This is a genomic window from Corallococcus interemptor, assembly GCF_003668875.1.
Classification (GTDB): Bacteria; Myxococcota; Myxococcia; order Myxococcales; family Myxococcaceae; genus Corallococcus; species Corallococcus interemptor.
The window spans coordinates 1-47508 of sequence record NZ_RAWM01000064.1 but is presented as its reverse complement, the minus strand read 5'-3'; the positions used below and the strand labels follow the sequence as shown (position 1 = coordinate 47508).

The 47508-nt window shown below is 70.2% G+C and carries 36 protein-coding genes and 2 pseudogenes; 21 read left to right on the top strand and 17 right to left on the bottom strand.

Annotated features, from left to right (window positions below; translation table 11 throughout):
- From D7X96_RS40035 to D7X96_RS22405, 5 genes and pseudogenes are all read left to right on the top strand, one after another.
- A pseudogene (locus tag D7X96_RS40035) lies at positions 1-492 on the top strand (hypothetical protein); the annotation flags it as partial.
- 112 nt (positions 493-604) lie between these two features.
- Entirely contained in the window at positions 605-1693 is a 1089-nt protein-coding gene (gene recA, locus D7X96_RS22420; RefSeq protein ID WP_120549051.1) for a recombinase RecA, read from the top strand.
- 172 nt (positions 1694-1865) lie between these two features.
- Complete coding sequence (locus D7X96_RS22415; protein WP_120549050.1) at positions 1866-4085, top strand: alkaline phosphatase D family protein; 2220 nt, start codon at positions 1866-1868, stop codon at positions 4083-4085.
- Between the two features lie 116 nt (positions 4086-4201).
- Entirely contained in the window at positions 4202-6487 is a 2286-nt protein-coding gene (locus D7X96_RS22410; RefSeq protein WP_121770671.1) for a Tex family protein, read from the top strand.
- 324 nt (positions 6488-6811) lie between these two features.
- Positions 6812-7087 carry a DUF7919 family protein gene (locus D7X96_RS22405; protein WP_121770670.1) on the top strand — a complete coding sequence of 92 codons (276 nt, stop codon included), beginning with the start codon at positions 6812-6814 and terminating at the stop codon, positions 7085-7087.
- 221 nt (positions 7088-7308) lie between these two features.
- On the opposite strand, the gene D7X96_RS22400 is transcribed toward D7X96_RS22405, so the two are convergent.
- The 4 genes from D7X96_RS22400 to D7X96_RS22385 are packed head-to-tail and all read right to left on the bottom strand — an operon-like array spanning position 7309 to position 11137.
- Positions 7309-7779, bottom strand: a complete 471-nt coding sequence (locus tag D7X96_RS22400) for a DUF6714 family protein (protein WP_120549047.1) — start codon at positions 7777-7779, stop codon at positions 7309-7311.
- Positions 7776-8132 (bottom strand): hypothetical protein, encoded by a 357-nt coding sequence (locus tag D7X96_RS41780; RefSeq protein ID WP_158616228.1) that lies wholly within the window; start codon positions 8130-8132, stop codon positions 7776-7778. Before D7X96_RS41780 ends, D7X96_RS22400 begins: the two co-directional genes overlap by 4 nt.
- A 33-nt stretch (positions 8133-8165) precedes the next feature.
- Entirely contained in the window at positions 8166-9278 is a 1113-nt protein-coding gene (locus D7X96_RS22390; protein ID WP_121770669.1) for a hypothetical protein, read from the bottom strand.
- Positions 9278-11137, bottom strand: a complete 1860-nt coding sequence (locus D7X96_RS22385) for an HSP90 family protein (protein ID WP_121770675.1) — start codon at positions 11135-11137, stop codon at positions 9278-9280. The genes D7X96_RS22390 and D7X96_RS22385 overlap by 1 nt, the downstream gene beginning before the upstream one ends.
- A gap of 210 nt (positions 11138-11347) precedes the next feature.
- Between D7X96_RS22385 and D7X96_RS22380 the strand changes: the two genes are divergently transcribed.
- On the top strand, positions 11348-12211 hold the full coding sequence (locus D7X96_RS22380; protein ID WP_121770668.1) for a metal-dependent hydrolase: 864 nt from the start codon (positions 11348-11350) through the stop codon (positions 12209-12211).
- Positions 12212-12376: 165 nt separating this feature from the next.
- Positions 12377-13768 carry a TerB family tellurite resistance protein gene (locus tag D7X96_RS22375; RefSeq protein ID WP_244219683.1) on the top strand — a complete coding sequence of 464 codons (1392 nt, stop codon included), beginning with the start codon at positions 12377-12379 and terminating at the stop codon, positions 13766-13768.
- Between the two features lie 8 nt (positions 13769-13776).
- Here the strand turns inward: D7X96_RS22375 and D7X96_RS22370 are convergent, their stop codons facing one another.
- Positions 13777-15147 carry a spondin domain-containing protein gene (locus D7X96_RS22370; RefSeq protein ID WP_121722140.1) on the bottom strand — a complete coding sequence of 457 codons (1371 nt, stop codon included), beginning with the start codon at positions 15145-15147 and terminating at the stop codon, positions 13777-13779.
- Between the two features lie 56 nt (positions 15148-15203).
- A complete protein-coding gene (locus D7X96_RS22365; protein ID WP_121722141.1) occupies positions 15204-16757 on the bottom strand; it encodes an FAD-dependent oxidoreductase in 1554 nt (517 codons plus the stop codon).
- 94 nt (positions 16758-16851) lie between these two features.
- On the opposite strand from D7X96_RS22365, the gene D7X96_RS22360 reads away from it, so the two are divergent.
- Positions 16852-17448: a TetR/AcrR family transcriptional regulator gene (locus tag D7X96_RS22360; protein ID WP_158616227.1), complete on the top strand. Its 597-nt coding sequence runs from the start codon at positions 16852-16854 to the stop codon at positions 17446-17448.
- A gap of 1 nt (position 17449) precedes the next feature.
- On the opposite strand, the gene D7X96_RS22355 is transcribed toward D7X96_RS22360, so the two are convergent.
- The 4 genes from D7X96_RS22355 to D7X96_RS22340 form a co-directional block, all read right to left on the bottom strand.
- The gene (locus D7X96_RS22355) at positions 17450-18328 is read right to left on the bottom strand and encodes an aldo/keto reductase (RefSeq protein ID WP_121722143.1); all 879 of its coding nucleotides are present in this window, start codon (positions 18326-18328) and stop codon (positions 17450-17452) included.
- 66 nt (positions 18329-18394) lie between these two features.
- Positions 18395-19174 (bottom strand): SDR family NAD(P)-dependent oxidoreductase, encoded by a 780-nt coding sequence (locus tag D7X96_RS22350; RefSeq protein ID WP_121722144.1) that lies wholly within the window; start codon positions 19172-19174, stop codon positions 18395-18397.
- Positions 19175-19348: 174 nt separating this feature from the next.
- Positions 19349-21163, bottom strand: a complete 1815-nt coding sequence (locus tag D7X96_RS22345; protein WP_121770667.1) for an ABC transporter ATP-binding protein — start codon at positions 21161-21163, stop codon at positions 19349-19351.
- Positions 21160-22941 (bottom strand): ABC transporter ATP-binding protein, encoded by a 1782-nt coding sequence (locus tag D7X96_RS22340; protein ID WP_121770666.1) that lies wholly within the window; start codon positions 22939-22941, stop codon positions 21160-21162. Before D7X96_RS22340 ends, D7X96_RS22345 begins: the two co-directional genes overlap by 4 nt.
- A 165-nt stretch (positions 22942-23106) precedes the next feature.
- Between D7X96_RS22340 and D7X96_RS22335 the strand changes: the two genes are divergently transcribed.
- Positions 23107-24141, top strand: coding sequence for an aldo/keto reductase (locus tag D7X96_RS22335; RefSeq protein WP_120549057.1), 1035 nt, complete (start codon positions 23107-23109; stop codon positions 24139-24141).
- 99 nt (positions 24142-24240) lie between these two features.
- Complete coding sequence (locus D7X96_RS22330) at positions 24241-26595, top strand: arylsulfatase (RefSeq protein ID WP_121770673.1); 2355 nt, start codon at positions 24241-24243, stop codon at positions 26593-26595.
- A 61-nt stretch (positions 26596-26656) separates the two neighbouring features.
- Here D7X96_RS22330 and D7X96_RS22325 read toward each other — a convergent pair whose 3' ends face one another.
- Complete coding sequence (locus D7X96_RS22325) at positions 26657-28456, bottom strand: M4 family metallopeptidase (protein WP_120549035.1); 1800 nt, start codon at positions 28454-28456, stop codon at positions 26657-26659.
- Positions 28457-28803: 347 nt separating this feature from the next.
- Here D7X96_RS22325 and D7X96_RS22320 point away from each other — a divergent pair, with 347 nt between their 5' ends.
- The gene (locus D7X96_RS22320; protein ID WP_121770665.1) at positions 28804-31002 is read left to right on the top strand and encodes an FUSC family protein; all 2199 of its coding nucleotides are present in this window, start codon (positions 28804-28806) and stop codon (positions 31000-31002) included.
- Between the two features lie 13 nt (positions 31003-31015).
- On the opposite strand, the gene D7X96_RS22315 is transcribed toward D7X96_RS22320, so the two are convergent.
- Complete coding sequence (locus D7X96_RS22315; RefSeq protein WP_121722147.1) at positions 31016-32611, bottom strand: HEAT repeat domain-containing protein; 1596 nt, start codon at positions 32609-32611, stop codon at positions 31016-31018.
- 103 nt (positions 32612-32714) lie between these two features.
- Between D7X96_RS22315 and D7X96_RS22310 the strand changes: the two genes are divergently transcribed.
- Genes D7X96_RS22310 through rsmB form a run of 4 tightly spaced genes read left to right on the top strand, consistent with a single transcriptional unit; the run spans position 32715 to position 36604 of the window.
- Positions 32715-33305 (top strand): signal protein, encoded by a 591-nt coding sequence (locus D7X96_RS22310; protein ID WP_121722148.1) that lies wholly within the window; start codon positions 32715-32717, stop codon positions 33303-33305.
- A gap of 35 nt (positions 33306-33340) precedes the next feature.
- Complete coding sequence (gene fmt, locus D7X96_RS22305; RefSeq protein WP_121770664.1) at positions 33341-34279, top strand: methionyl-tRNA formyltransferase; 939 nt, start codon at positions 33341-33343, stop codon at positions 34277-34279.
- 49 nt (positions 34280-34328) lie between these two features.
- Positions 34329-35291, top strand: a complete 963-nt coding sequence (locus tag D7X96_RS22300; protein WP_208647355.1) for a type II 3-dehydroquinate dehydratase — start codon at positions 34329-34331, stop codon at positions 35289-35291.
- Positions 35288-36604, top strand: coding sequence for a 16S rRNA (cytosine(967)-C(5))-methyltransferase RsmB (rsmB, locus tag D7X96_RS22295; protein WP_121770663.1), 1317 nt, complete (start codon positions 35288-35290; stop codon positions 36602-36604). Before D7X96_RS22300 ends, rsmB begins: the two co-directional genes overlap by 4 nt.
- A 15-nt stretch (positions 36605-36619) precedes the next feature.
- Here the strand turns inward: rsmB and D7X96_RS22290 are convergent, their stop codons facing one another.
- Positions 36620-37519 carry a LysR family transcriptional regulator gene (locus D7X96_RS22290; RefSeq protein WP_121770662.1) on the bottom strand — a complete coding sequence of 300 codons (900 nt, stop codon included), beginning with the start codon at positions 37517-37519 and terminating at the stop codon, positions 36620-36622.
- A gap of 129 nt (positions 37520-37648) precedes the next feature.
- Positions 37649-37945, bottom strand: coding sequence for a hypothetical protein (locus D7X96_RS22285; protein ID WP_121770661.1), 297 nt, complete (start codon positions 37943-37945; stop codon positions 37649-37651).
- Between the two features lie 73 nt (positions 37946-38018).
- Here D7X96_RS22285 and D7X96_RS22280 point away from each other — a divergent pair, with 73 nt between their 5' ends.
- The gene (locus D7X96_RS22280; protein WP_121770660.1) at positions 38019-39128 is read left to right on the top strand and encodes an MJ1255/VC2487 family glycosyltransferase; all 1110 of its coding nucleotides are present in this window, start codon (positions 38019-38021) and stop codon (positions 39126-39128) included.
- 12 nt (positions 39129-39140) lie between these two features.
- On the opposite strand, the gene D7X96_RS22275 is transcribed toward D7X96_RS22280, so the two are convergent.
- The gene (locus D7X96_RS22275; protein ID WP_120549026.1) at positions 39141-40181 is read right to left on the bottom strand and encodes an SDR family NAD(P)-dependent oxidoreductase; all 1041 of its coding nucleotides are present in this window, start codon (positions 40179-40181) and stop codon (positions 39141-39143) included.
- 35 nt (positions 40182-40216) lie between these two features.
- Positions 40217-40726 carry a peroxiredoxin family protein gene (locus tag D7X96_RS22270; RefSeq protein WP_120549025.1) on the bottom strand — a complete coding sequence of 170 codons (510 nt, stop codon included), beginning with the start codon at positions 40724-40726 and terminating at the stop codon, positions 40217-40219.
- A gap of 160 nt (positions 40727-40886) precedes the next feature.
- Here D7X96_RS22270 and D7X96_RS22265 point away from each other — a divergent pair, with 160 nt between their 5' ends.
- From D7X96_RS22265 to D7X96_RS22255, 3 genes are all read left to right on the top strand, one after another.
- The gene (locus tag D7X96_RS22265; protein WP_120549054.1) at positions 40887-42020 is read left to right on the top strand and encodes an aminotransferase class I/II-fold pyridoxal phosphate-dependent enzyme; all 1134 of its coding nucleotides are present in this window, start codon (positions 40887-40889) and stop codon (positions 42018-42020) included.
- Between the two features lie 162 nt (positions 42021-42182).
- Positions 42183-43067, top strand: a complete 885-nt coding sequence (locus D7X96_RS22260) for a hypothetical protein (protein WP_120549024.1) — start codon at positions 42183-42185, stop codon at positions 43065-43067.
- Between the two features lie 39 nt (positions 43068-43106).
- On the top strand, positions 43107-44399 hold the full coding sequence (locus tag D7X96_RS22255; protein WP_120549053.1) for a hypothetical protein: 1293 nt from the start codon (positions 43107-43109) through the stop codon (positions 44397-44399).
- On the opposite strand, the gene D7X96_RS22250 is transcribed toward D7X96_RS22255, so the two are convergent.
- On the bottom strand, positions 44400-45383 hold the full coding sequence (locus D7X96_RS22250; RefSeq protein ID WP_147468369.1) for a hypothetical protein: 984 nt from the start codon (positions 45381-45383) through the stop codon (positions 44400-44402).
- A 407-nt stretch (positions 45384-45790) separates the two neighbouring features.
- On the opposite strand from D7X96_RS22250, the gene D7X96_RS22245 reads away from it, so the two are divergent.
- Both D7X96_RS22245 and D7X96_RS22240 read left to right on the top strand, forming a co-directional pair.
- Positions 45791-46534, top strand: coding sequence for a PP2C family protein-serine/threonine phosphatase (locus D7X96_RS22245; RefSeq protein ID WP_121770658.1), 744 nt, complete (start codon positions 45791-45793; stop codon positions 46532-46534).
- 197 nt (positions 46535-46731) lie between these two features.
- A pseudogene (locus tag D7X96_RS22240) lies at positions 46732-47508 on the top strand (methyl-accepting chemotaxis protein); the annotation flags it as partial.

Here is a 47508-nt window from a genome sequence, read left to right as displayed (position 1 = left end):
TTCCAGCGGCTCCTGGAGGGGGGCAACCTGGACGGGCTGGTGGACTCGGACGGGCGCTCCTGCCGGGCCACGGCGGTGGAGTCCCTGCTGGCGCTGGGCTTCCCCTACGCGCTGGAGGTGCGCCCGGAGGACCTGGAGTTCCTCAGGAACGCCCCCGTCCCGGACGCGCGGCTGACCCCGCCCCCCGGAGGACCCTTCCCGGCCCTGGCGGTGGGGCTGGGCGCGCTGGCGCTCCAGGTGGTCCTGGGACTCACCGGCGTCGTCACGCCCGGCGGGCTGCTCATCCTGCAGGGGCTCTTGACCCTGCTGACCCTGACCGTGCTGACGGTTGCCTCCGTGGGCTCTCCCCTGTATCGCGGAGCCCTGGCGCTGCTGACCGTGGTGTCCGGGATCGGGTTGGGGATGGTGCTGGTGCCGGACGTTCCGGCGGGTTGGGCAGCCGGATTGGGCGGGCTGGTGGCCGCCTTCCTGGCTGCCCTGCGCAAGAGCTGACCGCCAGGACCCGAAACGGATGTCAGAGGGGTGGACTAGGGTCTACCCATCGCGTACTAAAAGCGCGTTCAGGTGGACCGGGGTGGTCCACTCTTCCAAGGAGCGACGAGAAATGGCCGTGAATCAGGAGAAGGAAAAGGCGATCGAGCTGGCGCTGGCGGCGGTGGAGCGTCAGTTCGGCAAGGGGTCCATCATGCGGCTCGGCAACGACGAGCCCATGATGAAGGACGTCCAGGCCATTTCGACGGGGTCCACTTCGCTCGACATCGCCCTGGGCGTGGGCGGCGTGCCGCGCGGACGCATCATCGAAATCTTCGGGCCGGAGTCCTCCGGTAAGACGACGCTGTGCCTCCACATCGTCGCGGAGGCGCAGAAGAAGGGCGGCGTGTGCGGCTACATCGACGCGGAGCACGCGATGGACGTGGGCTACGCGCGCAAGCTGGGCGTGCGCACCGACGACCTGCTCCTGTCCCAGCCGGACACCGGTGAGCAGGGCCTCGAAATCGCGGAGATGCTGGTGCGCTCCGGCGCCATCGACGTGCTGGTGGTGGACTCGGTGGCCGCGCTCGTGCCGAAGGCGGAACTCGAGGGCGAGATGGGCGACGCGCACATGGGCGTGCAGGCCCGCCTCATGAGCCAGGCGCTGCGCAAGCTCACGGGCACCATCTCCAAGAGCCAGACGTGCGTCATCTTCATCAACCAGATCCGCATGAAGATTGGCGTGATGTTCGGCAACCCGGAGACCACCACGGGCGGCAACGCGCTGAAGTTCTACGCGTCGCAGCGCATGGACATCCGCCGCGTGGGCGCCATCAAGAACGGCGAGAACGTGGTGGGCAGCCGCACCCGCGTGAAGGTCGTGAAGAACAAGGTCGCGCCTCCCTTCAAGGAGGTGGAGTTCGACATCATGTACGGCGCGGGCATCTCGAAGGAGGGCGACCTCATCGACCTGGCCTCCAACGAGAACATCATCGAGAAGAGCGGCAGCTGGTTCTCCTTCAAGGGAGAGCGCATCGGCCAGGGCCGGGAGAACGCGAAGGAGTACCTGCGCGAGCACCCGGAGACCTACAAGGAGGTCGAAAGCCTGGTGCTGGAGAAGTACGGCATCGGCAAGACGGCCGGTGCGGCGGCTGCCCCCGCGGCGGAAGCGGCCGAGCCCGCGGAAGGCGAGAAGCGCCCCCGCGTGAAGGCCGTGAAGTAGCCGCAAGAGCGTCTCTGGCGGAACGCACCGCCGCGCACCTCCGGGGGGAGCGGCGCGGCGGCTGAAGCCGAGAGAAGGGGCCGGTCCCAGGGCATGGGGCCGGCCCTTTTTTCTTCACCATGAGAGGGATTGAGCGCGTGACGCGCACGGTCATCACCGGACCGTGGCCGGGATGTTTCGTGCTGGACGAGGAGCGCCTCTAGACTTCGCGGCCTGGGAGCCCCTTCACCCCTGCTCCCCGCTGGAGTCCAACGCCTTGTTCAACCCCTTCAAACGCCGCACGTTCCTGCAAGCCGTGGTTGCTGTCGCGGCGACGACGACCTTTGGATGCTCCGACGACGACTCGACGGACGCGTCGGCTGGCTCGCCCTACTTCCCGCAGTCGCTGGCGTCGGGAGACCCGCGTCCGGACAGCGTGGTGGTGTGGGTTCGCGTGGAGGACAAGGACCGCGCCGGGGACGACCTGCCCCTGCGGCTGGAGGTCTCCCCGACGGAGGACTTCAAGACGCTGGTGCTGGACAAGAAGGACCTGACGGCGCGGGCGGAGCATGACCACGCGGTGAAGGTGAAGGTCACCGGCCTGTCCGCGCGCACGACGTACTACTACCGCTTCTCCTACGAGAAGGACGGCCAGAAGCACACCACGCGCACCGCCCGCACGCGCACCGCGCCGGCCTCGGGGGACGACGTGCCGGTGAAGTTCGTCTTCGCCAGCTGCCAGGACTTCATTGGCCGCTACTACAACGCCTGGCAGCGGCTCTTGCAGCTGGACGAGGACCTGGACTTCGTCGTGTTCCTGGGCGACTACGTCTACGAGACGACGGGCGACACGTCCTTCCAGTCCGGCGAGGGCGGCCGGGCCGTGCGCTTCAGCGAGCCGGAAGGCGCGCTGCCGCAGGGCACGGGCATGACGGCGTTCCTCGCGGCCAACTCGCTGTCCAACTACCGCGACCTCTACAAGACGGTGCGCACGGACAAGCAGCTGCAGGCGGTGCACGAGCGCTACCCGTTCATCATCGTCTGGGACGACCACGAGTTCTCCGACGACTGCTGGCAGGACGTGGCCACGTACGAGGACGGCAAGAAGGACGAGACGCAGCGGGACCGCAAGCTCAACGCGGAGCAGGCCTTCCTGGAGTACATCCCGCTGGACACGGTGCAGTCGCCCGAGGGCGCCATCGACGTGGCCAGCGAGCCGCGCTTCCCGAACTCGCGCATCTACCGTGACTTCGAGTACGGCAAGCACCTGAAGCTGCTGGTGACGGACTACCGCAGCTACCGGCCGGACCACCTCATCCCGGAGGACGCGTATCCGGGCGGCGTGGTGCTGGACGAAATGCTGCTGGGCGCGGCGCTGCAGGGCCAGCCGGACGCGGTGAAGCAGACGTTCCAGGCGGACGCGTTCGCGTACGTGGACATCGACGACCCGGCGTACGCGGCCCAGAAGCAGGTGCTCCAGGGCGTGTACCTGAGCCAGGCGAAGGCCGCGGGCCTGACGGACAAGGACGCCGCGGAGAAGATGGCCGCGTGGGTGAAGGGCCCGCTGGCGCTCTTCTACGTGAACCAGGTGCTGGCGGCGGTGAAGAGGGAGTTGGTGATTGCGCCGGCGGGCAAGCCCCGGGGCCTGGCGTACGCGCACATGGGCAAGGCGGCGCTCTTCAACATCCAGGGCTCGCGCTACGTCGTGGTGAAGGACACGTTCGACCTGTTCGCGGCGGTGAACTTCCAGCTGTCCAAGGGCAAGAGCGAGGACGTGTTCGGCCCGGAGCAGGAGGCGTGGTTCCAGCAGACGCTCGCCACGGCGACGAACACCTGGAAGATGGTGGTGAGCTCCACGTCGCTGTCGGCGCTCATCTGGGACTTCCGGCAGCAGGCGGACATCACGGACCCGACGCTGCGCCAGCGCTTCTACTTCAGCGTGGACCAGTGGGACGGCTTCCCCACGAAGAAGAAGGTGATGCTCAACGCGCTGAAGAAGGACGTGTCGAACACGGTGTTCATCTCCGGCGACATCCACGCGTCGTTCGCGTCGGTGGAGGAGGGGGTGCCCACGCTGACGGCGCCGGCCATCACCTCCGGCTCCATCAAGAGCCTGGCCAGCCTGGCGCTGATTGGCGCGGGTTACGCCACGGGCGCGCCGGTGTACCAGCACGCCGTGACGGAGATGGACCAGACGCTCATGAAGTCCAACCCGGGCCTGCGCTTCGCGGACACGGACTCGCACGGCTTCGTGGTGATGGAGGTGAAGGCGGACGAGACGCTCGCCACCTTCCACCTCATCCCGGCGGGCGAGGTGGCCAAGGACTACTCCAAGCGCGCGGACGGCGAGCTGGAGGCGAAGTTCACCGCGAAGACCTTCCGCGTGAAGAACAGCGACATCCAGCCGGCCTGAGCGGGCCGTTGAGGATGTGAAGCGAAGGGCCGCGTGGGAGGGCTTCCCGCGCGGCCCTTTTTCATGGGCGGCGCGTCTCTGGGAGGCGCGCGCGGACCGGGGTATAGACGGGCGCCATGCACGTCTATGCCGCCGCGTTGGCCCAGGAGCTGGGCATCAAGCCGGAGCAGGTGGACCGGACCCTCGCACTGCACGAGGAGGGGGGCACGGTCCCCTTCATCGCGCGCTACCGCAAGGAGGCCACGGGGGGGCTGGACGAGGTTCAGATCCAGTCCATCCTGGACAAGGCCTCGGAGCGCGCGGAGCTGGACGGGCGGCGGGACACCATCCTGCGCAGCATCGAGGAGCAGGGGAAGCTGACGCCGGAGCTGTCCAGGGCGCTCCAGGCGGCGCGCACGCGCGCGGAATTGGAGGACCTGTACCTGCCGTACAAGCCCAAGCGCCGCACGCGCGCGGCCATTGCCCGGGAGAAGGGGCTGGAGCCGCTGGCGGATCTGGTCTGGAAGCAGGAGGGCCAGCGCGGGGAGAACCTGGACGCGCGCGTGAAGCCCTACGTGAACGCGGACAAGGGCGTGGCGGACGTGGCGCAGGCGCTGGCGGGGGCTCGGGACATCTGCGCGGAGCGGGTGGCGGAGGACGCGAAGCTGCGCCGCGAGGCCCGTGACCTCTGCACGCGGCGGGGCTCGCTGCGCTCGGACGTGGTGCCCGCGAAGAAGGGCGAGACGACGAAGTTCGAGAACTACTACGGCCACGAGGAGCCGCTGTCCCAGGCCCCGTCCCACCGCGTGCTGGCGCTCTTGCGCGGGGAAGAGGAGGGCGTGCTGAAGGTGAAGCTGGGCCTGCCCGACGATGAAGTGAAGGGGCTCTTCAGCTCTCGCGTGGTGACGCGGCCGCAGTCGCTGTTCGCGGGGGAGTTGCGCGCGGCGGTGGAGGACGGGTGGGACCGGCTGATGGGGCCGTCGCTGGAGTCGGAGCTGCGCGCGGAGCTGAAGGAGCGCGCGGACAAGGGCGCCATTGGCGTGTTTGGAGAGAACCTGCGGCACCTGCTGCTGGCGGCGCCGGCCGGGGCTCGGGCGGTGCTGGCGTTGGACCCGGGGCTTCGCACGGGCATCAAGCTGGTGATGCTGGACGCGACGGGGACGGTGGCGGAGACGACGACGCTCTACTCGGAGCGGAGCGCGGACGAGCGGGCGCGCGCGGCGAAGCTGCTGGAGGCGGTGGTGCGCAAGCACAAGCCGGAGCTCATTGCCGTGGGCAACGGCACGGGCAGCCGGGAGGCGGAGGTCTTCACGCGCGACACGCTGAAGGCGATGGGCGTGCAGGTCCCGGTGGTGTCGGTGAGCGAGCAGGGCGCGTCCATCTACTCCGCGTCGGAGGTGGCGCGAGAGGAGTTCCCGGAGCTGGACGTGTCGCTGCGCGGGGCGGTGTCGATTGGCCGGCGCTTGCAGGACCCGTTGGCGGAGCTGGTGAAGATCGACCCGAAGAGCATCGGGGTGGGGCAGTACCAGCACGACGTGGACCAGGGGCTGTTGAAGAAGAAGCTGGGCGAGGTGGTGGACTCGTGCGTGAACGCGGTGGGCGTGGACGTGAACACGGCGTCACCGCAGCTGTTGGAGCACGTGTCCGGCGTGGGGCCGTCGCTGGCGAAGAAGCTGGTGGCGCACCGGGCGGCGAAGGGGCGCTTCACGACGCGGCGGGAGCTCTTGAAGGTGAGCGGCCTGGGGCCGAAGACGTTCGAGCAGGCGGCGGGCTTCCTGCGGGTGCGCGGGCCGGAGCCGCTGGACTCGAGCGCGGTGCACCCGGAGCGGTACTCCGTGGTGGAGCGGATGGCGAAGGACCTGGGCGTGGACGTGGCGGCGCTGGTGGGGAACGCGTCGCTGGTGCGCCAGATTGAGGCGAAGCGCTACCTGGGGCCGGAACTGGGAGAGCTGACGCTGAAGGACATCCTGGCGGAGCTGGAGAAGCCGAGCCGCGACCCGCGCGGTGACTTCACGGCGCACGCGACGCGGGATGACCTGCGCACGCTGGAGGACGTGAAGGAGGGGATGGTGTTGCAGGGCGTGGTGACGAACGTGACGGCGTTTGGAGCGTTCGTGGACGTGGGCGTGCATCAGGACGGTCTGGTGCACGTGTCGCAGCTGGCGGCGCGCTTCATCAAGGATCCGTCGGAGGTGGCCAAGGTGGGCGACCGGCTGACGGTGAAGGTCCTGTCCGTGGACCTGGCGCGCAAGCGTCTGGCGTTGTCGGTGAGGGCGGTGCTGGAGGGTGGGGCGCCGCCGCAGTCGAAGCCCGCGAGCGCACCGCCGCACCAGCAGCGGCCCGCGCAGAAGCCCGCGACGCAGGCTCCGCCGCAGAAGAAGCCGGAGCCGTTCAACAACCCGTTCTCGAAGCTGAGGCGTTAGGGAATTGATGCGCCAATGCTGATGACGAATTTCCGGGCGCCGGAGTTCAGGCGCTCTGGAGACTCCTTGCGTTCAATACGTCTCAAGTGCTCGTGCCCCTTGCTGACAGAGCTTGAGGCTTTGGCTGTTTGGTTTGCCGTCTGGTGGATAGACATTCTTGTGGCAATCGCTTGGAGACCCATCTCTTCATGCAGTCCTCCCTTGTGATGCACCCGGCTCAAGCCAACGGGAACAATAGCACTTGCGTGGGTTGCGTCTCCCCACCACCGAGATGACTTCCAATGCCAGCCGTGGTCAAGTCCATGGCTCTGCACCGGGGGCCTCGTGTACCACGTCTTCCTGTGTCAGTTCACGGGGCTGAACGCGGCCATCTCCTACAAGGGCGCGCACGTTTCGCTTGGGACGGAGAACGTCCTCATCCCCGGGGAGACAAAGGTCTTCATCGCTCCGACGATGATCCTCCACTACATCGACGCGCACGAGTACGTGCCGCCCAGGGAGTTCCAGGAGGCGGTCCTCAAGTGCCCGGAGATGCGCTCCATGGCCTATCTCAAGGCCATCAAGGCCCGGGGAATCTCGCTCTCCGCCTTCTCCCAATGAAAGACCCATGGGTTCGCGACCTGACCGGAGTTCTTCGGGGACTCTTGAAGAAACCAGCCGTCCCGGTTCTGGATATCGAGTGGTTGCTTGCTCGATGCGATGACACCCTGCAAGCCCAGGGGCCACTGCGCGACGCATCCGTCGAGCAACTCGTCAAGGATGTCCGAGCCTTCGAAGCCGAGTTCCCCGCGTTCCCGAAGCTGATTCGCTGAGCGCGGACGTCATTCCGCAGGCACGTCCCAATACGTCTCCAACGCTTGGGACCAATGTCGCTTGGCGATAGGTGAAGCTTCCGCATCCCTCATCCGGATGAGGAACATACGGATGGCGTCCTTCTGGAGCGGACTCAGGCGGTCGAACCTGCGAAGGAAGAAGGCGCGTAGGTCTGGCTGTGCCTCATTGGAGATGGTCAGTGCGGACAAGAGAAAGTCGCGCACATCAAGATCTACAAGCGCCGCGTTGAGGTAGGCCGGAAGGTAATAAGCAAGCGCCTCCGGGCTGAACAGCGGGAGGTGCGCCGCATGGTCGCGTACCTTCTCTATCGGGACGTCCTTCCAGTGGCGCCCCCCGAAGTCCCGGACGAGTTCGGGTGTCTCCCATGCACCTCGTGCATAGGCGATGCGTTCCTTCTCGGGGCGGGGAACACCTGAGAAGGCGTGCTCTATGCGGCGTCGGAGGGCGTCATCGCTCATTGGCACTTCTCAGGAGGGCTGCATTGGACGCGAATGAACTCCGTGCAGCGAGCTTGCCCTCTCTCATAGCCTTCAAGGACGCTCTTGTGCTCAGCATCGCCGCCGCGAAAGCATCGGTTCATCAAGGTCCTGCGCGCTTGGATGCAGTGCTCAAAACGGTTCCATTGAGCCGTCAAGTCGACGCAGGACATTCTTGCTGTACAGCTCATGCTCTGAGTCTTGCATGCCGTACCAACTGCTTTGCTCAAGTCTCGCCAGACGTCTTTGGTGCAGTCGCCCGGAGGAGGTAGCTCTGTTTCTTCAGCCCGGCCTTGGGGCGTGAGAAGGAGGAGCCAGGTGATGGCGACAGGCATCCAGCTTGGGCCCTTCATGCGGATGCACTCCTTTCAGTCCAGCGGGAACAGCCGCGCTTCCTTCGCCAGCACTTCATTGCGCGCCAGCAATCCCGTGAACCGCTTCGTCCCGTTCCGCGCGTCGAACCGTGCCGCGATGTCTCGCGCCTGGGACTCCAGCCAGTCCTTCAGCGCCCGCGTCCCGTAGCCTCCGTCCACCGCGTGCAGCGGGAACGCTCGGGGCAAGCGCAGGCTCACTTCGTCCCGGCCCTCCGCGACCACCTGCCCCAGCAGGAAGGACGCCGCGGTGTAGAAGCCGAACCGGTCCCGGTAGCTGGAGTGCTCCAGCGCCCAGCCCAGGTGCTTCTCCAGGAGCGTCAGGCCTCGCGACAGGTTGCCTGTCAGCGCCAGGAACTCCAGGTGCTCTCCCACCGTGGCGAGGAACTCGCGGTTCTTCGCCACCATCGCGTAGCCGCGCAGGTGGCAATCCCTGGCTTCCTTCATCCGCTCCAGCTTGAAGAACGGATACAGCAGCGTGCCCAGCGTCAGGTGCGGGATCTCCGCGCAGGACTGTCTTCCATCCAGGATGGGCTTCGCCTTCTGGACGGCCTGCTCCCACTCGCCCTTGTCCACGTGGTGATCCAGCTCGTCGTCCAGCTCGCAGACGCGGCAGTCCGTCAGGTGGTCCCTCGGGGCGACGAGCCACGCCTCCCACAGGCGCTCCGCGTCCTCCGTGTCCCCCATGTCGCGCGCCATCTGGTAGCGCAGCTTCAACGCCGCGCGCTTGCCCGCGTCCAGCTTCGCGAAGCTCTGCTCCACGTCATCCAGCGCGTCGGCAATCTGCTTGCGGCTGATGTGCGGGAACTCGTCCAGCCGGCCCACCACCCACTTCTGCTTCCACAGCATGTCCTCCGGGTCGAACCGCTGCGGGTCCTTCTTCTGCTGCCCCCGGCACCACGCGAACGCCACCAGCGCCTTGTCCGGATACCCGCCGAACGTCGCCGCGTCGATGAGCGAATCCCGCAGCTCGTACCCCAGCGCCACGTCGCCGTGCACGTCCACCAGGCGCACCGCCTCCTCCAGCGCGCGCACCTTCGCGTCGCCCTCCGGCAGCGCGTCCGCCTGCGCGCGCAACGCCTCCACCTGCTGCTGCCAGTCCACGGCCATCAGTGCATCCCCCGCGAGCCCGGACCGGACGAACCGCCTCCACCACCACCACCACCCTCATCCAGCCGCGCCGAGATGAGCCCCAGGAGCCCGTGGTTGAGCAGCGCCATCTCCTGCGCGTTCAGCGGGTGCTGCCCCAACAGCAACGCCTGCACGTAGAGCATCTCCACCGACAGCTTCAGCAGCTCCCGCCCCTCCACCGCCGCAAGCCTGCGCACCACCGGGTTGTGCAGGTTGAGGCAGAGCAGCGCCCGGTCCTGGCCGCCCGTGCCCGCCATCACTCCATCCAGCACGCCCGCGTACAGGTCGTCCGACTCCTCCCGCGCCCGCTCCGCGTCCCGCTTGAACGCCCCTTCCGCGTCCGAGCTGTAGAGCGTGGGCACCTCCGCCGGGAAGAACTTCTTCACCTCCACGCCGCAGCGGAACGGCGCCAGCACCCGCTCCGCCAGACGCAGCAGCGGATAGATGGCCTCGCGCTCGTCCAGCGTCAGCTCCTCGAAGCTCTGCGGCAGGTCCGCCGACGAGAACGGCGCCACCTGCGCCTCCGGCACCACGTGCGGCAGCTTCTCCAACAGCGCCGTGTCGTGCGTGTACGCCGCGTTCAGCACGCACAGCCCCTGCGCCCCCGCCACCCGCGCCACCTGCCGGAAGCCATCCAGCGTCGGCGTGTAGCGCACCACCGGCCACGACCGCCGGTAGTCCGCCAACGTCATCACCCCGAGCGATGTCTCGAAGGGCAGCCAGTGGATGACCAGCCGGTAGAAGTCATCGTCGTCCAGCGCCAGGCCCTTCACCGACAGCCCATGCAGCGCAATCAACCGCTGCAGCGACCGGGGGTCGTCATTCGCCAGGTCCACGAGGTACTTGCGCAGCGACTGTCCCAGCGCCTCGCGCGCCTTCGCCAGCACGGTGTCCTCGTAGAAGGACTCGCGGCTCGCGGTGGGCCTCAGGCCATTCGCGTTCACCACGCACTTCACGAAGAACGCCCACTCCGGCAGCAGGTTCTCCGCGCTCTCCGACAGCAGCATCTGCTTCAGGTACACCCGGTGCTTCTGCTTCGCGTTGAAGTGCGGCGACGCCGGCAGCACATACGCCACGCCGTCCACGTCCCCCGCCTCCGAGCGCAGCGGAATCACATCCAGGAAGTCCGTGCCGAACACCTCTCGCCCGTACGCGAGCAGCGCCTGCCGCCTGTCCCCCGCCGTCTCGTAGAAGCGGCGCCAGGGCGGACCGTCCGGGTTCAGCGTCTCCGTGCGCCCGTCCACCGTGAGCCGCACGGGGAAGGGCAGCAGGCCGCCATAATGCTTCGCCAGCTGGCGCACGCGCTCCGGCGTGAACCACTCCACCATGTCCGCGCGCGCCACCAGGTAGACGTGCGTGCCGGGGGCGTCCAGCGGGTGCTCGGAGACGCGCACGTCGTACGTGCCGTCGTGCCGGCCCCGCCACTCCAGCGTGCGCCCGTCTCCCTTCGCCGAGCGCGTCACCACCAGCAGCTCGTCGCACACCATGAAGCACGACAGGAGTCCGATGCCGAACTGCCCGATGAAGTCGTTGCGGCGGGCCTCCAGCTGCTCGCGCTTGGAGGACTCGCCGATGGTGGCCAGGAAGCGGTGAATCTCCTCCTCCGTCAGCCCCACGCCCGCATCCGTGAAGAGCAGCGTGGGCGGCCCGCCGTCCTGCTTCTCCCGCAGCTCCAGCCCCACGGCGCCCGGGGCTTGGGGCTCCAGCTGCTGCCGGGCGCGGATGGCGTCCGTGGCGTTCTGGAGCAGCTCCCGCACGTAGACCCCGGGCGAGCTGTACAGGTGGTGGGACAGGAGGTCGATGACCCCACGGAGGCTGACTTGGAATCGATGGTCCACGCGGCCGTCGAGCGTAGCGCGCTGCATCCTCCCCGGGGCCACAATCCCCCGCCGTGGGTGGATGAAGGCATGTGTCCTTCCCATGGCAACCGGACACGCCAGCCCCCTTCCGCCTCCCTGGCGGGGTGGTATGTCGCGCCCCGGCCGTGCGGCGCCCCCTGTGGCGGCACGGCGACATGTCGTCTCTTTTCCTCCCTGGAGCGGACAACGATGGGCAAGAACCTGAAGGCAGTGGTGGTGGGCGCGGTGCTGGGTGTCTCGGGCGCGGCCTTCGCGCAGGCCACGCCGGCGGCCCCCAAGGCCGACGTGAAGGCGGCGGCCAAGGCGGCGGCGGGCAAGGCGGCGGGCAAGGCGGAGGCCACGACGGGCAAGACGGAGGTGACGTGGTGGGGTCACGCCGCCTTCGTGGTGAAGACGCCGGGCGGTGCGACCATCGCAATCGACCCGTGGTTCACCAACCCCAAGGCGCCGCAGGGCGCGACCTGGCCGGAGGCGGTGGACGCCATCCTGGTGTCCCACGGCCACTTCGACCACGTGGGTGAGACGAAGGCCCTGGCCCAGAAGACCAGCGCCAAGGTGTACGGCTCCTTCGAGCTGGTGAACCTGCTGGGCCTGCCGGAGGCCCAGGGCATGGGCGCCAACGCGGGCGGGACGTTCACGGTGAAGGACGCCACCATCCACCTGGTGGAGGCGGTCCACTCCAGCAGCTACCAGGCGGACCCGAAGGGCGCCTCGCAGTACGCCGGCGCGCCGCTGGGCTTCGTCATCGAGATCGCCAACGGCCCCACGCTGTACCACGCGGGTGACACCGGGGCGTTCCAGTCCATGGGCCTCATCGCGGAGCAGTTCAAGCCCACCGTGGCGCTGCTGCCCATTGGCGGCCACTTCACCATGGACCCGGCGCAGGCCGCCGTCGCCGCGAAGCTCCTGAAGGTGAAGACCGTGGTGCCCATGCACTACGGCACCTTCCCTGCCCTGGCCGGCACCCCGGACGCGCTCACCACCGAGCTGAAGAAGACCAAGGCCACCACCAAGGTGCTCGCCCTGGAGGCGGGCAAGGCCACCGCGCTGTAGGCCTTCCTGGCAGGTCGTCCCCCACGCGCGCGCGTCCATCGCATCTGTTGCTGGACGCCGCCGTGGGGCCGAGGCCGGGTGGCATCCCGGAAGCGACTGGGTTATTCCCCGCCTCAGCGCCCCCGAGAGGGAAGCTCCGGCCGCGCGCGTTCGAGGGGTGTACCGGTGCCGGTGCTGGTTTTTGGACGGGGGACCTGGCTGGCCACGCTCCTGGCGGACGTGGTCGCCGCGCATGCGCGCGCCCCCGCGCCCGTCCCGGCGCCTCCGCTTCCGGATGCTGGCTCCGGCCGGGCCCGGGGCCGCGCCTTCCTGCGCCGCACGCTGCGAGCCTCGGGGCTGGTGTACGGCACGCCCGTGCCGCTGCCCTCGCCGGTGGATGGCGGTGAGCCCGCGGACGTCCCGGCGCGCGCGGTGGAGGACGAGCTGTTCCACGCCGTGGTGCGCACGCTGGCGCGCATGGCGCTGGACCTGGCGCGGGTGATGGACGCGCCGGAGGGCCCTCGCGTGGAGCAGCTGCTGGTGCTCTTCGCGGTGCTGGCGGGCGAGCTGGACCTGGCGATGGCGCTGGACGCGCGGCTTCAAGCGGGACTGCCGGTGCCCCGTCGGATGGTGGGCCGGGTGGAGGACGCGCTCGACAAGCGGGCGCCGTCGCTGGCCGGGGACCCGGTGTACGGGCTGGTGCTGCACAACGGCGCGCAGTACGCGGACGCGCAGCTGTTCTGCCGGCAGGCCATCGACCTGTTCTCGACCGGGCGGCTGGTGCGCGCGACGGTGGAGCGGCGGCGGGACTTCGCGGCGAAGCAGAAGGCGCTGCTGGTGGACGTGCTCACGGCGCTCGCGTGCGTGGACCGCGAGCCCAGCGCGCCCGCGCGCCGCGCCATCCTCCGGCAGGTGGAGGGGCTGAAGCTGCCGCACGCGCTGGAGGGCGAGGTGAAGGCCGCGGTGCGCCAGTCCTTCGAGCGCAAGCGCGACGTGCGGGACGTGGTGCGCCGCGTGCGCAGCGTGGACATGCGGCACCTGCTGTTGGAGCAGGCGCTGCTGGCGGCGCTGGTGGACGGCCGGCGCACGCGGCGGGAGCGGGCCTTCATCGACACGCTGGCGGGCGCGCTGCACGTGCCCCACGCGGAGCTGCGCCGTCTGGAATTGGAGATGGCGGAGTTCTACGCGCGGCACCGCTCGCTGGTGGATGTCTTCACCGTGTCGGACGCGGCGGGCGCCATGGGGGAAGAGCTCATGGGCGGCATGCAGGAGACGCTGGAGAAGAACTACCACCGGCTCATGCAGGAGGCGCGCGAGACGGGCGACCTGGCGGTGCTGCTCACCAAGGCGGCGCGGCGCCAGAAGCTCACCGACGACGAGCGGCAGCGCATGCGCGCGCAGCTCATCGACGTGGCGAAGGCCATCCCGGCGCTGGCCATCTTCGCCGCGCCGGGAGGCATCCTGCTGCTCGCGGCGCTGGCGAAGGTGCTGCCCTTCAGCCTGCTGCCCAGCGCCTTCCAGGACGGCCCTCCGATGGACTCGGACGACGAGGACACCCTGGAGCGCGAGGCCATCTGAAGTCCGCGCTAGTTCGCCTCGGTGAGGGTGAGGCGCAGGTGCTGGGACAGGGGCGTGCCGTAGCGTGACACGGGCACCCGGCGCACGGTCCTGTCGGTGTCCACGGTCCACGTGGGGGCGCCCTGGTGCGGGCCCACGGCGGGCTCCTCGTCCAGCTCCGTGCCCACGTCCCAGAGGTACACCTTGGACGTGAGGTCTCCCGTCACGGGGGTGTTGTCCTTGTCGAACAGCGCGATGCCCTGCTCGTCGGTGCCGAAGAACCAGTCGTTGGACTGGCCGAACATGGTCGCGAAGGACAGCCGGTCCGCGGGGCGCGCCGTCACCGTGAACTCGTAGGCGTGGCCCGGCAGGAGCGGACCCGGAGCGGACGCGTCCACCGGGGTGTTGAAGGTGCCGGACACGCTCACGCCCGTGGGCGGCTTCAACGCGAAGGCGTTGGCCAGCTGGGAGGGATCCCCCGTCTCAGCGAGGGCTTCCAATCCCAGCCCCCGGTCCGGCGCGCCTTCCGTGAACAGCGGCGCGGAGGCGTTGTGCACGGCGATGATGACCGGGGACAGGGGCGTGGCCACGCCATTGAGCGGCGTGAGCCAGGTGTGGAGCGCCGTGACATCTCCGGTCTCCGCGAGGGCCTCCAGTCCCTGGCCCCGGTCCGGCTGGCCCTCGGTGAAGAGGGGTTCATTGCCCGCGCCCACGACCCAGACGCCCGGAGCGATGCGGACGGGCTTGATGCCTTCGGACGTGCTCAGGGTGACGCCGTCATCGGAGACGTTGCTGATGCGCACCGTGAAGCGGTGCGTGGCGGCGTCGTGGGCCAGTTGCACGCGGATCATCGACGCGAGCGGCGGCAGGTTGAACGTCTGGCCGGTGCTGAGCACGGGCCGCGTGCCCACGCGCCGGACGTTGGAGTTGAAGTCCTTGGTGCCGGGGCCGTCCGTGGCGGTCGCCTGCTTCGGGCCGGTGTGCGCGCCCACTGCGGGCTCCTCGTCCACCTCCGTGCCCGCGTCCCAGAGGATGACCTGGGACGTGATGTCGCCGGTCACCGGCTGTCCATCGGCGGAGTAGAGGGGCAGGCCCCGGGGCTCCGTGCCGAAGAACCAGTCGTTGGACGCGCCGAACATGCTGGCGAAGGAGAGCCGGTGGTTGAGGCCCGCGGTGAAGCTGAACTCGTAGGTGTCACCCGGGGCGAGCGGGCCCGGCGACGTGCCGCTCACCCGCGTGTCGAACCGGCCGGACTTGAGGTTCTGGAAGGGCGCCACGTTCTCGATGCGCACAAGGAAGCGCCGGGCGGACGCGTCGTCGTCGCCGGAGCCACAGGCGGACAGCGTGAGCAGACCGAGTGCGGCGCAAGCGGCGCTTCCACGAAAGGAGCGGATGGACATGGGCGGAGTCTCCCTGGGGCTCGCGGAAATGCGAAGCCCGGCGGCGTTACTCCCTCCTACGCGGCGTGGGCTCCCCCGGTTACGTCACGGGGCAGGAGCGGCGTCAGGAACCGCTCCAGCGCCAACGGGTCGCCGGGCCGGGAAGCGTGTCCCACGTAGCCATCCGGGCGCACCAGGATGAGCGCGCCCGTGTCCGGGACCACGTCATAGGCGCGGTGCGCATGGCCCTCCGTATCCACCAGTGCGTCTGGAGGGAGGGGCACTCCCGTCCCGAGGATGCGAACGACGCGCACGGATTCCCCGGAGACCTCCGCGTGCGCGGCTCCGAAGGCGAGCAGCGTCCAGTGCGGGCCGCGAAACCTGTCCGACAGTCGGACAGGTTTCCCGTGCGCGTCCACGCAGGGCGCGTCCGGGGCGCGGTCTCCGGCCTGGACCCGGGCTGTGTCGCCGGGAAGCTCCTTCGCGAGCGGACCGCCGCGATAGCTCAAGCCCAGCTGCCGCAGCTCGTCGCCTCGGTTCAGGGCCTTCATGTGTCCCTGCCGCATGCCGTCGAACAGCTGGGAGGACAGCCCGAGCACCCGCGCGGCGATGGGCAGCCGCTCCGCCTCGTAGGTGTCGAGCAGGGCCGGGTCCGCGCCCTGGATCACGTGGCCCAGCTTCCAGCCCAGGTTGTAGGCGTCCTGCACGCCGGTGTTGAGCCCCTGGCCTCCGGTGGGCGGGTGCACGTGCGCGGCGTCGCCCGCGATGAAGACGCGGCCCACGCGGTAGCGGTCCGCCATGCGCACGTTGGGGCGGTACAGGGACAGCCAGCTCGCGTCATGCAGGCGCACGGCGCGGCCCGGGTGAGCGGCCTCCTGGATGCGCTGCTGGAGCGCCGCCTCGGTGAGCTCCGGCACGACGCCACCGGGCTTCACCTGGAGGGCGAGCTGGAAGCGGCCCGCGCCGGGAAGCGGGCACAGCGACACCGCGCCGCCCTTCGCGAAGGGCCAGATGTGCCAGTGCGTGTGCTCCAGGCCCTCCACGCTCACGTCGCCCACGACCATGCGCTCCTCTTCGTGGGTGACGCCGTGGAAGGTCAGGCCCAGCTCCTTGCGCACGCGGCTGTGTCCGCCGTCCGCGCCCACCAGGTATTGCGTACGGACGGTCTCCTCCACGCCGTCGCGGGTGAGGGTGGCGGTGACGCCGGTGTCGTCCTGGGTGAAGCCGGTGAGCGAGGTGCCGGACTCCACCGTGACGCCCAGCGACGCCAGCCGGTCGCGCAGGATGCCCTCGGTGCGGGCCTGGGGTACGAGCCAGGGATTGGGGTGCGGCACGTCCGGCGTGGCCGCGCGGCGTTTCATCATGGTCCACCGCCCCACGACGAAGCGCCGCCAGTGGAGGCGGAGGCTGGGGTAGGGCGTACCGGCGGCAAGCACGGCATCGACCACGCCCAGGTCATCCAGCATCTCCAGCGTGCGAGGCGAAAGTCCCTTGCCGCGAGACCCGGCGAAGGGCCGGGAAGCCGCGTCCACGATGCGCACGCGGATGCCGCGGCGAGCAATGTCACACGCGAGCGTCAGGCCCGTGGGGCCGGCACCGATGACGAGCACCGGAAGGATGTCATGAGGCATGGAAGGTCTCCTGTCGCAAGCCAGCGGCGACGGAGACAAGAATGTAAGGGAGTGCTTATGTTGTCAGCTTGCGTTCCCGCTCCAGGAGTCCGGCATGCCGCGCGCGAAGCTTTCCCCTCGGAAGACGCCCACGCAGGAGCGCTCGCGCGCGACGGTGGACGCGCTGGTGCAGGCGACTGCTGACATTCTGGTGCGTGACGGCTACGCGAAGCTGACGACGAACCGCATCGCGGACCGGGCGGGCGTGAACGTGGCGTCGCTGTACCAGTTCTTCCCCGGCAAGGAGGCGCTGGTGGCGGAGGTCCAGCGCCGGCACGTGAAGGCGGAGCGCGCCGCCATGCGGGAGGTGCTGGCGACGCGCAAGTTCAGCACGCTGAAGGAGCTCATCCAGACGCTGGTGGCGCTGGGGTTCACGGCACACGCCGTGAATCCCAGGTTGCATCACGCGCTGACGGAGGAGATGCCCGCGCGCCCCGCCAGGAAGTGGGACCCGGAGGACGCGCCCATGCTGGAGGCCCTGGGCCGGTTCAAGACGGACGTGCCGGACCCGGAGCTGGCCCTGTGGCTCATCGACACCGTGGCCCACGCGGTCATCCACCGCGCGGTGGTGGAGCGCCCTGACGCCCTGTCCCAGGGACTGCTGCAGGAGGAGCTGGTGACGCTCCTCCTGCGCTACTTGAAGCGGAAGTGACTCAGCGGCCGGACGCCTGTGTGTCCACGGCGGCCAGCTCATCCTTGTTGAGCTTCACCTCCGCGCCCGCGAGGTTCTCCTCCAGGTGCTTCACGGAGGACGTGCCCGGGATGGGCAGCATCACCGGCGAGCGCGCCAGCAGCCAGGAGAGGGCAATCTGCGCGGGCGTCGCGTCGTGCTTCTTCGCCACGGAGTCGAGCGTGCTCCCCGGCTTCGCCAGCCCGCCCGTCGCCAGCGGGAACCAGGGGATGAAGCCCAGGTTCTCCTTCTCGCAGTAATCCAGCACCTTCTCGTGCACGCGGTCGGTCAGGTTGTAGCGGTTCTGCACCGACACGATGTCCACCACCTTGCGCGCCCGCTCGATCTCCTCCACCGAGACCTCCGACAGGCCGATGTGACGGATCTTCCCCTCCTTCTGGAGCGCCTTCAGCTCACCCAGCGACTCCTCCACCGGGACCTTCGGGTCGATGCGGTGCAGCTGGTACAGGTCGATGCGCTCCAGCTTCAGCCGGCGCAGCGACATCTCCAGCTGCTGACGCAGGTACTTCGGCGCGCCCACCGGGTGCCACTCGTTGGGCCCCGTGCGCACCAGGCCCGCCTTCGTCGCCACCACCACGCCCTTCGCGTAGGGGTGCAGGGCCTCCGCGATGATCTCCTCGCTGACGTAGGGGCCATAGGAGTCCGCCGTGTCGATGAAGTCCACGCCCAGCTCCAGCGCGCGGCGCAGCACGCGCACCGCCTCCGCCCGGTCCTTGGGCGGACCCCAGATGCCAGGGCCGGTGAGCTGCATGGCGCCGTAGCCCAACCGGTGGACGGGCAAATCTCCGCCCAGCTTGAAGGTGCCGCTCTTCTCCGCGGGTCGCGTCGAGGTTCCGCTCATGAGTGCTTCCTCCGTGCAGATGAACGCCCAAATGGATGCATGTGCAGGAAATGCGTTTCCCGCGTTTCAGGCCGTCCGGTAGCGCCCGGCCAGGGTGTGGGTGGCTCCACGCAAAAGCCCGGCCTCGGCCTTCTCCAGGGCGACCAGCGCCTCCGCGGCCTCCAGCCCCGGGACGCAGACCGTCTCACCGCGCTCCAGCGCGACGAGCGACGCGGTGACGACGTCCTCGGGCGACATGGTGCCCGGGTAGCCGCCGTTGAACTCCGTGAAGGTCATGCCCGGGCAGACGACCTGCGCCACCACGGGCGTGCCGCGCAGCTCTCCCGCGAGCGTGCGGGTGAAGTGGACAAGGAACGCCTTCGCGCCCGCGTAGGTGGCCCGGTGGGGCAGGGGGACCGGCGGCAGCGCGCCGGAGAAGGCGAGCAGGGAGGCGACGTTGATGACCGCGCCCTTGCCCCGCGCGAGCATGCCGGGCAGCGCCGCGCGCGTGGCCAGCATCGGCGCGATCATGTGCAGGTTCGCCAGGCCTTCCAATGCGGAGGGCTCCACCTGCGCGAAGGGGCCATAGCCGCCCACGCCCGCGTTGTTGATGAGCAGCGTGATGTCCTCGCCCGCCGCGCGGCTGGCCACCCGCTGGAGGTCCGCGTGCACGGTGAGGTCCGCGCGCAGCACCTCCGCGCGGATGCCATGCGCCGCCGTCAGCTCGGCCGACTGCGCCTTCAGCCGCTCCTCGCGCCGGGCGACGAGGACCAGGTCATACCCGAGCGCCGCCAGCCGCCGGGCATACACCGCGCCAATTCCCGCGGACGTGCCCGTCACCAACGCTGTCCCTCGACTGCCTGCCATGCCTGCTCCTTGAAAGGGGAAGAGGGTGCGCGCCCGGTCCCGTCGAGATGAATGCTGGAGATGGGGACCGCCGCCGCGAAGCGCATGCGGCCAGGGCCGCACCCTCGGCCGCTGGGTAACGAAGGGCGGCCGGACGTGCAAGCAAGACGGCACGGCCGGGGAGTCGAAAGGCCCTCAGCCCAGCGCCTTGACCGCCGTCTCCGGCGTGTCGCGGAACTGCTGGTGGTACAGCTCCGCGTAGAGCCCGCCCTTCTCCATCAGCTCCGCGTGGTTGCCGCGCTCCACCACGCTGCCGTGCTCCAGCACCAGGATGAGGTCGGCGTGGCGGATGGTGTTGAGCCGGTGCGCGATGACGATGCTCGTGCGGCCGGACAACAGCTGCCCCAGCGCCAGCTGGATGAGCGCCTCCGTGCGCGTGTCGATGTTCGCCGTCGCCTCGTCCAGGATGAGCACGCGCGGATTCGCGATGACCGCCCGGGCGAACGCGAGCAGCTGCCGCTGTCCCTGGCTGAGCGTCGCGCCGCCCTCGCCCAGCACGGTGTCGTAGCCCTGCGGCAGGCGGGTGATGAAGTCGTGCGCGTGCACCGCCTTCGCCGCCGCCTCCACGTCCTCGCGGGTGGCGTCCGCCTTCCCGTACGCGATGTTGTCCGCCACCTTGCCGCTGAAGAGGAACGGCTCCTGGAGCACCATGGCCATCTGCCGCCGCAGGCTGGCGCGCGTCACCTGGCGTACGTCCTGGCCGTCCACGCGCACCGTACCGCCCGTCACGTCGTAGAAGCGCGGCACCAGGCTGGCCACCGTCGTCTTGCCCGCGCCCGTGTGGCCCACCAGGGCCAGCGTCTGGCCGGGCTCCAGGTGGAAGGACACGTCGCGCAGCACCGGCCGCGCGGCGTCGTAGCCGAAGGACACCCCCTCGAACACCACCTGTCCCTGGATCGGCCCCAGCTCCACCGCGCCGGGCACGTCCGGCGGCTCCGGCGCTTCGTCGAGGATGGCGAAGATGCGCTCCGCCCCCGCCAGCGCGGACTGCATCAGCGCGGCCACCGACGCGGCCAGCTGCACCGGCCGGAAGAACTGCTGCACGTAGATGAGGAACGCCGCCACGCCGCCCACCGTGAGCTGTCCGCTCAGCGCCAGCACGCCGCCGTAGCCAATCACCAGCGCCGTGGACAGCGTGGAGAGCAGGTCGATGGCCGGCGAGAACGCGGACGTGATGCCCACCGCCGCCACGTTCGCGTCGCGGTTGGCCGCGTTCCGGTCGCGGAAGCGCTCGATGTTCTTCTCCGTGCGGTTGAACGCCTGCGCCTGCCGCACGCCTCCAATCTCCTCCTGGAGGTTCGCCGTCACGTCGCCCACCGTCTGCCGCGTCTTGCGGTAGGCATTGCGAGCCCTCGACGCGAAGAACCACGTGGTGAGCACGATGGCGGGGATGAGGGAGAAGCACGCCAGCGCCAGGCGCCAGTTGAGCGCGAACATCGCGGCGAGCACGCCCACGAGCCCCAGCAGCGAACCCAACAACTGCGTCAGCCCCTGCGCGAAGAGCTGGTTGAGCGTGTCCACGTCGCTGAGCAGCCGGCTCATCAGGTCGCCCAGCGGCCGGCGGTCGAACCAGGACAGCGGCAGCTGCTGGAGCCGGTCGAACAGGCGCTGGCGCAGGCCCGACAGGACGTGCTGCCCCGTGTGGCCCACCCGCCGCGTCTGCGCCCGCTGCGACACCAGGCCCACCGCGTAGACGCCCAGCAGCACCGCCAGCGTCCGCAAGAGGCCCCAGCCGTCCCCCGAGCCGATGTCGCGGTCGATGGCCCGGCTCATCAAATACGGCCCCAGGGCCTGGCACGCCGCGCCCACCAGGATGAAGACCATGGCCACGGCGAGCGTGGCCGCGTGCGGACGCAGTTCGCCCAGGAGCCTGCGCAGCACCTTGCCCCGGTGCTTCGCGCGGCCCGCCTCCAGCTCCGCCATCGCCTCGATGCTTCCGGGCCGCCTCATGCCACCTCCTCCTGGCGCGGGGGCAGGAGCTGCGACCCGAGGATGTCGTTGTACAGCTCGCTGGAGGCCTTCAGCTCCTCGTGGCGCCCCTTCGCGGCGATGCGCCCCTCGTCCAGCACCAGGATGAGGTCCGCGTCCCGCACGGTGCTGATGCGCTGGGCGATGACGATGGCCGTCCGGCGCTTGTCCCGCATCAGCGCGTCCAGCGCGCCCTGGATGGCCGTCTCCGTGCGCGCGTCCACCGCGGACGTGCTGTCATCCAGGATGAGCAGGCGCGGATCCGTGAGCAGCGCCCGCGCGATGGCCAGGCGCTGCCGCTGTCCGCCGGACAGGCCCACGCCGCGCTCGCCCACCAGCGTGTCGTAGCCCTGGGGCAGCTCGCGGATGAACTCCGCCGCCTGGGCCGCCTCCGCCGCGGCCTCCACCTGGGCCTGCGTCGCCTCTGGCCGCCCGTAGGCGATGTTCTCCCGCACCGTGCCGGAGAACAGCAGCGCGTCCTGGAGCACCACGCCCATCTGCGAGCGCAGGCTCGCGAGCGTCACGTCCCGCACGTCGTGCCCGTCCAGCAGCACCGCGCCCCCGGTGACGTCGTAGAAGCGCGGCAGCAGGTTGATGAGCGTGCTCTTGCCGGAGCCGGTGGTGCCCAGCACCGCCACCAGCTGCCCGGGCTCCAGCGTCACGCTCACGCCGCGCAGGATTTCGCGGTCGCTGCCCGCGTAGCGGAAGCGCACGTCGCGCAGCTCGATGCGGCCCTGCAACGGGGGCAGGGGCACCGCGCCCGGGCGGTCCGCCACCTCCACCGCCGTGTCGAGCAGCTCGAAGACGCGCTGCGCGGACGCGCTCGCCCGCGACATGCTGGCCGCGAAGAAGCCCAGCGTCATCAGGGGCATCAGCAGGAAGGCCAGGTAGCTGTTGAAGGCCACCAGCTCTCCCAGCGTCAGCTCCTGGTGGAAGATGCGCCAGCCGCCCACGCCCACCACCAGCAGCGAGCCCACGTTGGCGAAGAAGGTGACGAAGGGGAAGTTGCCGGCCAGCGCGTCCACCACCCGCAGGTTCTTGTCCTTCAGCTCCGCGTTGGTCTTCCCGTAGCGCTCCCGCTCCCGCCCCTCCGCGGAGAAGGCGCGCACCACGCGCAGCCCGCGCAGGTCCTCCTGCAGCGTGGTGTTGAGCGAGCCCAGCAGCGCCTGCAGCTGGCCGAACAGCGTCCGCATCCGCCGCATGAACCGGCGCAGCACCCACAGGATGGGCACCACGGAGCTCAGCGCCGCCAGCGCCAGCACCGGATCCAGGTACAGCAGCAGCCCCGCGCAGCCCAGCAGCATCGCCGCCGCCGCTGCGAACTGCACGACGCCGCTGCCCACGAAGGTGCGCACCGCCTCCACGTCGCTCGTCAGCCGCGTGAGCAGCTGTCCCGTCTGCGCCTGGTCGTAGTAGCTGAAGGACAGCCGCTGGATGCGCGCGAAGAGCGCGTCGCGCAGGTCGAACGCCACGCCCTGCGACGCGCGCTCCGCCAGGTAGCCCTGCAGGAAGTTGAACAGGCCGCGCCCCAGCGCGATGGCCACCAGTCCTCCCACCGCCAGATACACGGGGCCCTGGTCGCCGCGCGCGAGCCCGTGGTCGATGGCGATGCGGATCATCTGCGGCGCGCCCAGGTTCGCCACGGAGACGAGCAGCAGCGACAGCAGTGCCCCCAGCGCCTCCAGGCGATAGCGGCGCAGATAGCCCAGCGCCCGCAGGATGGGCGGACGGCCGGATGCGGGTGGCGCGGACGTGCTCACGTGGGACCTGGACCCCTGCCTCCCTGCCCTGGAAGGCGCGCGCATGATGGGCGCCCGTCAGTACCACTTCAAGCACGACGCGGGGTGCGAAACGGTGGTTGCGCGCCGCGCCACGGGCCGTTACGTGGGCCGCCTTTCCTCCCGCTTCGTCACGAGGTGAACGTCATGGAGTACCGGCAGCTGGGTGGTTCTGGTTTCAAGGTCCCCGTCCTCAGTCTGGGCACGGGCACGTTCGGGGGCGCGGGTGACTTCTTCAAGGGCTTCGGCTCCAGCGACGTGAAGGAGGCCACGCGGCTGGTGGACATCGCGCTGGACGCGGGCGTGAACATGTTCGACTCCGCGGACGGCTACTCCGCCGGGCTCGCGGAAGAGATTCTCGGCAAGGCGCTGGAGGGCCGGCGCGACAAGGCCATCATCTCCACCAAGGCCACCTTCCGCGCGGGCCCGGGGCCCAACGACGTGGGCTCCTCGCGCTTCCACCTCACGCGCGCCGTGGAGGCCTCGCTGCGCCGGCTGAAGACGGACTACATCGACCTGTTCCAGCTCCACGCCTTCGACGCGGTGACGCCCGTGGAGGAGGTCCTCAACACGCTGGACGGCTTCGTGCGCGCGGGGAAGATCCGCTACCTCGGCTGCTCCAACTTCTCCGGCTGGCACCTGATGAAGTCGCTGGCCGTGTCGGAGCGCTACAACCTGGCGCGCTACGTGGCCCACCAGGCGTACTACTCGCTCGTGGGCCGGGACTACGAGTGGGAGCTGATGCCGCTCGCGTTGGATCAGAAGGTGGGCGCGGTGGTGTGGAGCCCGCTGGGTTGGGGCCGGCTCACCGGCAAGCTGCGCCGGGGCGCGCCGAAGCCGGAGACAAGCCGCTTGAACAACCCCGCCACCGCGGCCGGCGGCCCGCAGGTGCCGGAGGAGTACCTGTTCAAGGTCGTGGACGCGCTCGACGCAGTGGCGAAGGAGACGGGCAAGACGGTGCCGCAGGTGGCGCTCAACTGGCTGCTCCAGCGGCCCACCGTGTCCAACGTCATCATCGGCGCGCGCACGGAGGAGCAGCTGCGGCAGAACCTGGGCGCCATCGGCTGGAACCTCACGCCCGCGCAGGTGGCCACGCTGGACGCCGCCAGCGCCACGCCCTGGCCCTACCCGTACTTCCACCAGCGCCAGTTCCACGAGCGCAACCCGTTCCCCGTGACGTGATGAGCGCGGCGTGAAGCAGGGGGCGGCCAGGGCCTGGGTCCGGCCGCCTCCGTCCCGGGGGCAGGTCCACTGTCTTCCGGGACGATGCACCTCACGCCCATGTCCCTCAAAGAATACAAGCCCGGCAGACCCTTCCCTGGCGTCATCGGCCGTACCTGGGAGCAGTCGTCTCCCGCGTGGCCCGCGCCCCTGCGCTCGAAGCCCGGCGCGCCCAACGTCCTGTTCATCATCCTGGATGACACGGGCTTCGGGCACCTGGGCTGCTACGGCTCGCCCATCCGCACGCCGAACCTGGACCGGCTGGCGAAGGGCGGGCTGCTCTACAACAACATGCACACCACCGCGCTGTGCTCGCCCACGCGCTCGTGTGTCCTCACTGGCCGCAACCACCACTCCAACGGGATGGGCACCATCACCGAAACGTCGCTGGGCTACCCCGGCTACAACGGCACCATCCCCTTCGAGAACGGCTTCCTCTCCGAGATGCTGATGGAGGCCGGCTACAACACGTATGCCATTGGCAAGTGGCACCTGACCCCGGCGGAGCAGACGAGCGCCGCCGGGCCGTACTCGCGCTGGCCGCTGGGCCGCGGCTTCGAGCGCTTCTACGGCTTCCTGGGCGGGGACACGCACCAGTACTACCCGGACCTCATCCACGACAACCACGCCATCCGCCCGCCCGGCACGCCCGAGGAGGGCTACCACCTCACGCCGGACCTGGTGGACCGCGCCATCGACTGCATCGCGGACACGAAGCAGGTGGCGCCGGACAAGCCCTTCTTCCTCTACTTCGCCACGGGCGCCATGCACGCGCCCCATCACGTCCCCCGCGAGTGGGCGGACGCCTACGCGGGCCAGTTCGACGACGGCTGGGACGCCTACCGCCAGAAGGTGTTCCAGCGGCAGCTGGAGCTGGGCGTGATTCCCCGGGGCACGCAGCTGTCCCGGCACGACCCGGACGTGCAGGACTGGGACGCGCTGCCGCCCCAGGAGCAGCGGCTCTACGCGCGGATGATGGAGGTGTTCGCGGGCTTCCTGGAGCACACGGACCATCACATTGGCCGGCTCTTGAAGTTCCTGGAGGACACGGGCGAATTGGACAACACGCTCATCATGGTGCTGTCCGACAACGGGGCCAGCGCGGAGGGCGGGCCGCATGGCTCCGTGAACGAGCTGAAGTTCTTCAACAACGCGCCGGAGTCGCTGGAGCAGAACCTGGCGGCCATGGAGGACCTGGGCGGCCCGAAACACTTCAACCACTACCCGTGGGGCTGGGCCTGGGCGGGGGACACGCCGTTCCGCCGCTGGAAGCGGGAGACGTACCGGGGCGGCACCACCGACCCGTTCCTCGTCCACTGGCCCCGGGGCATCCAGGCGAAGGGCGAGGTGCGCACGCAGTACGCGCACGCCATCGACATGGTGCCCACGGTGCTGGACTGCCTGGGGCTGGAGCCGCTGGCGGAAGTCCGCGGCGTCACCCAGTCACCCATTGAAGGCGTCAGCTTCAAGCACACGTTCAACGACGGGAGCGCCGAAGGCCGCCACCGCACGCAGTACTTCGAGATGTTCAGCTCGCGCGCCATCTACCACGACGGCTGGCGCGCGGTGTGCCCGTTCCCCGGCCCGTCCTTCGCGGAGGCCGGAGAGGGCTTCGGTGAGTCGCTGCTCGACGAGGACCGGCTGCGTGAGCTGGATACGCGCGGCTGGGAGCTGTACCACGTGGCCGAGGACTGCTCCGAGACGAAGAATGTCGCGGAGGAGCACCGGGGCAAGCTCATCGAGATGATCGCCCTCTGGTACGCCGAAGCGGGGCGCTACCAGGTGCTGCCGCTCGCGTCGCCCACCCGCGCGGTGTTCGCCCTGGAGCGCCCGCAGCTCACGAAGGACCGCACGCGCTACGTGTACCGCCCGCACACGTCGCCCGCGCCGGAGAACGCGGCGGTGCACGTGCTCAACCGGCCCCACACCATCACCGCGGACGTGGAGGTGACGCGGGACACGCAGGGCGTGCTGCTCAGCCACGGCGGCCTCACCGGCGGCTACTCGTTCTTCATCCAGGGCCACAGGCTGCACTACGCCTACAACTACCTGGGTGAGCAGGAGTTCCACATCGAGTCGGCGGTGGACGTGCCCCAGGGGCGCTCGCAGCTGAGGTTCGAGTTCGAGCCCACCGGCAAGCCGGACCTCCAGGTGGGGCGGGGCACTCCCGGACGCGGCCGGCTCTACATCAACGGGGACCTGGTGGCGCAGAGCACCATCGACGCGACCATGCCGCTGGCCATCAGCCTGGGCGAGGGGCTCACCTGCGGCCGGGACGAAAGCTCCTCCGTCAGCCAGCGCTACGCCGCGCCCTTCGAGTTCACCGGCACGCTCCACGAGGTGACGGTGGACGTCTCCGGCGAGCACGTCCGGGACGCGAAGGCGGAGCAGAGGGCGGCCCTGGCGAAGCAGTGAAAAACAAAAGGCCCGGACGGGAGCGCGAAGGCTCCCATCCGGGCCTGAAGGCTTCAGGCGCTTACTTCGTCACGCCGACGGCGGTCCAGGCCTCGGCGACCTTCTTCGCCTCGGCGGAGTCCTTGCCGTACAGGTCCGTGGCGGCCTTGATGGTGGCGGCGCGGGCCTGGGAGAAGTTCGTCTGCGGCGTCATGTACGTGGTCAACGCGCGGCCGAAGACCTTGAGGCTCTTCTCCATGCCGATGCCGTCCTTCACCTCGATGCCGGACGTCTTGTTCTTGCCGCCCTCGGTCAGCAGGAAGAAGGCGTTGTTCGCGATGCCGCTGGAGCCGTGGACCTCCGTCATCTTCGGGTAGTTCTTGTAGTTGTCGATGGAGTAGCCGTCCGCGGTCGGGTCGTTCATGTAGCGGAGGGCGTCCGTGTTGTCGCCGTTCTTGGGCGTCCAGGCGTCCTCACCCACGGCCCAGTCGAACTTCACCGCGCCGTTCTTCTGGCTGGCGTACCACTCCACGCCCGTCCCGATGATGTCGCTGAAGGACTCGTTGAGGCCACCGGACTCGCCCTCGTACTCCAGGCCGGCGGTGCGCTCCGTGAGGCCGTGCGCGATTTCGTGGCCGGCGATGTCCAGCGTGGTGAGCGGGCCGGAGTCCACGCCGTCGCCGTCGCCGTACTGCATCTTCTCGCCGTCCCAGAACGCGTTCACCAGGTTGTTGTCGGTGTGCACGTAGTTGATGAGCTTCTCACCCTTGCCGTCGATGGAGTCGCGGCCCAGGACGTCCTTCATGAAGTCGTACGTCATGGCCGCGCCGTAGTGCGCGTCCACGCCCGCCTGGGCGCGCGTCGGGTCGCCCTTCTCACCCCAGACGTCGTTCTTGTCGGTGATGGCCGTGGTGCCGGACGCGTTCGGGCGGTTCTTCGCGTCGTACGTCACGATGCCCTTGCCGCGCGTCTTGTCCTCCAGCGTGTACGTGCCGTCCGCGCCCTTGGTGGTCTGCAGGTCCACCTTGCCGCTGTACATCGTCTGGTCGTCCGCCACGCGGGCCGCGCCGCCGCCCGTCGTCGGGGCCGGCGTCGCCGGGGTGGAGGGCTTCTGCGGGGACGTGCCCGGCTTCGTGGGGGTGGCCTTGGCGCCCTCGCGGCTCCAGTGGCTGATGGTGTTGTACTGCTTGATGGACTCGCCGCTGTTCGCGTCGATGAAGTAGTTCATCGAGCGCGGCTCCTTGCCGTTGGCCGCGGACGTGTCGGTGAGCGTCACGTGGTAGGCGGCGCGGTACTGGCCGTCCTTGCCCTTGACGATGACCTTCTCCGACGTGGGGGCGCGCGTCGTGTCGCCGTTGAAGTCCTTCTGCGCCACGGCGAGCGCGTCCTTCGAGGTCAGCTTCGTGGGCGCCTTGCCAATGCCCGGCGGGATGCTGGACACGTCGCCCGTCAGGCTGTCGAACTGACCCTTCGCGTCCAGGTGGCCGATGACCTGCTCACCGGCGACCTTCACGCCCTCGTGCATGCGGTCCATGCGCACGTGCGTCATGCCCAGCTGGTCGCGCTCCACGGTGCGCGGCGAGAACGACGTGCCGCCCGTGATGCCGGACAGCTGCGGGTTCTTCTGGTTCACGTACGCCACCGTCTGCTGGATGGCCTGCTGCGCCTGGGGGCTGGTGAGGTCCACCGGGCCCGGCGTCAGCTTCTGACCCACGCCGTTGAGCGCCACCGTGGCCTTCGCCTTGGCCGGCGCGCCCGCGCTGAAGCTGGACTGCGAGCTCATGCCCACCGGGCCCTGCGGCTTCACGGTGTTCACGGGCTTCGTGTCGGTGCGGTTCTGGGTGGCGACGACGGGCTTCGAGAGGTCGGTGCGCAGGGCCATGGGGGAGTGCTTTCGGGGGGCAGGTGCAGCGGACAAATTGATTCTCGTGTCAGCCGTCCCATTGTTGCGTGTGGGTGGGCGCTTACACGGTCATGAGTGGGTCCAAGCTCATGAATTCACAGGTGAAGTTTTCAGCCTACATCCGCCCCGGAATCACATTCCGACCGGTAGGTAGGCAGGTGCGCTGGGTTGTATTTCCGTTCATTTTCAACCTGCTTGTGCACGCCCGTCCACTCACACCCCGTGTGTGGACGGCTGGCCGTCCGGCCCGCCCGCCGTGCATGCGGGCGGGCAGGGGAGGAAACCGGCGCTCGCGCACCCCATCTTCCTTCGAGGAAGGAGCGGGGATGCGCGGGGACGCAGGCGACTCGGTGGCGGAAGGGTGGGTGGCCCCTCGAGGGCGTGCGGCCCGGGGACACCTGCCCCGCCACGTCGCGGGCCTCTTCCGCTTCCAGCCGGGCCGGCCCGCGGTGGCGGCGGGGCTGCGCACGGGGCTGGCGCTGGGCGTGCCCCTGATGATCTCCGCGCTCCTCCAGATGCCCGCGGCGTCGTGGGCGGGCATGGCCGGGCTCTTCGTCGCGCTGGTGGACAAGGGCGGGCCGTACCGCACGCGCGCGCGGGCCATGGGTGCGATGACGGTGCTGGGGGCGCTGGTGGGGCTCGTCATCGTGCTGCCCAGCCCCTTCTGGGTGGACGTGGCGCTGACGCTCTTCTGGGTGACGGCGTGCGGCTTCGCGCGCAGCTTCGGGGACACGCCGGGCATCGTGGGCATGCTGCTGGCGAACCTGTTCGTGGTGTCGCTGGCCCTGCCGCAGCGTGGGCCGGAGGCGGCGCTGATGCAGGCGGCGTTCTTCATCGCGGGCGGCCTGTGGTCCATGTTCCTGGCGCTGGTGCTGTGGCCGCTCAGGCCCTACCGCCCGGCGCGCCTGGCCATCGCGGCCTGCTACGAGCAGCTGGCGGACGCCGTGGACGCGGTGGCGGGCTGGCCCATGGAGGGGCCGTCGCGGGTGGGGACGTGGGAGGCGGTGCAGCGGGCCGCGCGCATCCGGCAGTCGCTGGAGACGGCTCGCGCGACGCTGGGGGCCACGCGCCAGGGGCGGCAGGAGGAGAGCGGCCGGGGCGAGTACCTGCTGGTGTTGCTGGAGGACGCGGACGCGCTGTCGCTGCTGCTCACGGCGATGTCGGAGGCGCTGGACGAGGCGCCTCGCCAGGGGAAGTGCCGCACGGCCCGCATCGAGGCGCAGCATGCGCTGGGCACGCTGGCGGTGGACCTGCGGGGCGTGGTGGGGGCGCTCACGCGCGGCACGGTCCCGGGGCCCACGTCATGGGACGCGGAGCGGGTGACGCGGGTGCTCCAGGAGGACGGGGGACTGCCGGAGCCGGCGCGCTCGCAGTACGCGCACGTGGCGGGGCTGCTGGGCCGGCTGCGGGAGTACAGCGGGGTGGCGCTGGACGTCGCGGCCCGGCTGGAGAGCGGCAAGCCGTTGCCGGAGCGGGACACGAAGGCGCTGGGGCTGGAGCCGGGGAAGCGGCGCTCCCGATGGAAGATGCTGCGCGACCACCTGACGCCGGAGTCCGTGGTGTTCCGGCACGCGCTGCGGCTGGGGCTCACCGCGACGGTGGCCACGGCGCTGGCGGAGGGGCTGGGGCTCAATCACTGGTACTGGGTGACCATCACGGTGATTGTCGTGTTGCAGCCGTACTCCGGGCTCACGACGGAGAAGGGGCTGCAACGTGTGGCGGGGACGTTCGTGGGCAGCGTGCTGGCCATGGGGCTGGTGCACGTGCTGCCGGCGCAGTGGATGATGCTCGCGGTCATCGTGTCGCTGGTCTGCGTGTCGGTGAGCGTGCGGCCGCTGAACTTCACGGTGTACCAGGTGCTGCTGGCACCGGCGCTGGTGCTGCTCGCGGAGCTCCAGACGGGGGACTGGCGGCTCGCGGGGGTGCGCATCCTCAACACGCTGATGGGCGGCGCGCTGGCGCTGGTGGGCATCCGCCTGCTCTGGCCCAGCGGCGAGCGCGTGCGCTTCGGCGAGGAGGTGGCCTGCGTGCTGAAGGCGGGACAGAGCTACCTGCGAGAGGTGGCGAGGACGCCGGTGCCCTCGGAGGCGGCGCTGCGCGAGGCCCGGCGCAAGGTGGGCGTGGCGCTGCTGTCCGCGGAGGCGTCGTTCCAGCGGCTGCTGAGTGAGTGGAAGGGGCCGGCGAAGGAGCTGGAGCCGGGGATGGCGCTGATTACCTACGCGCGGCGCTTCACGGCGGCGGTGACGGCGCTGGCGGCGAGCCGCGCCTGGCATCCGGAGCCGGACCTGGGGCCGGTGGTGCGCTACGCGACGGACGCGCTGGAGGAGCTGTCCGCGGCGCTGGTCGCGCGCCGCGTGCCGTCAGCGCCCAGGCGCGAGGCGCCGAGCCTGGAGGGCACGGACGCGCTCGCGCGCACGCAGCTGTCGCGGCTGGTGCGTCAGCTGGGGGTGCTCCAGCACGCGGTGGAGCGCATGCCGCCCGCGCTGCGTGCTTCGGAAGATGGTGCCACGCCGGCTCCGGCGTGACACGCGGCCCGCGTTACGCGCGCTCCAGCTTGACCATCAGCCGGCGCAGGTCCTCGTTCACGCGCACGAAGTTGGAGTTGCCCTTCTCGTCCTCCAGCTGCTTCTTCAGCGCGGGCAGGGACGCTTCGCGCAGCTTCTTCGCCGCGCCGGGCGCGTCCGCCAGCCAGTCCACCGCCTGGATGACCGTGGCGCGCGCCTCGGTGTCCCGCTCGCTGAGCCGGGCCGCGAGCGTCGGCCCCTGGTCCGCCGCGCCGGAACGCCCCAGCTCCAGCGCCGCGCGCTGCAACAGCGCCGCGTTCGCCTTCGGCAGCCGCTGCGACCAGCAGGCCGCGTCGCCGCTGCACGCCTGCGCCGCCTCCAGCACCGCGCCATGACCCTGCACCTGATCCGCGCGCTTCTTGCCCAGCGCCGCGGCGTCATCGCAGCCCTCCTCACCCGTCTCCTTGCAGTCCGCCGCCGTGCGCGCCGGCTCCGCGGCCGCCAGCTTCGCGAGCACCGGCTGCTCCCGCGCATCCCCCAGCAGCGCGATGCCCTTCACGGCGATCTCCCGCGCGTACCAGTCCCCGGTGCCCGCCGCCTTCTCCAGCGCGGGGAGCGCATCCCGGCTGCCCAGCAGCGTCAGCGCCCGCACGTACGCATCCCGCACCGTCGGATCCAGCTCACCCACGAGCGCCGCCAGCGGCTTCACCGCCTCCTGGGCACGCATCCTCCCCAGCGCATCCGCCGCCTGCATCCGCACCAGCGCTTGAATCTGCGGATCCGAGTGCGTGAACGACAGCTGCTTCACCAGCGACGGCACCGCGCGCTTCTCCCGCAGGTCTCCCAGCACCTGCGCGGCCTTCATCGGATAGCTGGCCGGGTTCACGCCCTGCGCCTTCGCCCACGTGAGCAGCTCCGTGTCCTTGCCGTCCAGCACCGGCAACAGCGCGTCCGCGGCGGGTGCGCCCATCTGGAACAGCGCGAAGCTGCTCTCCACGTAGAAGGACACGCCCCGGCGCTCCTTCGTCAACGTGCGCATCAGCGCCGGCACCGCGCGTGGGTCTCCAATCTGCCCCAGCGCCTCGATGGCCTTCTTGTTGAGGAACGGCTCCGTGGCCTCGTCCGTCGCCAGCTGGATGAGCGGCTCCACCGCCGGCTTCGCTTTCAGCGCGCCCAGCACCTGGATGGCCTCGATGCGCGTGTAGTTGTCCTTGCTGCGCAGCAAGGGCACCAGCGACGGCACCGCGCGCTCATCACCAATCCGCCCCAGCGCGCCCACCACCGCCTTGTTCACCTGCTGCGCCGGCACGTCCGCCGCGCTGGGGTCCAGCGCCGCCGTCAGCGGCTCCAGCGACGTCGGGTGGTGCAGGTCCCCCAGCGTCCGGGCCAGCGCCGCCTTCACCTCCGGCCGGCGCTCCGAGGACAGCCGCGCGTGCAGGAAGGGCAGGAACTGTTCGTTGACGTTGCCCGACGTGCGCAGCGACTCAATCACTCGCACCTTGTCGTCGGGCCGCTTGGCCCCCTCCAGACTGGACTGCCAGTATTCCGGCGACTTGGGGTCCTCCTTCTTGCAACCTCCCAGGGCAAGGCAGGAAACGGCCAGGGACAGGGCGACGAATGAGCGGGACATGGGGCTCCTTTGCGTCCGAACGTCTGGGCTTTCGTCGGGTGTAGACCTGTCCTGACGAAGGACGCAAACCTCCCCCACCTCCTGGGGTACGCTGGTCAACGACATGGCCCCTGCCGAAGACACTCGTAACGCGTCGCGTCCGACCATCATGCGTCGGACGTACCTGCTCGACCGAGAATTCCAGCTCAAATACATCCTGCTGCTCACCGGCATGGGCGCCGGGAGCATGTTGCTGTTCGGCGTGCTCGCCCAGCAGGTGAACCGCATGTCCGCCGAAGGGGGCCTGTCCGGCGAGGAGACGCTGTGGTGGCTCACCGGCGTGGCCACCGTGGGCCTGGGCATCGCGCTCGGGTTGTTCGGGTTGCTCTTCACGCACCGTGTGGCGGGGCCCGTCCACGTGATGAGCCTCTACGTCGCGGCGCTCGCGGCGGGCCGCTATCCGCGCCTGCGCCCGCTGCGGCGCAAGGACGAGCTGCGCGCCTTCTTCGGGCGCTTCAGCGAAGCGGTGGACCGCATCCGCCAGCGTGAGGCGGACGAAGCGCTGGCGCTGGAGAAGGCGCTGGAGGCGCTCAAGGACGTGGCCACCACCCCCGAGACACGCGAGGCCCTGTCCACGCTGGAGGCGCTGCGCGCACGCAAGCGCCAGGCGGTGGACACCTCCGCGCCGCCCGCCACGTTCAAGTCCGTGGCCTGAATCCCTCCCTTCCTTCCGCACGAGACTTCCCTCACATGAGCAGCCGACCCCGCATCGTCTTCATGGGTACGCCCGAGTTCGCCGTGGCCTCGCTGGAGGCCTGCTTCGACGTGGGCGACGTCGTGGCCGTCGTCACCCAGCCGGACAAGCCGAAGGGCCGGGGCAACGCCGTCACCGCGCCGCCCGTGAAGGAGCGCGCGCTGGAGAAGGGCATCCCCGTGCTCCAGCCGCAGAAGCTGCGCACGCCGCCGTTCTCCGAGGAGCTGCGCCAGTACGCCCCCGACGTCTGCGTGGTGACGGCGTACGGAAAGATTTTGCCCAAGGACCTGCTGGCGCTTCCGGTGAAGGGCTGCGTGAACGTGCACGCGTCACTGCTGCCGCGCTTCCGGGGCGCCGCGCCCATCCAGTGGGCCATCGCGCACGGCGACAGCGAGACGGGCGTGTCGCTGATGGTGATGGACGAGGGCCTGGACACCGGCCCGGTGCTGGACATGAAGCGGCTGCCCATCGCGCCGGACGAGACGAGCGCCACGCTGCACGCGAAGCTGTCCGCGCTGGGCGGCGACATCCTGCGTGAGTCCCTGCCGCGCTATCTGCGAGGCGAGCTGACGCCCCGGCCCCAGCCGTCCGAGGGCATGGTGCTGGCGCCCATCATCGACAAGGAGAACGGCAAGCTGGACTTCACCAGGCCCGCGGTGGAGCTGGACCGCCGCCTGCGCGCCTTCACGCCATGGCCGGGCGCGTACACGCTCCTGGGGGGCAAGGTCTTCAAGGTGCACCGGATGCAGCCGGCGGCGGGGAAGGGTGAGCCCGGTACGGTGTTGTCAGCGGGGCCGGACGGCATCGAGGTCGCTTGCGGCGAGGGCTCGGTCGTCCTCCTGGAGGTCCAGCCAGAGGGCAAGCGGGTGATGCGCGCGGCGGACTTCCTCTCCGGCAACAGATTGCAGCCGGGCAGTCAGCCGTTCACGTCTTGAGCGCGCCTCCGGGCGCCATGTGGAATCCTCGCGGGATGGAGTCTCTTGGATGGGCATGAAGCTGCTGGTGTTGCACGGGCCGAACCTCAACCTCCTGGGCGAGCGCGAGGACGTCGCGGGAGGCCGCCTGCCGGACCTCGACGCGCTCCTGCGCGCGAAGGCCAAGGCGCTGGGGCTGGAGCTGACCATCGTCCAGTCCAACCACGAGGGCGTCCTCATCGATGCCATCCACGCCGAGCGCAAGAACGTGGAGGGCATCCTCATCAACCCCGCGGGCTACTTCACGTCCTACGCGCTGAAGGAGGCGCTGGAGGCGGTGGGGCTGCCCGCCATCGAGGTGATGCTCAAGCCGCCCGCCCGCGAGTCCGTGGTCGCGGAAGCCTGCGCCATGCAGGTGCTGGGGCTGCACGGCTTCGACCCGTACGTCCAGGCCCTGGAGACCTTCGCGAGCGGCATCTTCCACCCCGCCATCCCCGGTCCGGTGAAGACGCTGGGCCGCCGCAAGAAGGGCTCGGCCGAGGACGACGACGAAGGCTCGCGCCCCAAGCCCAAGCTGGTGGCCCGCGTGCACCCGCTGAAGAAGGACGACACGCCGGAGCCCACGCCGCTGGCCGCGCCCGCGCGCTCGCTGCGGCGCACGGCGGAGGCCGGGGGCCCGCTGAAGACGCTGGGCCGCAAGTCCATGCCCACCGTGGTGAAGACGGAAGGCAAGCCGGGCAAGACGCTGGGCCGCGCGGCGAAGGGCGGATCCACGCCCGCGGCGGAGCTGCTCACGCGGGCGCTCGTGCGCCAGAAGGTCGCGGACCGGCTGGCCGGCCGGCTCAGTGAAGCGGAGCTGGCCACCTGGGCTCGCGCGAAGTATCAGCAGGTCCAGCGTGGTGAGCCGGCGGAGAGCGGCCACCGCGAGCTGCTGGAGGACAGCCTCCAGAGCCTCACCCTGTCCCATCTGCCCGCGACGCGGCTGACGGACACGCAACTGGTGGACCTGATGACCCGGCTGGAAGAAGGATGAACGCCCGTATCCTCGCCATCAACATCCTCGCGCGCGTGCGCGCCACGGATGCCTACCTCAACGTGGTGCTGGACACGGTGCTGTCGGAGTCGCCGCCCAAGGACCCCCGCGACGCGGCGCTCGTCACCGAGCTGACCTACGGCGCCACCCGCCGGCAAATGGCGCTGGACTACGCCATCACCCGCTTCGCGGACCGCAAGCTGGACGCGCTGGAGGACAAGGTCCTGGCCGCCCTGCGCGTGGGCGCCTACCAGCTCTTCCACACCCGCGTGCCCGCGCGCGCCGCCGTGGCGGAGACGGTCCAGGCCCTCAAGGACGTGGGCCTCGCGCGCGCGTCCGGCTTCGTCAACGCCATCCTGCGCAAGCTGTCGGAGCTGCCCTCGCCGCCGCTGCCGTCCCAGAAGGACCCGGTGGAGTACCTGTCCGTGCGCGAGAGCCACCCGCGCTGGCTGGTGGAGCGGTGGATCCGCCAGTTCGGCCGCGAGCGCGCGGAAGGAATGCTCGTCGCCAACAACACGCCGCCCTCCGTCGTCATCCGCGCCAACAGCGCCAAGGTGACGCGCGACGCGCTGCTCGCGCAGCTGAAGGAAGTGGGCGTGGACGCGCGCGCCACCGAAGCCTCGCCCGTGGGCATCGTGCTGCCGTCCGTGGGCCGCGTGGAGGACGTGTACGGCTACTCGGAAGGGCTGTGGCAGGTGCAGGACGAGGCCGCGCAGCTGGTGGGCGTCTATGGCGCCATCCCGGAGTCAGCGCGCGTGCTGGACGCGTGCGCGGCGCCGGGCGGCAAGGCCTGCCACCAGGCGGAGACGCACGACGTCGTCGCCGTGGACCTGCACGCGAACAAGCTTCGCAAGATTGAGGCGGAGGCCCAGCGCCTGGGGCTGTCCGGCCGCCTGAAGGCCTACGCGCACGACGCGTCCGAGCCGTTCCCCGAAAGCTGGGGCGAGTTCCACGCGCTGGTGGTGGACGCGCCGTGCACCGGGCTGGGCACGCTGCGCCGGCACCCGGAGCTGCGCTATCGCCGCAAGGAGGAGGACGTGGCGCGGCTGGCCACGCTCCAGCGGCGCATCCTGGAGAACTGCCAGGAGGCGGTGCCGCCGGGCGGCCTGCTCGTCTACGCGGTCTGCACGCCGGAGCCGCAGGAGGGGCAGGACCAGGTGGACATGTTCCTGCGCAGCCACCCGGAGTGGACGGCCGAGCCGCCCGTGCTGCCCGGCCTCAAGCTGCCGCTCGCCCAGGCCTGGCTGCGCACGCTGCCCGGGCCGGAGGGCTACGACGGCTTCTTCGCGGCCCGGCTGCGCAAGCTCTACTGAAGAGCCGCTGGGGCCTCAGTCGTCCGCCGGAAGCTGGGCGGCCTGCTTGAAGGCCTCCAGCACCGCGGCGGACGCGCGGTCCAGGTACTTGCCCTTGCGGATGAGCAGTCCAATGGGGCGCGACACGGGCCCCTCCGCGAAGGGCTTCGCCACCAGCGAGCTGTTCTTGATTTCAGCGTGGGCCGTGGCCATCGGGAGGATGGCCACGCCCAGGCCCATCTCCACCGCGCGCTTGATGGTCTCCACGTTGTCCATCTCCATCACCGGATTGATGTCGATGTTCTTCTCGCGGAACAGGCGATCCAGCGCCTTGCGCGTGGGGGCCTCCCGGTCGAAGGCGATGAAGGGCACGCCCGACAGCGCGGTGAGGCTCACCTTCGCCTTGCTCGCGAACGAGTGGTTGGGCGCGCAGACCACCGCCAGCCTGTCGTCGCGGAACGGCAGGATGTCCACGCCCGCGCGCGGCTGCGGATAGGCCACGATGCCAATCTCCGCCGCGCCCAGAATCACGTCGTCGTAGACCTGATCATTGCGCCGGTAGTTCAGGCGCATGTTGACCTTGGGGTGCGTCTTCAACAGCTGCTTCTGCACCACGTTCAGCTCGTGCAGACCCACCGAGTAGATGGTGGACACGGTGGTCGCGCCCTGGACCTCCGTGGCCTGCTCGCGGATCTCCTGCTCCACCTCCGCGAAGCGCGCCAGGATCTCCTTGCAGCCCCGGAACAGGCGCTCGCCCGCCGGCGTGGGCGTCACCTGACGCGCGCTGCGCGAGAGCAGCTTCTGCTCGTAGCGGTTCTCCAGCGCGCGAATCTGCTGGCTCACCGCCGACTGGGTCACGTGATTGAGCTGCGCAGCGCGCGAAAACGAGCCCGTCTCGACCACGTCACAGAACATCTTCAACGATTCGAGCTGCATGGGCTGTCTCCTACCCTCAAACCTAATGGCCGGGCCAGTGGTAATTAGTAGACCTACCCTGCTCGCGAAAATGACCTACAGGGACAAGGTGCCCGGCTGCTTGCGCGGCGCGGCGAAATCCTTGGGCTCTCAAACGCTGGAGTCATGGCCGTCCTCGGGTGGACGCGGGCGGGTGAGGGCGAAGAGGGCGGCGCCCAGGGCGACGAGCGCCCCGCCGGAGAGCGTCTGCACGCGGCCCAGGTCGCGGTCCGTCTCATGGAGGAGCTGGCACTCCTGGGGGGACAGCTTCGCGCAGTCCTCGGGGGCGAAGAGCGCCCGCACGCCCAGCCCGAGCAGCCCCAGGCCGCCCAGCATCAGGCCCGCGATGCCGCCGAACGCCGCGGCGCGCAGGACGGAGGCACCCCGGGGCGAGGGCAGGGAGGTCATGGACCGGGAGGCGTAGCACCGTCCCGGCCTGGAGGGGACAGGGGAGGGTGTCCCGGGCGTATGCTTCCGGACCATGCGAATCCTGTATGGGGTCGTCGGCGAAGGGATGGGCCATGCCACGCGCTCGCGCGTGCTGCTGGAGGCGCTGACGAAGGAACACGAGGTCCACATCGTGGTGTCGGGCCGCGCGCAGCACTACCTGGCCCAGCGCTTCCAGAACGTGCACGGCATCTGGGGGCTGACCATCGCGTACGAAGGCAACTCGGTGAAGAAGTGGCAGACGGTGCTGCAGAACCTGCAGGGCGCCGTCGCGGGCTGGCCGCAGAACGTGCGCCAGTACTTCGACCTGGTGGAGGGCTTCAAGCCGGACGTGGTGGTGAGCGACTTCGAGACGTTCAGCTACCTGTTCGCGAAGCGCCACATGTTGCCCGTCATCAGCGTGGACAACATGCAGATCATCAACCGCTGCACGCACGACCCGGCGCTGCTCGCGGGCCACGAAGAGAGCTTCGAGGCCTCACGCGCCATCGTGAAGGCGAAGCTGCCCGGGGCCTTCCACTACCTGACCACCACGTTCTTCTACCCGCCCGTGCGCAAGCGCCGCACCACGCTGGCGCCGTCCATCCTGCGGCCGGAGATTCTGGCGGCGAAGCCGGAGCCCGGTGAGCACCTGCTCGTGTACCAGACGTCGACGACGAACACGCACCTGCAGGAGATTCTCAAGCAGTCCGGCGTGCCGTGCCGCGTGTATGGCATCCGCCGCGACATCAAGGAGGACGTGGTGGAGGGCAACCTCACCTACCGTCCCTTCAGCGAGGCGGGCTTCATCGACGACCTGCGCACCGCGCGCGCGGTGGTGGCCGGCGGCGGCTATACATTGATGAGCGAGGCCGTCTATCTGCACAAGCCGCTGCTCAGCATCCCCGTGGGAGGCCAGTTCGAGCAGGTGCTCAATGCCCTGTACCTGGAGAAGCTGGGGTACGGCATGTATGTGAAGGAATTGAGCCAGGACGCGCTGAAGACGTTCCTGTCGCGCGTGCCAGCCTGCGCGGAGGCCCTGAAGGGCTACGAGCAGGACGGGAACGTGAAGATGCTCTCCGCGCTCAATGAGCAGCTGGCGCAGGCGTACGAGCACCGCGGCCACTGGCGCATGGAACTTGCGGAGATGGACGGCAAGGCCTGAGCGGCCTTCCCGTCAGTGCAGGGACACCTCGTTCTCGTTGTTGCGCTCCGCCGCGCGGCGGCTCATCTCCGTGAGCCAGGAGCGGGTGAGGGGTGTCTCGCTCTCGTGGCCCTTGTAGCGCTCCGGGGTGCTGTCCTGGGGCAGCATCCGGTTGACGACGTCCAGCACGCGCGCGGTGAGGTTGGGCGCCAGCGCCCGGCCCACCGCGCCCAGCTTCGCGGGCATGCCCACCAGCGCCTCCGCGTCACCCCGGCGGCACGCTTCGATGATTTTTCGCGCCACGCGCTCGGCGCTCATGGACACGCCCATCATCGAATTGCTCACGTGGAACCACGCGTACTCCTTCTCGTGGTCGCCCTTGAAGTTGGCGTTGCGCGGGCTGCCGGTGCGGATGAGGGACGGGCACGCCGTCGTCACGCGGATGCCGTCCTGGGCCAGCTCCGTGCGGAACCCGTCCGACAGGCCCACCAGCGCGAACTTGCTGGCGGAGTACGGCACCAGGTGCGGGATGCTCAGCTTGCCTCCCATGGAGGACACGTTGACGATGCGGCCCTCGCCCTTCGCCTTCATGTCCGGCGTCACCGCGAGCGTCGTGTACAGCGGGCCCCACAGGTGGACGTCCACCGCCTCCTCGAAGTCCTCCAGCGTCATGGACTCCAGCGGGCCCACCATGATGACGCCCGCGTTGTTGATGAGCACGTCCACCGCGCCCCACTGCTCGTGGACGGCGCCCACCATGGCGTCCACCTGCACCTGGTCGCGCACGTCGCAGCGCAGGGTCAGCACCTCGCCGCCCAGGCGCTCCAGGTCCGCGTGGGCGCGCTTGAGCGATTCAACGTCGCGTCCGCAGATGGCCACGCGCGCGCCTTCCTTCAGGAACATGCGCGCCATCACCAGCCCCAGCCCCCGGGAGCCTCCGGTGATGACGACCGTCTTGCCCTTGAAGCTGTAGCGCGGCCGCAGCGCGCGCGTCAGCCCCACGGCGGCCCCCACCCCGGCGGCAATCGCGCCCAGGGAGAAGCCCTTTCGCTCGGTGTGTCGTCGGTCAGCCATGGTGCGACTCTCCAGGGGAGGGAAGGGTGGAAGGCTCAGGGATTGGAGGCCGCGGCCTGGTCCTCCTGCTCGCGGGACACCTCGCCGTGCAGCGCGGGCTGTTCCTGGCCGGGCAGGTCCTTGAGCAGCTTGCGCACGCGGCGCAGGGCGTCCTTGCCGCCAATGCGGTTCTTCAGCCGTCCATCCGTGCCGAAGAGGAGGAAGGCGGGGTGCTTGTCCACGCCGTAGGCCTTGGCCATGGAGCCGTCATCCATGGCGATGGGGTAGCGCAGGCCGTGCTCGCGCGCGAAGCCCTCCACCTTGTTGGTGTCCCGCAGCTCCGTCTCGTCGTGGGTGACGTCCACGCCAATGACCTTCAGGCCCTTGGGCCCGTAGTCCACCACCCACTGGTTCACGGCCTCGAACTGCTCGGCGCAGTCCTCGCAGTCCATGGTCCAGAAGTGCAGGAGGACGGGCAGTCCATCGAGCTCCGAGACGTGGACGGGGGCATTCACCCACCCGCCATCCGGGTCCAGGAGCGTGAGCGGGATTTTCGTCGAGGCCATACGGGCTCCCTATGGGAAGTGGAAAGCGCTTCAACGGGACGTGACTCAAGCTATGCATGCGTCACCGGCTGCTCCCGGCGGCGCGCCCGTCCGCTCGCCTGTCCGGCAAGGACTGTTGTCCGCTCCGCCCGCCGGTGGGCAGGCGGGCATGGAGGACGTGATGCGCATTCCCGACTTCGAACTGGAGCGGTACTTCGCGCGCTGGGAGTTCGCCGCGCCCTTCCTCCTGTGCTCCTCCGACATCGAGGGCTGGCGCATGGCGGACCTGCTGGCGCTCGCGTCGCCGGAGGACCGCGCCCGCTGGGACGGGCTGACGCTCGGCTACACGGAGACGGCCGGCCTGCCCGCGCTGCGCGACGCCATCGCCGGCATGTACCCGGGCCTGTTCCCGGAGGACGTCCTCACCTTCGCGGGCGCGCAGGAGGCCCTGTTCGTCGCGATGAACGTCCTGATGGGGCCCGGCACGCACGCCGTCGTCACCTGGCCGGGCTACCAGTCGCTGTACGAGGTGGCGCGCGCCACCGGCGCGGACGTGACGCTGCTGCCCCTGCGCGAGGAGGACGGCTGGGCCCTGGACCTGGACGCGCTCACCGCGGCGCTGCGCCCGGACACGCGCATGGTCGTGGTGAACTTCCCGCACAACCCCACGGGCTCGCTGCCGGACCGCGCGACGTTCCAGAAGCTGTGCGCGCTGTGCGAGGAGCGCGGCATCCACCTCTTCTCCGACGAGGTGTACCGCCTGCTGGAGTACGACCCGAACGACACGCTGCCGCCCGCCGCGTCGTGCTTTCCAAAAGGCGTGAGCCTGGGCGTGATGTCCAAGGCGTTCGGCCTCGCGGGCCTGCGCGTGGGGTGGCTGGCCACCAGGGACCAGGAGCTGCTCGCGCGCTGCCGCGCCTTCAAGGACTACACGTCGCTGTGCAACAGCGCCCCCAGCGAGCAGCTGGCCCTCATCGCGCTGCGCGCCCGCGACCGCGTGCTGGAGCGCAGCCGCGGCCTGCTCACCGCGAACCTCGCGCGGCTGGATGACTTCTTCGCGCGCCACGCGGACACCTTCCACTGGGTGCGCCCGCGCGCCGGCAGCGTGGCCTTCCCCCGTCTGCTACGAAACATCCCGGTGGCACGTTTCACTGAGTCACTGATTACCCGTGAGGGTGTGTTGCTGTTGCCAGGCCATGTGTATGGCTTTCCGGGCAATCACTTCCGGTTGGGGTTGGGCCGCGCCAACCTGCTGGAAGCACTGGAGCGCCTGGAACGCTTCGTACGAGAGGGAGGGCTGGACGCGCAGGAGTAACGTTTCACGCCAGCGCGGTGCGTCAGGGTTTCCACTGACCACTGGACTTTCGGCTTATCGCCTTCAACTGAAACAACCCCTAGAGTGGTTGTCCCCTCGCCCGGCCTGGGGCCGTGCGTAAAAGCCCTCTCATCCCCCCGAGAGGCCAGGAGACACACTCCGATGAAGATGCTGATTGGCGCGGCCGTGACCGTTGCGACGCTGTTGGTGGGCACCGAGGCCGCCGCGACGAACTACACGCTGTGGATCCACGGCCGCAACGGCGGCTCGACGCAGCCGGGCAACTACAACGACTTCAGCTACTGGGGGCCGTCCACCACCGCGGCGGGCGTGAACAAGAAGGCGGTCAACTGGAACGGCACGCAGCGCGTGGGCGCGGAGAACTACCGCATCCGCAACGCGCTGGACTGCTTCTGCACGGGCACCAACTCCTGTTACATCGCCGCGCACAGCGCCGGTGACCTGCAGATCGGCTACGCGCTGGCGCTGTACGGCGGCAGCACGCGGCAGGTGAAGAACGCCATCCCCAACAGCAGCGGCGAATGCGGCAACGCGGGCACGGCCACGCAGACCGGCTGGAACATCAAGTGGGTGGCGGTGGCGTCCGGCGCGGGCGGCGGCAGCGAGCTGGCGGACCACGGCGACTGGGCGGTGAGCGAGCCCCTGGTGAGCGACCTGGTCACCACCACGGCGCGCGCCATGTACAACCACAACACCACGCGCAACACGTGGTTCTACATGTTCGCCGCCTCCAAGGGCACGGCGTACTCCGGCATCCTCCCGGGACAGGACGACGAGGCGGTGGCCTACCACTCCACCGGCGGTGTGTCCGGCACCGGCAACGGGTCGTACTGCAACCCGGGCGACTGGTTCTGCGGCGGCACGCTCACCACGGGCACGGCCGCGTGCAGCGACGGCCGGGCGAAGTGGAGCTACCACTCGGTGGCGTGGCGCGACGACAGTGAGTCGGTCAACCACTACGCCAACGGCAACTGGGGCGGCATCGTCGGCAAGGTGCGCGAGTACATGGTCACGTACGCGTACTAGACTGAAGGCTTCCCCCGCCCCCTCCGGCGAAGCCCGATGATGACCCCCGACGACGGCTCCTCCCCTTCCGCCTCCCGGCTGCGCCACGGCCGGTGGTTGCTTGCGCTCGTGCCCCTGGTGCTCGTGGGGGGCGCGTTCTTCTGGTGGCAGGGAGGCGAGGGGGCCGAAGCGCCGGAGGGCGCACCGGAGCCTCCTTCCGCCCCGGTGTCCGACGCCCACGAGGCGGCCCGGGCACCGGCGGAGCGCGGCGGCCAGGCCCTGGCGGCGGCCGAGCCCGCGGCGCCGTCACTGCTCAGCCCGGAGGCCCGCGAGCGCGAGGCCCGCCGGGAGCTGTGGCAGAAGCGGCTGGAGCGCGCGAAGCGCTCGTTGGAGTCCTACGTGGCGGCCACGCGCTACCCGCCCGAGTCGCGGCCCAGCCGCGAGCACCCGGACCAGATGGAGCTGGCGGAGCCGGAGCGCACGCGGCCGCTGAGCCCCAAGGCCGCGGAGGACGGGACCTCCGACGTGCAGCTGCGGCTCAAGCAGGACAAGGTGTTCGTCGTCGGTGACGAGTCCGTGCTCTTCACCGTGGCGTGCGAGGACTCGCGCCGCTCGCCGCGCCCGTGCGAGGTGGTGTCCGCGACGGCGCACGAGGCGGACCACCTGGCGGACGCGGGCGGCATGCCGGGCGTGCCGGTGGCCTTCGGCGATGCCGGCCAGGGCGGCGACGCGGTGGCCGGGGACGGGCTGCTCACCGGGCGCTTCCAGCCGTCGAAGCAGGGCTTCGCCATGTTCTCCGGCACGCTGCGCGTGGCCCTGCGCGTGCGCTCGGGGGCGCTGGAGGACTCGGCGTTCTTCGACGTGCTCTACACGCCCGCGCCGCCGGCCACGTTCACCGGCAGGGTGCGCGAGGTGCTGGAGGGCGGGTCGCTGGACCTGTACCTGGCCGTCCAGGTGCGCAAGGCGGGGCGGTACGTGGTGTCCGGACGGCTGGACGACGAGGGCGGCGTGCCGTTCGCGGTGCTGTCGTTCAACGAGGAGCTGCAGGAGGGGGCGCAGGAGGTGAAGCTCAACGTCTTCGGCAAGGTCGTCGTCGATGACCAGCCCACCTTCCCGCTGACCCTGCGTGACGTGGAGGGCTTCCTGCTCAAGGAGATGGGGGACCCGGACCGCGAGCTGATGGTCACGCTGCGCGGGCCCGTGCACACCACGCGCGAGTACTCGCTCTCGCAGTTCTCGGATGCGGAGTGGAGGAGCCCCGAGCGCGACCGCTACCGGCGCGAGCTGGAGAAGGACGTCATGGAGGCGCAGAAGCAGCTCGACGCCGCGCTCCAGGACACGCCGGAGCCCTGATCAGGATTCGAGCGGAGGCGGCGGGGGCGTCTGGGCCGCGTCGACCTCCACGAGGTCCGCGTCCTGCACGTCCTCGACGTCCGCGGCGTCCACCACGACGCTCGGCTCCGGTTCGGAGACGGGCGCCTCGCGCCGCGCGGGCGGCAGCGGCGTGCCCGTGGACAGCGCCTCCGCGTAGGCCGCGGAGTAGGCGGCCTCCGCCTGCACGGCCTCCATCGTGAAGTCGTCCGCGTCCGCGAGGAAGTCGCTCGATGACGGGGCGGCCTGGGGCGCTTCCAGATTCAGCTCCGGCCCGCTGTCCTCCATCGTGGCCAGGAATTCGTCCGCCTCCTCCGGGACGACGTCCACGTCTCCGGATGCCTGAAGGTCCGCGTCCTCCGTGCCCAGCTCGTTGCTCAGCGCGTCCAGCTCCTCGTCGCTCAGGCCGGACAGGTCTCCGGACTCCAGGAGGAAGAGCAGGTCCTCCGCCTCCTTCGAGGAGACGGTGCTCGGCATGGTGTCCAGGTTCTGCAGCTCCCACGCGGCCGCGTCCGGCGACAGGATGTCGGACGGGTCCATGGAGGGATCCGCCGGCGGGGCCTCCGCGCGGCGCTCCGTCTGCTGGAAGTGGCGCGCCTGGAGCATGGGCGTGGACGCCTGCGGCAGGCCCAGCCGCTGCGCGTACGCGGGCGCGGCGGCTTCGAAGGTGCTCTCCCCCGCGAAGGTGCGCAGGTGGGGGTTCTCCAGCAGCGCGGCGCGGGGCTCCGGGTCGTCCGAGGTGGAGGACGCCGCGTCCGGCGTCAGCCCCAGGTCCGCGAGCAGCGCACCCGCCAGGTCGCCGTCGGCATCCGCTTTGAAGTCGCTGGCGTCGGAGAAGCCCTTGCGCACCGGCTCCACCGGCGTCATGGGCTCCTGCTTCACCGGCGCGGTGACCTCCAGCTCGGAGGAGATGGACCAGGCCCGGGAGGTGGAGATGCCAGAACCCACGCGGCGGATGGAGGTCATGGTGGTCCTCGGGTGATGGCCCGCAGGTCGGGCGGCTCCTGCATTGTCCGCCGGGCCCGGCGGGAGTTGCTAGGGGGCGCGAGTGGATCCCCATCCGCCACGAGGCCCGGTATCCTACCGGCGCCCATGACTCCCACCCCTGCCGCGAACGTGGACGCCGGACCCGCGTCCTCCCACGAGGTCCGCCCGGGCCTCCGGGGTGTCCCGGCCGTTGAAAAGTCACGGTGGGACGGGGCCGGGACGACCGCAACGTCGCTCGGTGGACAGGAGAGCGTGGGTGCGCGGAGGGGCCGCGAACCCAGGCGTCCTCCAGGGGCGAAAACCCCTTGGGGGCGTCCCGGGCGTGAAGCGGCCGGGCCGTTGGCCTCCCGTTTGCTGTCCGGGAGCCCAGCCAGGAGGCGGTGGTGATGAGATTCGAGTGCGCGGGGCAGACCCACATTGGCCGGCGTCCGCACAACGAGGATGCGTACTGCGTGTTGCCGGAGCGCGGGCTGTTCGTGGTGGCGGACGGGTTGGGGGGCCAGGAGGGCGGAGAGGTCGCCAGCCAGTGCGTGGTGGACACCTTCGCGGGCTTCAGCGACCGGTTGGACCGGGACCGCGACGGCACCTGGCCGGATGCGGTGGACCCCGCGCGCAGCCGCGAGGAGAACTACCTGGCCGCGTGCACGGCGCTCGCCCAGCGCACCCTGCGCGTGCGCCGCGTGGGCAAGCTCAAGGAGATGGCCTCCACGGTGGTGGCGCTCGCGGTGGGCGAGCGCAGCGCGGCGGTGGCCCACGTGGGCGACAGCCGCCTGTACCGCCTGCGCGAGGGCCAGCTGGAGTCGCTCACGCGCGACCACTCGCTCATCGAGGAGCTGCGCGCGGCCGGCCGCGAGCCGCCCGGCAACCCCGCCAACCTGCGCCACCTCATCACCCGCGCCCTGGGCACGGAGAACGCGGAGCCCACCGTGCGGCGTCTGGAGACGCAGCCCGGGGACGTCTTCCTCCTGTGCTCGGACGGGTTGTATGAGCCGCTGGGCCTGGAGGTGTTGCAGGAGCAGCTGCGCGCGCCCGCTTCCGCCCAGGCCGCGTGTGACGCGCTCGTCGCCGCCGCGTACGCGGCCGGGGGCCGCGACAACATCACCGCCGTGGTGCTGCGCGTGGCCGTCTAGCCACCCGCCGCGCCACATGCTGGGAGTGCGAGGCGGTTGAACCCCACAGGTCGGTCCTGACCGCCGACCCGACGCGATGGGTCCGTCAGGACGGCGGGGGAGTCAGCCAGCACAGGGACTTCAATCCTTCGCATCTTCCAGGTTAATCTGGGGCCTCCCCCTCGCGTCTCCCTCCCCCCTCCGAGCACCCGTTGCGTATGACGCTCAGCCTTGCCGCGCGCCTGACCGCGGCCCTCACCGCCGTTGTCATCACCCTGACGCTGCTGACCGTGACGCTCATGGGGCTGTCGCTGCGCTCGCGTGTCGAGGCCGAGATGGCCTCCTCGCTGTCGCGGGACGTGACCCGCTGGCAGGCGTTGAAGGACCAGGAGCTGCGGGTGCTCGTGGAGCTGGGGCGCGTGGCGGCGGCCAACCCCGCGTTCACGGCGGCCTTCGCGGAAGAGCACGCGGAGGCGGACGCCCTGCTCCACGAGCAGCGCACGGTGCTGGGCGTGGACCTGTTGGCGCTGGTGGGCGTGGACGGCACGGTGATCGCCTCCACCGGCGAGCGGACCCTGCCGGGCATGGAGAAGGTGATGCGCCAGCAGGGCCAGGTGCTGCTGCCGGCGTCCGCCGCGCCCCTGTTCGCGGTGGCGCAGCCGCTGCAGTCCAACGGGCTGCCGGTGGGCTTCCTCGTGGTGGGCGCGGAGCTGGGCGGAGAGGACCTGCGGCGGCTGGGCGAGGGGAGCGAGGAGCTGGAGGCGCTGCTGCACGTGGGGCCCCGGCTGGTGGCGCGGTCGGTGCGCGACGTCCAGGCGAAGGCGCTGCTGGCGGCGGCGGGCGCGGGCGGGGCGAACGGCGCGGAGGTGGACGCGGGTGGCGTGTCGCTGCACGTGTCCCGCGTGCCGGTGGGCGAGGGGCTGGAGCTGGTGCTCGCGCGCGGCGCCCAGGCGGAGTGGGCGCGGATGCGGGGCACGCTGATGGGGGTGCTGGGG

Excerpts from the sequence above, each read along its gene's own strand:
- recA (WP_120549051.1), top strand. The coding sequence starts at position 605 with ATGGCCGTGAATCAGGAGAAGGAAAAGGCGATCGAGCTGGCGCTGGCG.
- D7X96_RS22415 (WP_120549050.1), top strand. The coding sequence starts at position 1,866 with ATGTTTCGTGCTGGACGAGGAGCGCCTCTAGACTTCGCGGCCTGGGAG.
- D7X96_RS22410 (WP_121770671.1), top strand. The coding sequence starts at position 4,202 with ATGCACGTCTATGCCGCCGCGTTGGCCCAGGAGCTGGGCATCAAGCCG.
- D7X96_RS22400 (WP_120549047.1), bottom strand. The coding sequence starts at position 7,779 with ATGAGCGATGACGCCCTCCGACGCCGCATAGAGCACGCCTTCTCAGGT.
- D7X96_RS41780 (WP_158616228.1), bottom strand. The coding sequence starts at position 8,132 with ATGCCTGTCGCCATCACCTGGCTCCTCCTTCTCACGCCCCAAGGCCGG.
- D7X96_RS22390 (WP_121770669.1), bottom strand. The coding sequence starts at position 9,278 with ATGGCCGTGGACTGGCAGCAGCAGGTGGAGGCGTTGCGCGCGCAGGCG.
- D7X96_RS22380 (WP_121770668.1), top strand. The coding sequence starts at position 11,348 with ATGGGCAAGAACCTGAAGGCAGTGGTGGTGGGCGCGGTGCTGGGTGTC.
- D7X96_RS22370 (WP_121722140.1), bottom strand. The coding sequence starts at position 15,147 with ATGTCCATCCGCTCCTTTCGTGGAAGCGCCGCTTGCGCCGCACTCGGT.
- D7X96_RS22365 (WP_121722141.1), bottom strand. The coding sequence starts at position 16,757 with ATGCCTCATGACATCCTTCCGGTGCTCGTCATCGGTGCCGGCCCCACG.
- D7X96_RS22360 (WP_158616227.1), top strand. The coding sequence starts at position 16,852 with ATGCCGCGCGCGAAGCTTTCCCCTCGGAAGACGCCCACGCAGGAGCGC.
- D7X96_RS22355 (WP_121722143.1), bottom strand. The coding sequence starts at position 18,328 with ATGAGCGGAACCTCGACGCGACCCGCGGAGAAGAGCGGCACCTTCAAG.
- D7X96_RS22350 (WP_121722144.1), bottom strand. The coding sequence starts at position 19,174 with ATGGCAGGCAGTCGAGGGACAGCGTTGGTGACGGGCACGTCCGCGGGA.
- D7X96_RS22345 (WP_121770667.1), bottom strand. The coding sequence starts at position 21,163 with ATGAGGCGGCCCGGAAGCATCGAGGCGATGGCGGAGCTGGAGGCGGGC.
- D7X96_RS22335 (WP_120549057.1), top strand. The coding sequence starts at position 23,107 with ATGGAGTACCGGCAGCTGGGTGGTTCTGGTTTCAAGGTCCCCGTCCTC.
- D7X96_RS22330 (WP_121770673.1), top strand. The coding sequence starts at position 24,241 with ATGTCCCTCAAAGAATACAAGCCCGGCAGACCCTTCCCTGGCGTCATC.
- D7X96_RS22325 (WP_120549035.1), bottom strand. The coding sequence starts at position 28,456 with ATGGCCCTGCGCACCGACCTCTCGAAGCCCGTCGTCGCCACCCAGAAC.
- D7X96_RS22320 (WP_121770665.1), top strand. The coding sequence starts at position 28,804 with ATGCGCGGGGACGCAGGCGACTCGGTGGCGGAAGGGTGGGTGGCCCCT.
- D7X96_RS22315 (WP_121722147.1), bottom strand. The coding sequence starts at position 32,611 with ATGTCCCGCTCATTCGTCGCCCTGTCCCTGGCCGTTTCCTGCCTTGCC.
- D7X96_RS22310 (WP_121722148.1), top strand. The coding sequence starts at position 32,715 with ATGGCCCCTGCCGAAGACACTCGTAACGCGTCGCGTCCGACCATCATG.
- fmt (WP_121770664.1), top strand. The coding sequence starts at position 33,341 with ATGAGCAGCCGACCCCGCATCGTCTTCATGGGTACGCCCGAGTTCGCC.
- D7X96_RS22300 (WP_208647355.1), top strand. The coding sequence starts at position 34,329 with ATGGGCATGAAGCTGCTGGTGTTGCACGGGCCGAACCTCAACCTCCTG.
- rsmB (WP_121770663.1), top strand. The coding sequence starts at position 35,288 with ATGAACGCCCGTATCCTCGCCATCAACATCCTCGCGCGCGTGCGCGCC.
- D7X96_RS22290 (WP_121770662.1), bottom strand. The coding sequence starts at position 37,519 with ATGCAGCTCGAATCGTTGAAGATGTTCTGTGACGTGGTCGAGACGGGC.
- D7X96_RS22285 (WP_121770661.1), bottom strand. The coding sequence starts at position 37,945 with ATGACCTCCCTGCCCTCGCCCCGGGGTGCCTCCGTCCTGCGCGCCGCG.
- D7X96_RS22280 (WP_121770660.1), top strand. The coding sequence starts at position 38,019 with ATGCGAATCCTGTATGGGGTCGTCGGCGAAGGGATGGGCCATGCCACG.
- D7X96_RS22275 (WP_120549026.1), bottom strand. The coding sequence starts at position 40,181 with ATGGCTGACCGACGACACACCGAGCGAAAGGGCTTCTCCCTGGGCGCG.
- D7X96_RS22270 (WP_120549025.1), bottom strand. The coding sequence starts at position 40,726 with ATGGCCTCGACGAAAATCCCGCTCACGCTCCTGGACCCGGATGGCGGG.
- D7X96_RS22265 (WP_120549054.1), top strand. The coding sequence starts at position 40,887 with ATGCGCATTCCCGACTTCGAACTGGAGCGGTACTTCGCGCGCTGGGAG.
- D7X96_RS22260 (WP_120549024.1), top strand. The coding sequence starts at position 42,183 with ATGAAGATGCTGATTGGCGCGGCCGTGACCGTTGCGACGCTGTTGGTG.
- D7X96_RS22255 (WP_120549053.1), top strand. The coding sequence starts at position 43,107 with ATGACCCCCGACGACGGCTCCTCCCCTTCCGCCTCCCGGCTGCGCCAC.
- D7X96_RS22250 (WP_147468369.1), bottom strand. The coding sequence starts at position 45,383 with ATGACCTCCATCCGCCGCGTGGGTTCTGGCATCTCCACCTCCCGGGCC.
- D7X96_RS22245 (WP_121770658.1), top strand. The coding sequence starts at position 45,791 with ATGAGATTCGAGTGCGCGGGGCAGACCCACATTGGCCGGCGTCCGCAC.